Source organism: Delftia sp. K82 (genome assembly GCF_002193035.1).
Taxonomy (GTDB): Bacteria; Pseudomonadota; Gammaproteobacteria; order Burkholderiales; family Burkholderiaceae_C; genus Comamonas; species Comamonas acidovorans.
Genome location: NZ_MYFL01000001.1, coordinates 1,142,073 through 1,193,253, shown reverse-complemented (window position 1 = coordinate 1,193,253; position 51,181 = coordinate 1,142,073). Strand labels below are relative to the sequence as shown.

Annotated in this window: 52 protein-coding genes and 1 tRNA gene; 25 read left to right on the top strand and 28 right to left on the bottom strand. The window is 61.7% G+C overall.

The features are described 5' to 3' along the window. Nucleotides 1-21: 21 nt before the first annotated feature. From KDK82_RS05185 to folC, 7 genes are all read right to left on the bottom strand, one after another. Nucleotides 22-97 (bottom strand) — tRNA-Ala (locus tag KDK82_RS05185). Nucleotides 98-167: 70 nt separating this feature from the next. Then, the gene (gene gltX / locus KDK82_RS05180; RefSeq protein WP_088164186.1) at nt 168-1,574 is read right to left on the bottom strand and encodes a glutamate--tRNA ligase; all 1,407 of its coding nucleotides are present in this window, start codon (nt 1,572-1,574) and stop codon (nt 168-170) included. Beyond that, a complete protein-coding gene (locus KDK82_RS05175; protein WP_013801588.1) occupies nt 1,571-2,785 on the bottom strand; it encodes an O-succinylhomoserine sulfhydrylase in 1,215 nt (404 codons plus the stop codon). Before KDK82_RS05175 ends, gltX begins: the two co-directional genes overlap by 4 nt. 213 nt (nt 2,786-2,998) lie before the next feature. Continuing rightward, nucleotides 2,999-4,507, bottom strand: coding sequence for an amidophosphoribosyltransferase (gene purF / locus KDK82_RS05170; protein ID WP_034395856.1), 1,509 nt, complete (start codon nt 4,505-4,507; stop codon nt 2,999-3,001). 133 nt (nt 4,508-4,640) lie between these two features. Continuing rightward, entirely contained in the window at nt 4,641-5,132 is a 492-nt protein-coding gene (locus KDK82_RS05165) for a CvpA family protein (protein ID WP_012206569.1), read from the bottom strand. A gap of 49 nt (nt 5,133-5,181) precedes the next feature. Then, nucleotides 5,182-6,153: an SPOR domain-containing protein gene (locus tag KDK82_RS05160; RefSeq protein ID WP_088164185.1), complete on the bottom strand. Its 972-nt coding sequence runs from the start codon at nt 6,151-6,153 to the stop codon at nt 5,182-5,184. 70 nt (nt 6,154-6,223) lie between these two features. Continuing rightward, nucleotides 6,224-7,546 carry a bifunctional tetrahydrofolate synthase/dihydrofolate synthase gene (folC, locus tag KDK82_RS05155; RefSeq protein WP_088164184.1) on the bottom strand — a complete coding sequence of 441 codons (1,323 nt, stop codon included), beginning with the start codon at nt 7,544-7,546 and terminating at the stop codon, nt 6,224-6,226. Nucleotides 7,547-7,794: 248 nt separating this feature from the next. Here folC and KDK82_RS31750 point away from each other — a divergent pair, with 248 nt between their 5' ends. From KDK82_RS31750 to KDK82_RS31725, 9 genes are all read left to right on the top strand, one after another. Next, nucleotides 7,795-9,147: a hypothetical protein gene (locus tag KDK82_RS31750; protein ID WP_143343392.1), complete on the top strand. Its 1,353-nt coding sequence runs from the start codon at nt 7,795-7,797 to the stop codon at nt 9,145-9,147. A 1,462-nt stretch (nt 9,148-10,609) separates the two neighbouring features. After that, nucleotides 10,610-10,792, top strand: coding sequence for a hypothetical protein (locus tag KDK82_RS31745; RefSeq protein ID WP_143343391.1), 183 nt, complete (start codon nt 10,610-10,612; stop codon nt 10,790-10,792). 1 nt (nt 10,793) lies between these two features. Continuing rightward, nucleotides 10,794-10,949 carry a hypothetical protein gene (locus tag KDK82_RS32615; protein WP_179217850.1) on the top strand — a complete coding sequence of 52 codons (156 nt, stop codon included), beginning with the start codon at nt 10,794-10,796 and terminating at the stop codon, nt 10,947-10,949. Continuing rightward, nucleotides 10,939-11,253, top strand: coding sequence for a hypothetical protein (locus tag KDK82_RS31740; protein ID WP_143343390.1), 315 nt, complete (start codon nt 10,939-10,941; stop codon nt 11,251-11,253). Before KDK82_RS32615 ends, KDK82_RS31740 begins: the two co-directional genes overlap by 11 nt. A 48-nt stretch (nt 11,254-11,301) precedes the next feature. After that, nucleotides 11,302-11,670, top strand: a complete 369-nt coding sequence (locus KDK82_RS31735) for a hypothetical protein (protein ID WP_143343389.1) — start codon at nt 11,302-11,304, stop codon at nt 11,668-11,670. Nucleotides 11,671-11,688: 18 nt separating this feature from the next. Beyond that, nucleotides 11,689-12,765 (top strand): hypothetical protein, encoded by a 1,077-nt coding sequence (locus KDK82_RS31730; RefSeq protein WP_143343388.1) that lies wholly within the window; start codon nt 11,689-11,691, stop codon nt 12,763-12,765. Between the two features lie 243 nt (nt 12,766-13,008). Further along, nucleotides 13,009-13,167, top strand: coding sequence for a hypothetical protein (locus KDK82_RS32610; RefSeq protein WP_179217849.1), 159 nt, complete (start codon nt 13,009-13,011; stop codon nt 13,165-13,167). Beyond that, nucleotides 13,164-13,547: a plasmid mobilization relaxosome protein MobC gene (gene mobC, locus KDK82_RS05150; protein WP_088164183.1), complete on the top strand. Its 384-nt coding sequence runs from the start codon at nt 13,164-13,166 to the stop codon at nt 13,545-13,547. The genes KDK82_RS32610 and mobC overlap by 4 nt, the downstream gene beginning before the upstream one ends. Next, on the top strand, nt 13,528-14,829 hold the full coding sequence (locus tag KDK82_RS31725) for a relaxase/mobilization nuclease domain-containing protein (RefSeq protein WP_143343387.1): 1,302 nt from the start codon (nt 13,528-13,530) through the stop codon (nt 14,827-14,829). The genes mobC and KDK82_RS31725 overlap by 20 nt, the downstream gene beginning before the upstream one ends. Before the next feature lie 26 nt (nt 14,830-14,855). On the opposite strand, the gene KDK82_RS31720 is transcribed toward KDK82_RS31725, so the two are convergent. The 4 genes from KDK82_RS31720 to KDK82_RS05140 form a co-directional block, all read right to left on the bottom strand. Next, nucleotides 14,856-15,146 (bottom strand): hypothetical protein, encoded by a 291-nt coding sequence (locus KDK82_RS31720; RefSeq protein ID WP_143343386.1) that lies wholly within the window; start codon nt 15,144-15,146, stop codon nt 14,856-14,858. Between the two features lie 110 nt (nt 15,147-15,256). Beyond that, nucleotides 15,257-15,622 carry a hypothetical protein gene (locus KDK82_RS31715; RefSeq protein ID WP_143343385.1) on the bottom strand — a complete coding sequence of 122 codons (366 nt, stop codon included), beginning with the start codon at nt 15,620-15,622 and terminating at the stop codon, nt 15,257-15,259. Nucleotides 15,623-15,634: 12 nt separating this feature from the next. Then, nucleotides 15,635-16,021 carry an H-NS family nucleoid-associated regulatory protein gene (locus tag KDK82_RS05145; protein ID WP_088164182.1) on the bottom strand — a complete coding sequence of 129 codons (387 nt, stop codon included), beginning with the start codon at nt 16,019-16,021 and terminating at the stop codon, nt 15,635-15,637. 139 nt (nt 16,022-16,160) lie between these two features. Beyond that, nucleotides 16,161-17,006 (bottom strand): hypothetical protein, encoded by an 846-nt coding sequence (locus KDK82_RS05140; RefSeq protein ID WP_088164181.1) that lies wholly within the window; start codon nt 17,004-17,006, stop codon nt 16,161-16,163. Between the two features lie 172 nt (nt 17,007-17,178). On the opposite strand from KDK82_RS05140, the gene KDK82_RS05135 reads away from it, so the two are divergent. From KDK82_RS05135 to argG, 4 genes are all read left to right on the top strand, one after another. After that, entirely contained in the window at nt 17,179-17,559 is a 381-nt protein-coding gene (locus KDK82_RS05135; protein ID WP_088164180.1) for an ArsC family reductase, read from the top strand. A gap of 127 nt (nt 17,560-17,686) precedes the next feature. Further along, on the top strand, nt 17,687-18,430 hold the full coding sequence (locus tag KDK82_RS05130; protein ID WP_034395864.1) for a glycine zipper 2TM domain-containing protein: 744 nt from the start codon (nt 17,687-17,689) through the stop codon (nt 18,428-18,430). 127 nt (nt 18,431-18,557) lie between these two features. Further along, complete coding sequence (locus KDK82_RS05125; protein ID WP_012206574.1) at nt 18,558-18,875, top strand: pyrimidine/purine nucleoside phosphorylase; 318 nt, start codon at nt 18,558-18,560, stop codon at nt 18,873-18,875. Nucleotides 18,876-18,985: 110 nt separating this feature from the next. Continuing rightward, a complete protein-coding gene (argG, locus tag KDK82_RS05120) occupies nt 18,986-20,320 on the top strand; it encodes an argininosuccinate synthase (RefSeq protein ID WP_013801583.1) in 1,335 nt (444 codons plus the stop codon). 67 nt (nt 20,321-20,387) lie between these two features. Here argG and KDK82_RS05115 read toward each other — a convergent pair whose 3' ends face one another. After that, a complete protein-coding gene (locus KDK82_RS05115; RefSeq protein WP_088164179.1) occupies nt 20,388-21,287 on the bottom strand; it encodes a LysR family transcriptional regulator in 900 nt (299 codons plus the stop codon). Between the two features lie 138 nt (nt 21,288-21,425). Between KDK82_RS05115 and KDK82_RS05110 the strand changes: the two genes are divergently transcribed. Together KDK82_RS05110 and KDK82_RS05105 are read left to right on the top strand one after the other, a co-directional pair. Continuing rightward, nucleotides 21,426-22,295 (top strand): MBL fold metallo-hydrolase, encoded by an 870-nt coding sequence (locus KDK82_RS05110; RefSeq protein WP_088164178.1) that lies wholly within the window; start codon nt 21,426-21,428, stop codon nt 22,293-22,295. Between the two features lie 98 nt (nt 22,296-22,393). Further along, the gene (locus KDK82_RS05105; RefSeq protein WP_088164177.1) at nt 22,394-22,759 is read left to right on the top strand and encodes an SPW repeat protein; all 366 of its coding nucleotides are present in this window, start codon (nt 22,394-22,396) and stop codon (nt 22,757-22,759) included. A 96-nt stretch (nt 22,760-22,855) separates the two neighbouring features. On the opposite strand, the gene murB is transcribed toward KDK82_RS05105, so the two are convergent. Then, nucleotides 22,856-23,956, bottom strand: coding sequence for a UDP-N-acetylmuramate dehydrogenase (gene murB / locus KDK82_RS05100; RefSeq protein WP_088164176.1), 1,101 nt, complete (start codon nt 23,954-23,956; stop codon nt 22,856-22,858). Between the two features lie 104 nt (nt 23,957-24,060). Between murB and KDK82_RS05095 the strand changes: the two genes are divergently transcribed. Genes KDK82_RS05095 through KDK82_RS05085 form a run of 3 tightly spaced genes read left to right on the top strand, consistent with a single transcriptional unit; the run spans nt 24,061 to nt 26,275 of the window. Then, the gene (locus tag KDK82_RS05095) at nt 24,061-24,546 is read left to right on the top strand and encodes a YajQ family cyclic di-GMP-binding protein (RefSeq protein ID WP_012206580.1); all 486 of its coding nucleotides are present in this window, start codon (nt 24,061-24,063) and stop codon (nt 24,544-24,546) included. A 33-nt stretch (nt 24,547-24,579) separates the two neighbouring features. After that, a complete protein-coding gene (locus KDK82_RS05090) occupies nt 24,580-25,245 on the top strand; it encodes a TIGR02281 family clan AA aspartic protease (protein WP_088164175.1) in 666 nt (221 codons plus the stop codon). 40 nt (nt 25,246-25,285) lie between these two features. Further along, the gene (locus tag KDK82_RS05085; protein WP_088164174.1) at nt 25,286-26,275 is read left to right on the top strand and encodes an HD-GYP domain-containing protein; all 990 of its coding nucleotides are present in this window, start codon (nt 25,286-25,288) and stop codon (nt 26,273-26,275) included. 37 nt (nt 26,276-26,312) lie between these two features. Here the strand turns inward: KDK82_RS05085 and KDK82_RS05080 are convergent, their stop codons facing one another. The 7 genes from KDK82_RS05080 to ybaK all read right to left on the bottom strand — a co-directional run bounded on the left by KDK82_RS05080 (nt 26,313) and on the right by ybaK (nt 35,256). Beyond that, a complete protein-coding gene (locus KDK82_RS05080; protein ID WP_088164173.1) occupies nt 26,313-28,079 on the bottom strand; it encodes an NAD(P)-binding protein in 1,767 nt (588 codons plus the stop codon). After that, a complete protein-coding gene (locus KDK82_RS05075; protein ID WP_013801576.1) occupies nt 28,058-29,602 on the bottom strand; it encodes a polyamine aminopropyltransferase in 1,545 nt (514 codons plus the stop codon). Before KDK82_RS05075 ends, KDK82_RS05080 begins: the two co-directional genes overlap by 22 nt. Nucleotides 29,603-29,689: 87 nt before the next feature. Then, on the bottom strand, nt 29,690-31,855 hold the full coding sequence (locus tag KDK82_RS05070; RefSeq protein WP_088164172.1) for a TonB-dependent siderophore receptor: 2,166 nt from the start codon (nt 31,853-31,855) through the stop codon (nt 29,690-29,692). Between the two features lie 189 nt (nt 31,856-32,044). Next, nucleotides 32,045-32,263 carry a DUF350 domain-containing protein gene (locus tag KDK82_RS05065; RefSeq protein WP_013801574.1) on the bottom strand — a complete coding sequence of 73 codons (219 nt, stop codon included), beginning with the start codon at nt 32,261-32,263 and terminating at the stop codon, nt 32,045-32,047. Between the two features lie 18 nt (nt 32,264-32,281). After that, nucleotides 32,282-33,814 carry a DUF4178 domain-containing protein gene (locus KDK82_RS05060; protein ID WP_088164171.1) on the bottom strand — a complete coding sequence of 511 codons (1,533 nt, stop codon included), beginning with the start codon at nt 33,812-33,814 and terminating at the stop codon, nt 32,282-32,284. A gap of 98 nt (nt 33,815-33,912) precedes the next feature. Beyond that, entirely contained in the window at nt 33,913-34,593 is a 681-nt protein-coding gene (gene plsY / locus KDK82_RS05055; RefSeq protein WP_013801572.1) for a glycerol-3-phosphate 1-O-acyltransferase PlsY, read from the bottom strand. A 168-nt stretch (nt 34,594-34,761) separates the two neighbouring features. Beyond that, nucleotides 34,762-35,256 carry a Cys-tRNA(Pro) deacylase gene (gene ybaK, locus KDK82_RS05050; RefSeq protein ID WP_012206589.1) on the bottom strand — a complete coding sequence of 165 codons (495 nt, stop codon included), beginning with the start codon at nt 35,254-35,256 and terminating at the stop codon, nt 34,762-34,764. 57 nt (nt 35,257-35,313) lie between these two features. Here ybaK and KDK82_RS05045 point away from each other — a divergent pair, with 57 nt between their 5' ends. Genes KDK82_RS05045 through KDK82_RS05035 form a run of 4 tightly spaced genes read left to right on the top strand, consistent with a single transcriptional unit; the run spans nt 35,314 to nt 36,856 of the window. After that, on the top strand, nt 35,314-35,862 hold the full coding sequence (locus KDK82_RS05045; protein ID WP_013801571.1) for a DUF2975 domain-containing protein: 549 nt from the start codon (nt 35,314-35,316) through the stop codon (nt 35,860-35,862). Next, the gene (locus KDK82_RS32605; RefSeq protein ID WP_179217848.1) at nt 35,859-36,017 is read left to right on the top strand and encodes a hypothetical protein; all 159 of its coding nucleotides are present in this window, start codon (nt 35,859-35,861) and stop codon (nt 36,015-36,017) included. The genes KDK82_RS05045 and KDK82_RS32605 overlap by 4 nt, the downstream gene beginning before the upstream one ends. Nucleotides 36,018-36,020: 3 nt before the next feature. Beyond that, entirely contained in the window at nt 36,021-36,236 is a 216-nt protein-coding gene (locus KDK82_RS05040; RefSeq protein ID WP_013801570.1) for a helix-turn-helix transcriptional regulator, read from the top strand. Then, entirely contained in the window at nt 36,233-36,856 is a 624-nt protein-coding gene (locus KDK82_RS05035) for a hypothetical protein (protein ID WP_088164170.1), read from the top strand. Before KDK82_RS05040 ends, KDK82_RS05035 begins: the two co-directional genes overlap by 4 nt. Nucleotides 36,857-36,873: 17 nt before the next feature. Here KDK82_RS05035 and KDK82_RS05030 read toward each other — a convergent pair whose 3' ends face one another. The 3 genes from KDK82_RS05030 to KDK82_RS05020 form a co-directional block, all read right to left on the bottom strand. Continuing rightward, on the bottom strand, nt 36,874-37,935 hold the full coding sequence (locus KDK82_RS05030) for an aldo/keto reductase (protein WP_088164169.1): 1,062 nt from the start codon (nt 37,933-37,935) through the stop codon (nt 36,874-36,876). A gap of 104 nt (nt 37,936-38,039) precedes the next feature. After that, complete coding sequence (gene hppD, locus KDK82_RS05025; RefSeq protein WP_063325866.1) at nt 38,040-39,134, bottom strand: 4-hydroxyphenylpyruvate dioxygenase; 1,095 nt, start codon at nt 39,132-39,134, stop codon at nt 38,040-38,042. A gap of 21 nt (nt 39,135-39,155) precedes the next feature. Then, a complete protein-coding gene (locus KDK82_RS05020; RefSeq protein WP_088164168.1) occupies nt 39,156-40,580 on the bottom strand; it encodes an amino acid permease in 1,425 nt (474 codons plus the stop codon). A gap of 320 nt (nt 40,581-40,900) precedes the next feature. Here KDK82_RS05020 and KDK82_RS05015 point away from each other — a divergent pair, with 320 nt between their 5' ends. Next, entirely contained in the window at nt 40,901-41,548 is a 648-nt protein-coding gene (locus tag KDK82_RS05015) for a TetR/AcrR family transcriptional regulator (protein ID WP_047218409.1), read from the top strand. On the opposite strand, the gene KDK82_RS05010 is transcribed toward KDK82_RS05015, so the two are convergent. The 4 genes from KDK82_RS05010 to KDK82_RS04995 form a co-directional block, all read right to left on the bottom strand. Then, a complete protein-coding gene (locus KDK82_RS05010) occupies nt 41,521-42,432 on the bottom strand; it encodes a LysR family transcriptional regulator (protein ID WP_016449232.1) in 912 nt (303 codons plus the stop codon). The two genes, KDK82_RS05015 and KDK82_RS05010, sit on opposite strands and share 28 nt — an antisense overlap. Nucleotides 42,433-42,515: 83 nt before the next feature. Further along, nucleotides 42,516-43,601, bottom strand: a complete 1,086-nt coding sequence (locus KDK82_RS05005) for an ABC transporter ATP-binding protein (protein WP_170962126.1) — start codon at nt 43,599-43,601, stop codon at nt 42,516-42,518. A gap of 12 nt (nt 43,602-43,613) precedes the next feature. Further along, a complete protein-coding gene (locus tag KDK82_RS05000) occupies nt 43,614-45,353 on the bottom strand; it encodes an iron ABC transporter permease (RefSeq protein ID WP_034395921.1) in 1,740 nt (579 codons plus the stop codon). Nucleotides 45,354-45,438: 85 nt separating this feature from the next. Continuing rightward, complete coding sequence (locus KDK82_RS04995; protein ID WP_088164167.1) at nt 45,439-46,767, bottom strand: ABC transporter substrate-binding protein; 1,329 nt, start codon at nt 46,765-46,767, stop codon at nt 45,439-45,441. A gap of 209 nt (nt 46,768-46,976) precedes the next feature. Here KDK82_RS04995 and KDK82_RS04990 point away from each other — a divergent pair, with 209 nt between their 5' ends. Beyond that, a complete protein-coding gene (locus KDK82_RS04990; protein ID WP_088164166.1) occupies nt 46,977-47,954 on the top strand; it encodes an alpha/beta fold hydrolase in 978 nt (325 codons plus the stop codon). A gap of 35 nt (nt 47,955-47,989) precedes the next feature. On the opposite strand, the gene KDK82_RS04985 is transcribed toward KDK82_RS04990, so the two are convergent. After that, nucleotides 47,990-50,524: a penicillin acylase family protein gene (locus KDK82_RS04985; protein WP_013801559.1), complete on the bottom strand. Its 2,535-nt coding sequence runs from the start codon at nt 50,522-50,524 to the stop codon at nt 47,990-47,992. Between the two features lie 185 nt (nt 50,525-50,709). Here KDK82_RS04985 and KDK82_RS04980 point away from each other — a divergent pair, with 185 nt between their 5' ends. Further along, nucleotides 50,710-51,090, top strand: coding sequence for a hypothetical protein (locus tag KDK82_RS04980; protein ID WP_012206605.1), 381 nt, complete (start codon nt 50,710-50,712; stop codon nt 51,088-51,090). The last annotated feature ends 91 nt before the right edge of the window (nt 51,091-51,181 follow it).

Sequence of the window (51,181 nt, the reverse complement as noted above, 5' to 3'; positions counted from 1 at the left end):
TAAATACTCAAGTCTCAATTTTGGTGGAGGTAAACGGGATCGAACCGATGACCTCTTGCATGCCATGCAAGCGCTCTCCCAGCTGAGCTATACCCCCTTCATGCTGCAATCGCTGCTTCTTGTTAGTTGCTGCGTTTGCATCAGAGACTCGAATTATAGACAGGTTTTTAGCGGTTTTTCAAACGGGCCAGAATTTTTTCACGACCCAGCAGCTCCAGCACCGCGTCCACCGAAGGCGTGTGCGCCGTGCCCAGCGTCAGCACGCGCACCGGCATGGCCAGTTGCGGCATCTTCAGGCCCTGGGCCTTGAGCACTTCCTTGATCAGGGCGGCAATGGCTTCCTTGCTCCACTCCACCGAGGCGATGCCTTCGGCGAAGGCGTCCAGGGCGGGCGCCACGGCGTCGGTCACATGCTTGGCCAGGTCTTCGGCGTTGCGGTAGAAGGCGTCCACATAGAACAGGCGCACCCAGCCGGCCAGATCGACCAGGGTTTCGCAGCGGTCCTTGAACAGGGCGCAGATGCGCGGCAGGCGGTCGTCGGCATCGAGCAGCGCCTGGTCCAGGCCGGTCTTGAGCACGAAGGGGCGCACCAGCTCTGCCAGGGCCGCATCGTCCAGCGCCTTCAGGTGCTGGGCATTGACCCAGCGCAGCTTGGCCTCGTCGAACTGGCCTGCGCTGCGGCCCAGGTGGTCGAGGTTGAACCACTCCAGGAACTGGGCGCGGCTGAAGATTTCGTCGTCGCCATGGCTCCAGCCCAGGCGGGCCAGGTAGTTGACCATGGCGTCGGGCAGGTAGCCTTCGTCGCGGTACTGGGTGACGGCCTTGGCGCCGTTGCGCTTGCTCATCTTCTCGCCCTGCTCGTTGAGCACGGTGGGCAGGTGGGCGAACACGGGCACGCTGGCGCCCAGCGCCTCGAAGATGTGGATCTGGCGCGGCGTGTTGTTGACGTGGTCGTCGCCACGGATGACATGGGTGATGGCCATGTCCATATCGTCCACGCAGACGCAGAAGTTGTAGGTCGGCGTGCCATCGGGGCGCGCGATCACCAGGTCGTCCAGCTCGCTGTTCTGGAACTCGATGCGGCCCTTGCACTTGTCTTCCCAGGCCACGACGCCGCCCTGCGGCGTCTTGAAGCGCAGCACGGGGCGCACGCCTTCGGGCACGGGCGGCAGCACCTTGCCTTCTTCAGGGCGCCAAGTGCCGTCGTAGCGCGGCTTTTCCTTGTTGGCCATCTGGCGCTCGCGCAGGGCGTCGAGTTCTTCCACGCTCATGTAGCAGGGGTAGACATGGCCCGAAGCCTGCAGACCGGCCAGCACCTCCTTGTAGCGGTCCATGCGCTGCATTTGATAGAACGGACCTTCGTCATGGTCCAGCTGCAGCCAGGCCATGCCTTCGATGATCACGTCCACCGAGGCCTGGGTGGAACGCTCCACATCGGTGTCCTCGATGCGCAGGATGAAATCACCGCCCGTGGCGCGCGCGAAGGCCCAGGGATACAGGGCCGAGCGGATGTTGCCCAGGTGGATGAAGCCCGTGGGAGACGGGGCAAAACGGGTTCGTACTTTTTGTGTCATTGCAGGGTATCCAGTCCGCGGGACAGATCGTTCTTGATGTCGCCCAGGTATTCCAGTCCGACGGAGATGCGCAGCAGGCCCTGGCCGATGCCGGCGGCACGGCGCTGCTCTTCGCTCAGGCGGCCATGCGAGGTGCTGGCCGGGTGGGTGATGGTGGTCTTGACGTCGCCCAGGTTGGCCGTGATCGAGCACACCAGGGTGCTGTCGGCCACATGGAAGGCATTGGCGCGCAGTTGCTCGGCGCCCTCGCCCACCACGTCGAAGGAAAGCACGCCGCCGCCCATGCCGTTTTGCTGGCGCATGGCCAGCTCGTGCTGCGGGTGGCTGGCCAGGCCCGGGTAGTAGACACGGGCGACCTTGGGATGGGCCTCCAGCCAGGTGGCCAGCTCCAGCGCGGCGGCGCTTTGCGCCTTGACGCGCAGGGACAGCGTCTCCAGGCCCTTGAGCACCACCCAGGCGTTGAACGGCGCCAGGTTCAGGCCGCCGCTGCGCAGGAAGGTGCCCATGACCTTGTCCACCAGCGCCGTCGTGCCACAGACCGCGCCCGACATGACGCGGCCCTGGCCGTCCAGCAGCTTGGTGCCGGAGTGCACGACCAGGTCGGCACCGAACTGCGCGGGCCGCTGCAGCGCGGGCGAGGCAAAGCTGTTGTCCACCGCCAGCAGCGCGCCATGGGCGTGCGCCAGTTCGGCCAGCGCGGCGATGTCGCACAGGTCGGTCAGCGGGTTGGTCGGCGTCTCGGCGAACAGCAATCGCGTGTTGGGACGGATGGCGGCCTTCCAGGCCTGCACATCGGTCTGCGAGACAAAGCTGGTCTCGATGCCGAAGCGCGCCATCTCGCCGCCCAGCAGCTTGATGGTGGAGCCGAACATGGACTGCGAGCAGATCACATGGTCGCCCGCCTTGAGCGTGGTCAGCGCCACCAGCAAGATGGCCGACATGCCGGTGGACGTGGCCACGGCACATTCCGTGCCTTCCATGGCGGCCAGGCGCTGCTCGAAGCTGGTCACCGTGGGGTTGGAGGTGCGGCTGTAGGTGTAGCCGGGCTCTTCGTTGGCGAAGCGGCGCGCTGCCGTTGCGCAGTCGGGCTGCACGAAGCTGCTGGTCATGTACAGGGCTTCGCTGTGCTCGCCCCACTGGCTTCGTTCCACGGCCACGCGCAGGGCCAGCGTATCGGGATGCAGGCCTTCGGGAAGTGTCTTGTTCGTCACGTTGATGGTCCTTGGGGTCGGGCGCGGCCCGCCGATGGCGGCGGTGCCCGGAAAAAAGGAGCTAGAAACACTTGTCACCTGGGGACTTGCTGGGCGTTGCAGCCTGCAGTCCTCCAGCACCAGCGCTTTTAGCTCATTTGTCAAAAAAGGGCGGGCCTCAGGCCCGCCCCCGTATTGTCACTGAAGCCCAATCGCTCTGACTCAGGCTCGGGCTCAGGCTTCCTGGGCGTTGGGCAGGGACAGGCGCGAGGCGTCGCTGGACTCTTCCTCACCGCCGCGGTTGCGGCCTTCATTGAGTGCCGTGACTTCGTCCTCGGAGATGTCGCCCGTGATGTAGACGCCATCGAAGCACGAGGCCTCGAAGCCCTGCACCTGCGGGTTGATCTTGCCCACGGTCTGCTTCATGGCGGCCACGTCCTGGTAGATCAGCGCGTCGGCACCGATGACCTGGCGGATTTCCTCGACCGTGCGGCCATGCGCCACCAGTTCGGCGCGCGTGGGCATGTCGATGCCGTAGACGTTGGGATGGCGCACCGGAGGCGCTGCCGAGGCCAGGTAGACCTTGACGGCACCGGCATCACGCGCCATCTGCACGATTTCCTTGGAGGTGGTGCCGCGCACGATGGAGTCATCCACCAGCAGCACCTTGCGGCCCTTGAACTCGCTGCCGATGGCGTTGAGCTTCTGGCGCACCGATTTCTTGCGCGAGGACTGGCCCGGCATGATGAAGGTCCGGCCCACGTAGCGGTTCTTGACGAAGCCTTCGCGGTACGGAATGCCCAGCAGCTGGGCCAGCTGCATGGCGCTGGGGCGGCTGGATTCGGGAATCGGGATGATGGCGTCGATCTCGTTGGGCGGCACGGTGGAGACCACGCGCTTGGCCAGCGTCTCGCCCATGTTCAGGCGGGCCTGGTAGACGGAGATGCCATCCAGCACGGAGTCCGGGCGGGCCAGGTACACGTACTCGAACACGCAGGGGTGCAGCTCGCTCTTTTCAGCGCACTGGCGGGTTTCGACCTGGCCGTCGCTGTGCACGAACACCGCCTCGCCCGGGGCGACATCGCGCTCGAGCTGGTGCAGCGTGCCTTCCAGGGCCACGGACTCGCTGGCCAGCATCACCGAGCCGTCGGCACCGCGGCCCATGCACAGGGGGCGGATGCCGAACGGGTCGCGGAAGGCCAGCAGGCCGTAGCCGGCGATCAGCGCGATCACGGCATATGAGCCCTTGATGCGCTTGTGAACGGCGCTGACGGCCTGGAACACGTCTTCGCTCTTGAGCGGCGCGCCACTGCTGGCGCGGGCCAGCTCGTGGGCCAGCACGTTGAGCAGGACTTCGGAGTCGCTCTCGGTATTGGTGTGGCGGTGGTCGGTGTCCGACAGCTCCTCGCGCAGCTGCTTGGCATTGGTGAGGTTGCCGTTGTGCACCATGACGATGCCGAAGGGCGCGTTCACGTAGAAGGGCTGGGCCTCTTCCTCGCTGGTCGCGTTGCCGGCCGTCGGGTAGCGCACCTGACCCAGGCCCACCGTGCCCGGCAGGGCACGCATGTTGCGGGTGCGGAACACGTCGCGCACCATGCCCTTGGCCTTGTGCATGAAGAACTTGCGCTCCTGCTGGGTCACGATGCCTGCGGCATCCTGGCCACGGTGCTGCAGCAGCAGCAGGGCGTCATAGATCAGTTGATTCACGGGCGCGGTGCTGACTACACCAACGATTCCACACATAGTTGCGTTCCATCCGTTTGCGAAGGTCGCCCTTCGCTGTCTGGGCCGTAGCAGCCACCCATTGGCCACGCCTGCGCCCGATTTCTCTATCCAAACTGTTTCTGCCAGCCAACTCCTGCGCTGCAGCGCCTTGTCATGCAGCCGGCAGATAGCGTCCCCATTCCTGCGGCAGCTGTGGCAAAACCACAGCCAGCGCCTGCATCAGCCATGGCGCCAGGGCTGAATCCTGCCACCACTGCCCCTGGTGCAGCGGCGTGTAGCTGATCACCATCGTTGCCACCAGGGCCAGCAGCGCCCCGCGCAGCACGCCGAACAGCGCGCCCAGCGTGCGGTCCACGGGCCTCAGGCCCACCGCCTCGATCAGCCGGCGCGACAGCCAGGACACCAGGCCCCAGCCGAACAGCGCCAGCACGAACAAAAGCACAAAGCCTGCGGCGTAGCGCAGCTGCATGTCCCAGTCCTGCATGGGCAGCCACAGCGCCACGTCGGCCGCCCAGATGCGGGCCACGACAAAGGCCACCAGCCAGCCCAGCAGAGACAGTACCTCGTACACCAGCCCGCGCCAGGCGCCAAGCAGCATCGAGGCCAGCACGCAGGCCAGCAAAACCCAGTCCACCGTGGACATACGCTATTTCTGTGCGCCCGTGCTGCTTTGCAAGATGTACGTCACCGCGTCAGAGCTTGATCACCGACGCCGGCAGGCCCTGGCCCTTGACGCGCGCCGCCGCCTTGTCGGCTTCGGCACGGCCGTTGAACGGGCCCACACGCACCCGCGTGCGCTTGCCGTCCTTGGTGTCCACCACTTGCGTGAATGTCTTCAGGCCCGCCAGCTCCAGCTTGGCGCGGATTTCCTGGGCCTTGCCGGCGTCAGAGAAGGCTCCGACCTGCACGATGAAGCGTTCGTCCGTCGCCGCGGCCGCCGTTGAAGCGGCGGGCGCGCTGCGTCCTTCCAGCAGGGCCCGGGCACGCGCGGCATCGTCGCTCCTGGACGGCTCGGGCTTGGGTTCGGGCTTTGGCTTGGGCTCGGGTTTCGGTTCGGGCTTGGGCTCCGGCTTGGGCTCGGGTTTCGGTTCGGGCTTGGGCTCCGGCTTGTGTTCGGGCTTCGGCTGCTCCGGCTTGGGCTTGGGTTCCGGCTTGGGCTCGGGTTTGGTCTCAGGCTTGGCGGCGGGCTTGGGCTCCGGCTTTGCCTCGGGCTTCGCTTCAGGCTTGACCGGAGCCACCTGGGAAACGGGAGGGGCCACAGGCACGGACGGCACGGACGGCGCCGAAGGCCTGCCCATGGGAACCTCTTCCTCATCGGCTCCCAGCGAGGCCTGGGCCGACACGCGGCCCGTCGGCGCAGCCGCGCCATGCGAATGGGCATCCACGGCATTGGCGCCGGGCACGACCAGGGGCGCAACCTTGTCGCGGTCAGGAATCTCGATGGGGATGTCTACGGGAATCGGGCGCGGCTGGGTGTCGAACAGCAGGGGGAAGCCCACCACGCCCGCCAGGACCAGCACGGCAGCGCCGATGAGGCGGTGGCGCGCCCGACGGCGCATGACATCGACGCTTTCCGCCTGTCCCAGCCGTGTGGGCCGCCTCGATGCGGACGACGAATCACCGTCGTCTTTTTTGCCGGGCCAACGAAAATTGAAAAATGCCATGGAGTGCGGACTCGTTCATATCGGCCACCACAGCGGCCACGATGGCCGCCTGCGGTGCGGATCACTGGATTCAGGTGCCCAGATGCTTGGCGTTCAGCCGGGGCGGGCCGTCCTGCAGCACGCCGCCCACCGTGAAGAACGAGCCAAAGACCACGATTCTATCAGTGGGACCTGCGGCCAGAACCGCTGCATCCAGCGCCAGCTGCGGGTTTGCGAAGGTGGCCACCGACAGCTCGCGGGGCACGCCGGGTGCGGGCGGCAGGGCTTCGATCTTCTGGCGCAGCACTTCGGCGCTTTCAGCACGCGGCGTGGGCAGGTCGGTCAGGTACCAGCGGTCGATCAGCGGTGCGATCCTGCCCAGCATGGGCGCCAGGTCCTTGTCGTGCATGGCGCCAAACACCGCATGCGTGCAGGGGAAGTAGCCCATGGCGTCGAGGTTGGCCGTCAGCGCCGCCACCGAATGCGGGTTGTGCGCAACATCCAGCACCAGCGTGGGCTGGCCAGGAATGATCTGGAAACGCCCTGGCAGCTCGACCATGGCCAGCCCCGTGCGCACGGCCTGGGCCGTGACCGGAAGGCGGCTGCGAATGGCTTCGAGCGCGGCCAGCGCACCCGATGCATTGACCAGCTGGTTGGCGCCGCGCAGCGCCGGATAGGCCAGGCCCGCATAGCGCCGCCCGCGTCCTGCCCAGCCCCACTGCTGCTTGTCGCCCGAGAAGTTGAAGTCCTGGCCCAGGCGCCAGAGATCGGCACCAATGGCCTGTGCATGGTCCAGCACGCTTTGCGGCGGCATGGGATCGCTGACCACCACCGGCCGACCGGCGCGCATGATGCCGGCCTTCTCGCGGCCGATGCTCTCGCGGTCCGGGCCCAGGAATTCCACATGGTCGATGTCGATGCTGGTGATGACGGCGCAATCGGCATCGATCACGTTCGTGGCATCCAGCCTCCCGCCCAGGCCCACCTCGAGAATCGCCACATCCAGCCTGGACTGGCTCATCAGCCGCAGGATGGCCAGCGTGGTGAATTCGAAATAGGTGAGCGCCACTTCCGTGCCCTGCACGCGCGCCTGCTCCACGGCCTCGAACTGCGGCAGCAGCTCGGCGGCCTTCACGATCTCGCCGCCCACGCGGCAGCGCTCCTCGAAATGCACCAGATGCGGCGATGTGTAGACGCCGAGACGAAAGCCCGACTGCAGCGCCACGGCCTCCAGCATGGCGCAGGTCGAGCCCTTGCCATTGGTGCCCGCCACCGTGATCACGGGGCAGTCGAAACGCAGATCCAGGCGCTGGGCGACTTCGCGCACGCGATCCAGGCCCAGCGCGATATTCTTGGGGTGCAGGCGCTCGCAATATGCGAGCCATGCATCCAATGTGGGAAATGAGGTGTGCATACTGCGCGCTATTGTTACCCAGGGACAGTGTCCTTATGGGGTCCTCGCCATCCGCGGACTGCGGCAACTGCAACCAATCATGACCACCTCAAACACTGTGACGCTCTACGGCATTCCCAACTGAACCCCCATAATTGAATTTTTCCACAAATCCATTGCAAGTGCTTGATTTGTTTATACTGTGTCGCACTCCCTAGAAATTTTTTCACAAAAATTCAGGGAATTTCACAAAGAAAACAAGGCCAAAAATGCACTTCTACAAGCTACCTAGAGGTATCCAAGAAACAACCCGAAGCAACAAAGATGGCTCTCAGGTGCTGGCTTACAGGGTTCAGATGAACAGGAAGGGGGTCAAGCTAGACAAACTTTTCCCATCAGTTCGGGAAGCTTTGGACTTCTTGAACGATGAACGAAAAAAGTTAAAACTAAAAAAGCTAGTCATTGAACAAGACGAAGAAAAGCTAAAAGCTTTCAAGCTCAAATCTTATGACAATTTGAGCAATACCCCTGAGGGAAAAGAGTTTGTTAACCAATACATTAACCGCCCCACTTTTGACAGATATATACAGAAATACATCAATGAATTTCTAAAAATTAAGTACAGAAATGTACTTAATAGGAAGCTATCGGAGCTAACAGCAGAAGAAAAGCACAAGCTCAAAAACTATACGAACAAGGTTAACAAGCTTGAGCGGATGGCAAAAATCAAAGTTCAAGACTTTGATTTAGGCGTGCTTGAAATTGCCATGAAAGGCTTTAACTCTAGGCAAAAAGAAATCGGAAGTTTCACACTGGAAGAAATTACAGCATCTACAATTAACTCCTATGTGAAAAGCAGAATTCAAGACAACCTAAGAGCCAGTTCAATAAGAACAGAACTTGTTCTTATGAATAGTGTTTTAGAGTATTCAAAGCACTTAAACAGCGATTTAAAAGACTTCAAAAACCCAATTAAAGACTTTGATAAAAAGCTTTACTCTCTTGCTATTCCTGCGAAGTCAAAATTTTTCAGATTTGCAGACAGCGAAGAAGAAAACAAAACAACTAAAAAAGCTTTTCTTGAAGCAGTAGAAAAAAGCAAAAACCCCGAGCTTGTCTTTATTGTCAAGTTGATGATGTTGACAGCCATGAGAAGAGCAGAAGTAGTTCTGCTCAAATGGTCACAAATCTACGACAACTTTCTTCAATTAACAGATACTAAAACAAATCCCCGCCCTGTTTATTTAACAGCAGATGCCAAGGAATTAATTAAATCAATTCCGAGGAAAGAAGGTCAAGACCGATTGTTTTCCTACACTGTTGGTGGTTTTGAAGCTTCGCTTAGGTATCATCTTAATAAATTTGGACTTAAAGACATTACAGCTCATAAGCTCAGAAAAAACAGTATTTCGGAATTTGTGGAAGTTATCGGAGCAGATAACAGCCTTTTGATTTCTGAAATTCTAGGCATTAGGGACATTGCAGGCTTAGAGCGAGAAATTAAGACAATGCCAACCTCTAGCCTCAGTACACAAACGGAAGTCTTAAAATCTGTAGGACATACAACATCAGCAGTCACTAAAAAACATTACTTCTCTTTAAATTTGAAAAAGCCAAAATAATTGATAGCATAGAGATAGAACAAAAAAGGTCTATCTCTATGGCAAAATTATTTATCACTATTTCAGATGTAAAAAGAATAATCTTTCTTATACACAGAAGAACAATTCTAAAGCTTCAATTGAAAGCTTATGACTACAACAAAGAGGAACACAAAAGTAAAATCATCATTCTTGAAGTTCTCTTAACCTTCATTGAAGCAGAGCTAAAAAGGTTCCATGATGACGACATAGAACACATAGATAAAAGTCTCATGGAAGGCTATACAGAGAAGGAAATTTCATCAATGTATAGGTATTACATCAGTAAACAGAAGCGAAAATTAAACAGATGGAACAATTAACCTAAGCAGTCGTTAGACTGCTTTTTTATTGCCATTTGACAACTACCAAAAAATTTACTTAAATAGGTATGAATATCTTGTACGTCCTTAGTTGTCTCGCTGGGATATTCGAATAAAAACACAGCAAGAGGTTAAAAAGGCAAAGACAATAAGACCAGCTTTAAACTCTTATCACGGTAGAAGATACCCCTTGGAAAAGGAAATTGGCTAACGGACTAGCCTAAGCAGTTTAAAACCTGCTTAAAGTGTTTTTAAGTGGTTACAGAGGAACTATACACAGCCACAGGGAGAGACTTAAGAACAGACCCCGTATAGTAGATTTAAAGTATCTAGCACTGTTTAACTTAATGCAACTTTATTAATCATTAAGACCGTATCGACGGCGATATGCCTAAGAATTTTTAGCAAATATTAAGAGTTTTTAGGCATATCACAGAGAGGGTAAAAGTCCAACCTTAGCAGTTTTTTTTAAATTGCTCGGGTTAGGGAAACTTTTACCCTCTCTGGCTCAATCCTAAGCATATCTAAGAGAGGGTAAAAGTTTAATAAAGTGTATTTTTGGTATTAGTTCCATCATAAAACAGATACTAAGAGGTTACGACCTAGGAATAAAAAAATAAGAAGTTAGGACAATCAACGGTATTCGTTGAGTGAAACGAAACACTTATCTAAATAAATATAACTAGACTTGTTCTAGTTTTTTTATTTACCTCTACGGCAGTAGGTATCCCCTCTCCGAGGGGACGGAAGGGGAGGCACTCAACAGATATGAAACAACACTAGGAACACCAAACACACATAGAAGCTAGGAAGGAGCGAAGCGACAAAAAACGGCCGCCAAGCGATTTTTTACCTTCAACCATACCAACACCCTACCCCACTACAAAAAACGGCTCTATGGGGCTATAAATCAGCCCTAGCCCTAGGGCTTGACATTTCAATAGGTTTTAATATATTTATATCAAATAATACTTCTTTGTTATTTAATAGTAAAAAGCCTTCTTTGATAGAAACACCAAAGCCCCAGAAATGGGGCTTTTTTGTTTTCCGCTTTCACACTATTGATTTCTCTTTTAATTCTGCTATATATAGATTATTCATATAGCAAAGGAGTATTAAATATGAAAACAGACGATATGGAATTTAACTATAAACAAAATCAAGAAAATTACAAAAAGAATAAAGAAGATATGCAAAAACTCTCAAGAGCATTAGAAGATAAATTTAAAGAAGATAAATTTATAAGACATATTGTACTTGTGGTAATTTTTATCTGCTTTGCTTTTATTGCTTGGAGTTTTTAATATGAACTTCATGCAAAAGATGAAATTTAAAAAAGAGGAAAAGGAAAGGTTAGAGCTAGAGCAGAAGCAGTTGCTTTTAGCTCTTAACATCAAGGTTTTCAATCTTGAATGGAGACTAGACGAGCTAGAAAAGAAAGGTAAGAAAAATGATAATTGAATTCTTAACAGGATTAGTTAAAGCAGTGAAGGCAGTTTTAGGAATTAAAGCCACAGTAGCAACAACTTCAGTAGTTACAACAGGAGGGGTCTTTGTTGTCTATGGAGGTTTGTTGATGTGGATATTCATCATATCAATTTTAATAAAAGCAGGTCTAACAGCATTTAAAGGTTCATCAGTTGAACAGATGGACCCTGTAGAAGATGCTAAAAGACTCATAAAACAACAGCAGAAGAAACAGCCACAACAACAACAGGCAGAGCAAAAAAGAACGGTGGTAATTGATAGAGTGATAAATAAATAAATCACCTAAAAACTTACAGTTAACAAAAATAAAAAGGAGGTTTTAGAAATGACATTAAAAGAGCAGTTTATTAAGTACTTTGGAGAATTTAAAAGGGTTAAAAACAAAGAGTATTTTAAAACAAAAGAAAAACATGGTTTATCTTTATATTACAACTACAGCAAAGAAGAAGAACACTTACCCAATGAAGAAAAAATATCATCAACCTTGCTAATTGTAGAGAACAAAAAACTTTCTTTTCTTTTAAATTCTTTTAATGAACAAATGATTAAAAAATATGATTATTATATAAACAAAGAAGTTCTTCAAAAAATACAAATCATTTGTAGAGAAATAGAAATAAAAAATCTTGAAAAACAAATACTAGAAGAAACAAAACATCTAACAACAGCCAAGGCAAAATTACAAAAATTCTAAAAATGAAAGGTTAACTATATGAATACAAAGAAAGGTTTTACAACGATTGAACTATTATTGATAACAGGCTTCATCTCTATAAGCTCTCTTGGAGCTTATGCAGTGGCAAACATTGCCAGTGATTGGAGAAAGTCAACAACAGAGGTTAAAAGCTTAAATGCTTTGATTTCATCAATTGAAAACAGCACATCAACACAAGATAGCTTTAAAGATGTTTCTTATAGCTCTTTAGCTTTCAACAGCTCTTTAAATCTTGCAAAGATTGAACCTATAGACAAAAAGCTAAATTTTGTTTATCAAGACATTGGGTCAAGGGTTTGTAATGATTTTGTCGGGAAAATGCTTACAAGCTCTAAAAATATTGGTTCTATTGTCAATGGTTCAGAGTTCAGCAAAGACAACATAAAAGACATTGCTTTAGCTTGTCATCAGGATAAAAACGATATAACTATCGTTTTAAACAAGCAGTTAAACGATTATTCAATAAATACAGTCGTTGCAAGTGTGAACCCAGCACCTGCCCAGCCCCCAGAGATGGAATTGCCCACGGTTCCAGTTCCTGCCAGTTGGACACCACCGGAGGCATTTACAGCCTCTACAGCAGTTCCTAGTACCTACCCCATCACCACAGGCAATCCACCAGCTCTAGGCCCTGTAATCGGTGGTGGTGGCCCTATTTCCGTAGTGTCTCCACCTGGCACAGTTCCACAGGGTCCCAAGGTTCCAACATGGACACCCCCAGCAGTATCAATACCACCGGCAACGAGACCCCCAGCCGATGGAATAGACCAAGACCCAAACCCACCAGCACCGCCACCACCTGCACAAGCTCCAGATAATTCCCAAGGTGGTACTTTGTATAAGTGTCGTGGTGATTCTGCTAGTAGCTTTGAAATCTTCAAATTTGCAGGAAGAAGCTACACAGGCAACGAGTTCTCAATCAAGAATTATTTTGACACTTATGGAGGTTTAGGGGCTTATCAAGCTGGGTTAAAAAACTACTATGACACGATACTAAGCAGACTAAAAAACAATCAAGACTTAGCAGAATACAAAAACACATACTGCACACAGAACATCAATCAGTGGACATAAAAAACAAAAGCCAGCTTTCAACAGTTGGCTTTTTTAATTGGCTATTCATCATTCAAAAAATTGACTTAGCAATTCTTTTTAATAAGATAGGTAATACATAAGCAAGGTTACCGGTCTAGCGACCTGAATAAAGCTTTTAGCTTTTCTTTCTGGGAGACCCAGACCCCTAGGTTTTCAACCTTTGCTATGAACAGCCAGCCCCGACACGGGGCACCATAACAACAAAAAAAAGGAGTGCAAAAGATGAGTGTTCAAGAAATAAAAGAGGTTGTTGATTTAGCTAATAATATTCTGATTTTTATAGCTATCACAATGGCAATTGCGGTATTTTATTTATTAATTGTCCAAATACGAAAGGATATAAAAACAGACACTAGCGATATAGAGGACTCAGAACAATGACACAGAAAAAAAGAACAGGACAAAGTAAAGAACTTGGAAAAATAAGAGATAGGCAACTACATATCCGAGTTGATGAAGATGAATTCAACAAGCTAGAAGAGCAAGCAAAATTAAAGAGAACATCAACAGCTAAGTATTGTCGTGATAGCTTGCTATATGGAAATAGTCAAATAGCAAAGACAAACAATATTGAACACGTAAAGCTATTAAACGAGCTTCACAAAATTGGGGTTAATTTAAATCAGCTTGCACACAGAGCAAACAAAGGCGAAGCCTTAGCAAATTTGGTTGATGATTTTCTTGATAACTTCAAAGCATTTAAATCCCTAAAAAAAGGACAGTACACAAGGGAGGCAAACAATGCTAATCAAGATATTTAAAAATGTAGGAAAAGGGTCAAGCCGTGGTCCTATTTCATACCTGCTAGGGAAAGACAAGGACGGAAAACCCCGAGAGCCTGCCCCTGTTGAACTTAACCAGTTGTTGACTTCTGAAGGGTCTAAGGATGCAGTAGCTTTTTTAATTGACTCAAACCACAGAGCCAACAAATATACATCCGGTGTAATTGCTTTCCGTGATAACGAAAAATTAAAACCCAAGCAAATACAAGAAGTCATTCAAGATTTTAGGAAAACTTTTCTACCTGGCTTAGATGAAAACAATGTCCCTGTCTTGTGGGTTATGCACAGAAACGAGGGAAACATTGAACTCCATTTCTTAGCACCCAAACAAGAAGCAACAACAGGCAAAGCTTTTAACATCGCTCCACCTGGTAGGCAATCACAGAAGCTTTTTGAAGATTTTCAAAAACTTCAGAATGATAAACTAGGGTTTAAACAAGTAGTCCCTAGCTTGCTTAAAGCTCAGTTTGATACTTTTGAAAAGGGAACAAGAAAAGAAAAAATCTCATCTTATCTTGTGGAAAAAGTCAAAGCTAATGAGATACACAACAGAGCCGACCTTTTAAGACATTTACAGCACAATTTAAAGTGGAAAGTGTCAAGGATTGGCGAGGACTTTATTTCTGTTATTCCAACAGGAAAAACCAAGCCCATAAGACTAAAAGGCCCAGCATTTACAGCAAAGGCAGACTATAGAGACATGTTAAAACAGGCAAGCAATCAGCCTACAAAACTTAATCCTGATGAAATCTTGAAGATAAGCACTAGCTTAAACAATGGGGTAAAAGCTAGAACTAATTACAATCTTAAGAACTACATCAATCCACCAAGCTATAAGAGTAGAGCCTTAAATTTCAAAGGTAAAACACAAAGAAACGATATAAAAAACCTCATGCCCAAGGTGCCTATGGCACAGCATAAAGTCCCCTTTGGGGAACAGGTTTCCGACCCTCAACCCTCTAAAACGAGTTCAGTTGAGTTTTCTAGCTCTACCCATGGCAACCCATCAACCAAGCAAGAAAAAACGAACCTAGGCCGTTCTGGTGGCTCTCCCTCTGGTTCTGGTGGTGGTTCTTCTGGTGGTACAAGTTCAATAGATAGTCAGATAGCTTCGGTAAAGGCACAAATGAACAACGAGAAGAACCCAGCAAGACGAGCACAGCTACACACCCAATTGCTTGCTTTACAAGTCAAAAAAGAACAAATGTTATTGCAACAACATAACGACAGACTAAAGCAGTTGAACAAGATAAAGCCATAAAAGAAAAAAGCCCCTAGGGGCTTTATTTATTGGAGCTTTAAATTATTCATATTCAACAATTTATCAAACTCTTCATCTGTTAGCATTGATATTTTTTTGCTATCTTCAAATACTCTAGAAAATCTTAAAGCTTTTATATTGTAATTTTTAGTCAATCTAAATATAGAAACTTCACACATACCAACTTCTTTAGCTATATCAGAAACAGTTAAAAAAGGCTTTGTTATATATAGCTCTTGAGCTTTTCTCTTCTTTTCTTTGTATCCTTTGCTTCTTGCCAACCCACCCAGTCTTCCCGCTTTTTCTTTTTCATTCATAAATTCCCTCCTTTTGCTATAGTTACTATTTATATATAGCAAATATAATAAAGGAGTCAATTTGAAAATAAAAAAAGCCCCATCACTGGGGCTTTCATATTCAAGAACAATTATTCTCGTTCTATCTGCTCTCTTCTGTTGGCCATGTAATCTGCTTCGGACTGGCAACTTTCGCAATATGTTTCATCATGCCCATAATAAGCAATCAAATTTTCATCCGGCAAAACTGCAGAGCAGTCTACTCTGTCACCAGAATAAGGATTATAAAACCCAGAGCACTGGACATTCTCAATCAAAGGTCTTATTGTCTCATCAAAGTGATATTTTTGATTCTGAGACAATTTATCATATCCATTGGCGACAGCAAACAAAGCAACACCTTTAATCATTGCTTCATTAACACCGCTATCTTTTGAGGCTTGCTCCAACACCTCTACACAATTCTTATTTATGTAATCCAATGCATGCAAATTCATAACGACCTCCGTTTAAATTTTATAACCGTTTTCATCAAGCCATTGCTTCAACTCTGGGTTTCCAGCTTCTGGATTAGTCTTTTGCAATTCTTTCAAGATAGCTTGAAGCCAGAGAGGTAAACGACCTTTGCTACCATGCCAAGTTTCTTTTTGATTTTCTTTATTGCGATAAACAGGAACAAGAGTAGTATTTGATTTGCCTTTGTTGCTTGACTTTTCAGGCATTGCAACGACTGGAGCCTTGAACCCAAGTTCTTCAAAGGTAAGTTTGTACTGTGCAATCTTTGCCTTAATTTCTTCAACAACAGTAGCTTTTTCAGCTTGAATGATTTCTTGTTCTTTAGCTTGCAGTTCTGCAATCTGCTTCTGAAGTTCTGCGAGTGTCAGTTCTTTAGCCATCTTTTATACATCCGTAAAAATTTAGAACACACACATTTTGCCGCATTTTTCTAAATTTTAAAAGTTTTTTCTCCAACCTATCCAGGGGCCCCCAGGGCTGGGGGTCATGGACTTGTTTCTCAAATCCATGACCTTTTCATCATTTAAAAATTCCAAGCCAATTCTTTCTCCTCTTAATTGCATCTTTGTTTGCGAGAAAGAAATAGAAAAAATCTTCATAATGAGGAACAACCATCGTTTTATAGTTCTTTGAGGTCTCGTACTCACTTGCTTTTTCAGACATCCCCATCAATATGTAATGAACTGGCCTAAACAATTCAATTAATCTCCACACAACCAAAGGAGCACTCTTTTCTATTACATATTGACGATGGAGAATGTCATAAACCATCATCGGATGCCCACCTTCATCCAATTGACGGGTAAATCCATTCTGATAGCCCATAGAGTCCATCTTATACATCAAATCCATGGCGGTTTTTTGCCTGATATAGGGCTTTGTATTTTCCTCATATATAGCCCTTGCTATGTCCAGCCACTTATACAACGGGCTCCTATCGAATTTCTCCTCACATACTTCATTAAGATTGAAGTACCTTGTATCCTTGGCATATTCTGACAAAAATTTCAACAAAGCATCATCACTTCCCAATAAAGTCTTTTGATGTGATTTAGAATATTTTCCTTTTATATTTAAAACCGATAGATATAATTCATTTACATCATGCCCAAAGCATTTTTTTAAATGTTTTATGGTTGGTGTCTTGTACTCGTTGCTCAACATGTAATCCGTTACAACAGCGAGCTTAAGCAGTCTTTCAAATCCAATTGACAAATTAAAAAAGGCTGAATAAAAATATCCATCTTTTTCTTGGTAAAAATTTGCCTTTAGTAAAAAATCAAAGCCAGAAAGTATCGTGTTCTTTGTGAGATATGCCTCTTGGCATAAAAGAACAAATTTGTTATCAAAACCTATTTGCTTCATTTATAAATTCTCTATAAAAATACTTCCTGATACATCTCACAATAGCCGCAATTGACAACCTCTACGCAAAAATACCAGAGCGATTTAGTAAACTTTACTCCTTCTGTTATTGGTATTTTTTGTGAAAAAACCACATATTTCACAAATTTTCAGTACAAAGCAATTTCACAAAATGAGCAAAATCAATAACTTAGTGACAGTTTACGGAATATCCAACTGCGACACCGTCAAGAAGGCCCGCGCCTGGCTTGCCGACCAGGGCATCGCCTACGAATTCCACGACTTCAAGAAACAGGGCGTCCCTTCCGCACAACTGCCCGCCTGGATGCAGGCCGTGGGCTGGGAAAAGCTGCTCAACCGCCAGGGCACGACCTGGCGCAAGCTCGACGCCGACACCCAGGCCGGCGCCCAGGATGCGGCCGGTGCCGCAGCCCTCATGCAGCAGCAGCCCAGCGTCATCAAGCGCCCGGTCGTCCAATGGCCGCAGGGACGCATCACCGTGGGTTTTGCGCCCGATACCTGGGCAGAGCTGGCCCACGAGGGCAAGCGCTAACACTGCCGTCAAGCCTGGAACAGCTTATTACGTGGATTTACGCGGCCGCAAACTGCTTTTCGGGCCCGAGGAATACACTTGCATGGAGCCTGGCAGGAAGTACCGCCAGCGCAACAGGAGTGCAATCATGAAATCCCTGGTTCTTTTGACGCTGGCGGCCACGACCGCCACCGTAGCCCTGGCCCAGGAGCAAGGCCGGGTGCTTTCCGTGACCCCGGTGACGCAACAGGTGGCCGTGCCCCAGCAGGTCTGCCGCGATGAGAACGTCTACTCGGGCCAGCGCAGCACTTCGGGCGCGGGCGCCGTGCTGGGTGCGCTGGCGGGCGGCGTGGTGGGCAACGCCATTGGCCACGGCGGCGGACGCGCTGCGGCCACGGCAGCCGGCGTGATTGGCGGCGCCATGCTGGGCAACCAGGCGGAAGCCTCGGGACAGCAGCCCCAATACCAGACGGTGCGCAACTGCACCACCCAGACCTACTACCAGAACCGCGCCGTGGCCTACGACGTGGTCTATGAGTACGCGGGCCGCAACTACACGACGCGGACCGCCACGCCGCCTGGCGACTGGATTGCACTGAGCGTGCAGCCCGCAGCCAACAGCGGCGCCTACGGCAGCAATGGTTACTACAGCACCAACCAGCCGCCCCAGGCCGCGTACTCCACCACGCCCGTGCCGCCGCCCGTGGTCTATGAAAACAATTACTACGGCGGTGGTTACTACCCGGCCCAGCCGGTGCAACCGGTGTATTCGGCCGGTGACTATGTGGCGCCCGTGGTGATTGGTGCAGCCCTTGCTGCCGGCGTGTACTACGCCTCGCGCCCCAGCTATCACGGCTGGCGCGGCGGCTACCGCCATGGCTGGCGCCGCTGAGGCCGCCATGCGCTCGCCCCGCAAGCCCCGACAAGGGGCTTTTTGCATGGCGGCGGCCAGCACGTACGGGCAGCGGCCGGGTGCTGGCCTAAAATGGGCGATTTAGTCCACCCTCTGCCCAGCTTCCATGACCACCGAAACCATCTCTGGCATCACCCTGACCACCAAGGCCAATGTCTATTTCGACGGCAAATGCATCAGCCACGGCTTCACGCTGGCCGATGGCACGAAGAAGTCTGCCGGCGTGGTGCTGCCCAGCCAGCTGACCTTCGGTACGGCCGCTGCCGAGATCATGGAATGCGTGGCCGGCTCCTGCGAGTACAAGCTCGACGGTTCGGACCAGTGGCTCACCTCCAAGGCCGGCGAGTCCTTCCAGGTGCCTGCGAACTCCAAGTTCGACATCCGCGTGACCGAGGCCTACCACTACATCTGCCACTACGCCTAAGCGCCTGAGCAGACCGACGCATTCGACCTGACGGCGCCCAGGCGCCTTCCGTGTTTTCCGGCAGCCGCGTCCCGCACGCCAGCCGCCATCGTTATTGAGAGAAGCATCGTATGGAAACCATCCTGCAAAACGTTCCCGTCGGCCAGAAGGTCGGCATCGCCTTCTCGGGCGGCCTGGACACCAGCGCTGCCCTGCGCTGGATGAAGAACAAGGGCGCCCTGCCCTACGCCTACACGGCCAACCTGGGCCAGCCCGACGAGGCCGACTACGACGAAATCCCCCGCAAGGCCATGGAGTACGGCGCCGAGCAGGCCCGCCTGATCGACTGCCGCTCGCAGCTGGCCGGCGAAGGCATTGCCGCCATCCAGGCCGGCGCCTTCCACATCTCCACGGGCGGCATCACCTACTTCAACACCACGCCCCTGGGCCGTGCCGTGACCGGCACCATGCTGGTGGCCGCCATGAAGGAAGACGACGTCAACATCTGGGGTGACGGCTCGACCTTCAAGGGCAACGACATCGAGCGCTTCTACCGCTACGGCCTGCTGACCAACCCCGCGCTGAAGATCTACAAGCCCTGGCTGGACCAGACCTTCATCGACGAGCTGGGCGGTCGCGCCGAGATGTCGGCCTTCATGACCAAGGAAGGCTTCGGCTACAAGATGAGCGCCGAGAAGGCCTACTCGACCGACAGCAACATGCTGGGCGCCACGCACGAGGCCAAGGACCTGGAGTTCCTGAACAGCGGCATCCGCATCGTCAACCCCATCATGGGCGTGGCGTTCTGGAAGCCCGAGGTCGAGGTCAAGGCCGAGGAAGTGTCGGTGACCTTTGACGAAGGCCGCCCCGTGGCCATCAACGGCAAGGAAATCGCCGACCCCGTGGAGCTGTTCCTGGAAGCCAACCGCATCGGCGGCCGCCACGGCCTGGGCATGAGCGACCAGATCGAGAACCGCATCATCGAAGCCAAGAGCCGCGGCATCTACGAAGCCCCCGGCATGGCCCTGCTGCACATCGCCTACGAGCGCCTGGTGACCGGCATCCACAACGAGGACACCATCGAGCAGTACCGCATCAACGGCCTGCGCCTGGGCCGCCTGCTGTACCAGGGCCGCTGGTTCGACCCGCAGGCCATCATGCTGCGCGAAACCGCCCAGCGCTGGGTGGCCCGCGCCGTGACCGGCACCGTGACGCTGGAACTGCGCCGCGGCAACGACTACTCCATCCTGAACACCGAATCGCCCAACCTGACCTACGCTCCCGAGCGCCTGTCGATGGAAAAGGTCGAGGACGCGCCCTTCAGCCCCGCCGACCGCATTGGCCAGCTGACCATGCGCAACCTGGACCTGATGGACACGCGCGACAAGCTGGCCATCTACTCCAAGGCCGGCCTGCTGTCGCTGGGCACCAGCACCGCCCTGCCCCAATTGGGCGGCAAGGAATAAGCCACTCTGCGGCGCCCTGCCGCAGATTGCCAAGAGCCGCCGCAAGGCGGCTTTTTTTACGCCCTCGCTACCAGCGCGCGCCCTCGAAGCGCTGCACGAGAAAATCCAGCAGCGCGCGCACGGCCACCGGCAGGTGGCGGCGCGAGCTGTACAGCGCATGCACGGTCAGCGGCTGCGGGCGCCAGTCCGGCAGCACCAGCTCCAACTGGCCGGCCTGCAGCATGGGCTGGACCAGGTAGGTGGGCTGGAAGGCGATGCCCGCACCCTCGACGGCAGCGGCGGCCAGCACGGTGGCTTCGTTGGCGTTGAACCAGGTGGTGACGGCGATCTGCTGCTCATCGCTTTCGTCGTCGCGCCGCGCCAATTGCCAGACATTGCGGCCCACGCGCATATGGCCCAGGCAGCGGTGGGCCTGCAACTGGGCCGGTGTCTGCGGCCGCCCTGCCGCGTCCAGGTAGGCAGGCGAGGCCACCAACACCGATTCGCACACGGCCAGCGGCCGGCCGATGAGTGCGGCGCCCGGGTCGGCGCTGATGCGTATGGCCAGGTCGATGCGCTGCTGCACCAGGTCCAGCGCGCCGTCGTCCACCAGCAGGTCGATCTTGAGGTGCGGGTGCTGCCGCATGAACTGCGCAATGGCCGGCGCCATCTGCGCATGGCCGAAGGACATGCTGCAGGTCACGCGCAGCAGGCCGCGCAGCTGGCTGTCGCCCGTGCGCATTTCGCTTTGCACCTCATCGGCCAGGGCCAGCATCTGCTGGCTGTAGCGCAGGCACTGCGCACCGGCATCGGTGAGCGAGACGCGGCGCGTGGTGCGGTGCAGCAGGCGCGCGCCCAGCCACTGCTCCAGCGACTCCACATGCCGCGTGGCCATGGCACGCGACAGGTCCAGCCGCTCGGCCGCCGCCGTGAAGCTGCCGCATTCGGCCACCGTGGCAAACACCTGCATCGCCAGCAATCGGTCCATGGATCTGCTCTATTTCTGCAACAAACAAGCGCATATTCTGCGGTTTATCTGCTCGATTTCAAAAACTAAAGTACCACCCATGGCAGCACGGCGCTGCCACCCGTTTTCTGTCTTGTGCTTTTTTCAAAGGAAATCGACATGCTTCGCACCACCGTGCTTTCGCTCACCCTGGCCCTGTCGGCCGGCCTGTCCCATGCCCAGGCGCCCGCCCCGCTGCAGATGAAGGTCTACCAGGCCGACGAACACAGCTTTGCCGTGACCTCCACCCTGATCACCGGCGCCAAGGAGGCCGTGGTCGTGGACAGCGGCTTCACCCGCGCCGACGGCCTGCGCATTGCCGCCAATGTGCTGGACAGCGGCAAGCAGCTGACCACCATCCTCATCAGCAATGCCGACCCCGACTACTACTTCGGCGCCGAGGTGCTCAAGAACCTGTTCCCGCAGGCCAAGGTCGTGGCCACGCCCGCCGTGCGCGAGAAGATCGAGTCCAAGCTGCAGGGCAAGCTGGCCTTCTGGGGCCCCAAGATGGGCGCCAACGCCCCCAGCCATCCCGTGCTGCCCGAGGCCCTGCAGGGCAATACGGTGACCGTGGACGGCCAGACGCTGGAGCTGCGCGGCACCACCGGCCCGCTGGCCCACCGCCCCTATGTCTGGGTGCCTGCGCTGCAGGCCATCGTCGGCAACGTGGGCGTGTTCGGCAACCTGCATGTCTGGACGGCGGACACGCAAAAGAGCGCCGAGCGCAAGGCCTGGCTGGCGCAGCTGGACGAGATGCAGGCCCTCAAGCCCGCCGTCGTCGTGCCCGGCCACATGCAGGCCGGCACCGCCATGGACGCCAGCGCCATCGCCTATACACGCGACTATCTCCAGCGTTTCGAGGCCACCGCCGCCAAGGCCGCAAACAGTGCCGAGCTGATCGGCGCCATGAAGCAGGCCTACCCGCAGGCCGGCATGGCGCTGTCGCTGGACATTGGCGCCAAGGTGAACAAGGGCGAGATGCCCTGGTAAGCAGGCACTTTCACAAAAATCCTCATGGAACCTGCATGCCGCGGCCTTGATCCAACGAGTTGCCGCCCTCATTCTTCGTGGCGGCAGGAGGTGCAGCCATGAAATACATGAAGCATTGGCAGGACCCGATCAATGTCCTGCTGGGAGCCTGGTTGGCGGTCTCGCCCTGGGTGCTCGGGTTCCAGGACCAGATGGCGCCCACGGCCAATGGCGTGGTCATCGGCCTGGCGCTGATTGCCGCTGCGCTGGGGGCCATCTTCATGCCCCGCGCGTGCGAGGAATGGACCGAAGGCCTGCTGGGACTGTGGATGGTGATCTCGCCCTGGGTGCTGGGCTATGCGGGCCAGATGGATGCCATGCGCAATGCCGTGGTGTCCGGCGTGGTGGTCATGGTGCTGGCGCTATGGGTGCTGATGACCGACAAGGACTACATGAGCTGGCGCAGCAGCCACTCCGCCCACTGATGCGCTGAAGCACTGAAGCGCTGATACAAAGCAAGCAAAGCGGCCCGCAGGCCTCCATGGTCTGCGGGCCGCTGTTTTCTTGAGGCCGTCGATCGATCAGACCACGACGGGCTCGGGCTCCAGGCGGATGCCGAATCGCTCGTAGACGCTGGTCTGTATCGCGCCGGCCAGCGTCATGACCTCGCCGCCGGTGACGCTGCGGTCCACGCTGTGCCGGTCGCCCCGGTTGACCAGCACCAGGGCCTGCTTGTCATACACCCCGGCGCGGCCCATGGATTTGCCCTTCCAGCCGCAGGCATCGATCAGCCAGCCGGCGGCCAGCTTGATGGAGCCGTCGTCCATGGGGTAGTGCACGATCTTGGGCTCGCGCGCAATGATGTCGGCGCACTGCTCGGGCGTCACCGTCGGGTTCTTGAAGAAGCTGCCGGCGTTGCCGATCTGATCCGGGTCGGGCAGCTTGGCGCGGCGGATCTCGCAGACCCAGTCGAAGATCTGGCGGGCCGTGGGCTCGGCCACGCCGGCCTCGGCCTGGCGGCGCTGCAGGTCCAGGTAGCCCAGGCCGGGCTTCCAGTCCTTGGGCAGGGCCAGGCGCACGCGCGTGATCACGGCGCGACCCTTGAGGCCCATGCCGCGCGGCGGCACGCCGCTCATGCGCGCCCGCGCCACGGGCGTGGGTTCGGCCGGGGCGTGCTTGAACACCGAGTCGCGGTAGCCGAAGGCGCATTGCGCGGCATCCAGCGTGAAGGACTCGCCCGTGGCCAGGTCGATGGCATCCAGCGACTCGAACCGGTCCTGCAGCTCCAGCCCGTAGGCGCCGATGTTCTGCACCGGCGATGCGCCCACGGTGCCGGGAATCAGCGCCATGTTCTCCAGGCCGCCATAGCCCTGCGACAGGGTCCAGGCCACCAGGTCGTGCCAGCGCTCGCCGGCACCGGCCTCGACGATCCAGTGGCGCTCGGTCTCGCGCAGCAGGCGCATGCCCGCTATCTCCATCTTGAGGACCACGGGATCGACATCGCCCGTGATCACCACGTTGCTGCCGCCGCCCAGCACGAACACGGGCTGGCGGCCCCACAGAGGATCGGCCAGGAAATGGCGAATATCCTGATCGCTGCGCACACGCACCAGGGTGTGGGCACGGGCGGCGATGCCGAAGCTGTTGCAATGCTGCAGCGGAACATTTTTCTCGACTAACATCAGCCGGATTGTCGCACCGCGTCCCCACGCCTCCGGCACCGTGCCCGCATCGCCCGGTCCCGCGCTGCGATACTTTTTCAGAACATTCACAGGAAATATTTGCCATGCCTTCTTTTGACACCGTGTGCGAAGCCGACTTCGTCGAAGTGAAGAACGCCGTGGAGAACACCGCCAAGGAAATCGGCACGCGCTTCGACTTCAAGGGCACCTCGGCCGCCATCGAACTCAAGGACAAGGAAATCACGCTGTTCGGCGATGCCGACTTCCAGCTGCAGCAGGTCGAGGACATCCTGCGCAACAAGCTGACCAAGCGCAGCGTGGACGTGCGCTTCCTGGACATCCAGAAGGCCCAGAAGATCGGCGGCGACAAGCTCAAGCAGACCATCAAGGTCAAGAACGGCATCGAGGCCGAGCTGGGCAAGAAGCTGCAAAAGCTGATCAAGGACAGCAAGCTCAAGGTGCAGGCCGCCATCCAGGGCGACGCCGTGCGCGTCACCGGCGCCAAGCGCGACGACCTGCAGGCGGCCATGGCCCTGATCCGCAAGGACCTGGCCGACCATCCCCTGTCCTTCAACAACTTCCGCGACTGATCGCCCGGCATCCGCCCCTGCACCACAAGCCCCATGCGCCACCTGCGTGCCGTACTTCTGAGCCTGGCCGGCGTGGCCGCCCTGCTTCCGCCGCTGGCGAATGCGCAGTCCGTGGCACTCCGCGGCGTGCTGGGCAGCAAGGCCCTGCTGGTCATCGACGGCGGCACGCCACGCGCTTTGGCGGCCGGCGACAGCCTGCAGGACGTGCGCGTGCTGCAGGTATCGGGCGACACGGCCGAGGTGGAAATCAAGGGCCGCCGCCAGACATTGCGCCTGGGCGAAGCGCCCATCAGCCTGGGCGGCCGGGGCGCGGCAGCGGGCGATCCCGCGCTTGGCCGGCGCGTGGTGCTCAAGGCCGACAACCGGGGCCATTTCATCGAACGCGGCCAGATCAATGGCAAGACCATGGTCTACATGGTGGACACGGGCGCCAGCTCGGTCGCCATAGGCCGGTCCGACGCCGAACGCATGGGCCTGCCCTTTCTCAAGGGCCAGCCCGTGATGATGCGCACCGCCAACGGCGACGCCCAGGGCTGGAGCCTGCGGCTGGACTCGGTGCGCGTGGGCGATGTCGAGGTCTTTGGCGTGGACGCCGTGGTCGCCCCTCTTGCCATGCCCTATGTGCTGCTGGGAAACAGCTTTCTGGCCCACGTCCAGATGACCCGCCAGGGCAGCGAGATGGTGCTGGAGCGGCGCTGATGCGGCCTGCACGCGCCCCGCTTTCCGCACCCCGCCACCGATGAGCCGACGCCCCGACGATTCCTACGAAGACCTGCTGGGCCTGTGGTCCGACCTGGAGGCCGCGCTGTCCGTGCTGCTGTCCGCGCCGCTGCAGGTGCAGGGCTTCCTGGTCAAGCTGCAGCAGATCGACCTGTGGCTGCAGGAGTTGATCGCCCACGACAGCGATGCCGCGCTGTACCTGATGTTCCAGCGCGCCTGCTCCTCCACCGTGGGCTACAGCGCCTCCCATGCCCTGGTCTGCGCCTGCCTGTGCCATGTGCTGGCGCGCGAGCTGCGCCTGAACGAGACCGAGCACCGCACCCTGGTACGCGGCGCGCTTACCATGAACATCGGCATGAACGCGCTGCAGGACGAACTGGCGCTGCAGCGCGAGCCGCTGACCCCCGCCCAGCAGCAGGCCGTGCAGCGCCATCCGCTGCAAAGCCAGGCCCTGCTGGCGCGTCTGTTCGTCAACGACGCGCTGTGGCTGGAACTGGTGGCCCGCCACCATGAAGCCGTGCCCCAGCAGCCCTTGGCCACACTGCCCCCGGTGCAGCGCCTGGTGCGCATCCTGGGCACGGTGGACCGCTACGCGGCCCTGATCAGCCCGCGCAAGTCACGCGAAGGCCGCAGCGCCGCCGAGTCGCTGCGCGCGCTCACCCAGCAGCAGCGCTACTCCGACGAGGTGGGCTTCGCGCTGGTGCGCGCCGTGGGCCTGTGCCCGCCGGGCACCTATGTGCGGCTGGACAACGGCGACATCGCCGTGGTGCTGCGCCGTGGCGAGCCGCCGCAGCCGCCGCTGGTGGCCAGCGTGATCGGCGCCGATGGCGCCAGCCTCTACCCGCCCGTCATCCATGAAGGCGAGGACGGCCCCCGCATCCGCTCGGCACTGGCGCGCGCCGCCATCACGCTGGAGCTGGACCCGCGCACGCTGGCGCAGCTGGGCGTGCTGGCCGCACGCGGCAGCCAGTCGCTGTACCGCATGGTGCAGGTGCCGGGCAACATCTGAAGCGCCTGCCACGCGCATGTGGCCACCGCGAGCAGCCTCAGGTCCGCGCTCCGGCCCACAGGCCCGCATGGTGGCCGCGCGTGAAGGCCTCTTCCAGCACCGAGTAGCCGGCCCAGTCGGAATGCGCGAACCACAGGCGGCGTGTGCCCGGCGTGGGCAGCAGGGCCACGCGCTCGCCGGCGCACTGCGCGCTGCGGCCCCGGTGGTGCGACTGCAGCGCCACCTGGCTGAGCAGTTGCTGGTCGCCAGGCCGGGGAATGGCCATGGCGTGGCCGTAGCGCGTGATTTCCATGCGCGTGGCCTTGTGCAGCAGGTCGGGATGGGGGACGAGCAGGCTGCCGACGATGCGGTCCCGCCAGAAGCCGAAGGGCTGGCCCAGCAGTTGCGCGCGCCCGTCAGGCCAGTCGCCCAGCGCCTGGTAGTAACTGAGCACCGTGGGCCGGGGCGTGAGCCGGTCCAGGCCCTGGTGGCCCGCGTCCACGTAGCCCAGACCGCCCGCATTCGGATCGGCAAACAGCACGTTGTCCCAGGCAGGATCGGCGCCGGGCCGGTCGGCCAGCGGCCGCTGCAGATGGATGTTGGCCACCAGCCAGGGCGCCCAGTCCAGCCGGACCGCCACCGCGCGCAGGAAATCCGGCGCATCGCGCACCACGCGTGCCGCGATGAAGCTGGGCAGGGCCACGACGCAGCGCGCGGCCAGCCAGCGCTCGTGCTGCTGGCGGCCATGGTGGTAGACGTCGATCTCCACGCCGTCGGCACCTTCGGCAATGGATAGCACGCTGCAATCCGTCTGCAGGTCGGTGGCAGCCAACCCCGCCACCAGCTGCTGCGACAGCCAGCCATTGCCCTGGGGCCAGGTCAGCACGGCGTCGCCGGCCTCTTCGTCCGTGCGCTCGTCCTGGCGGCGCGGGGCCGAGAAGCCATGGCGGCTGGCGAAATAGTGAATGCCTGCCCAGGCCGATACGCGCGCCAGGCCCGCGCCAAAGTCGTCGCGGCAGCAGTACTCCAGATACCAGATCAGTTGCGCATCATCGATGCCCTGCTGGACCAGCCAGGCCTGCATGGTCTGGCCATCCAGCGCGGCATGGGCGGCGGGCAGACGGCCCTCGCGCTGCCAGACACGGATGGACGGCATGGCAAAGGCCGCCCTCTCCATCTCCTGGGCCACGCTGCGCGCAAAGAGTTCGTACTGCTCCAGCGTGCGCGATGCCACGCCATCGACGGGCAGCAGGCCCTCATGCCAGGCGCCCTGCCAGAACAGGCGCTCCTGCGGGCTGTGGCACAGATGGCGCTCGTCGTACTGCCAGCGGCCTGCGCGGCGCTGGCGCAGGCCCAGGGCCTCCAGCCAGTCCTGCACCTCGGCCGCATCGTCGCCGGGCAGGGGCAGATAGTGGGCACCCAGCGGACAGGGCAGGCCTGCAATGCTGCCGCCCTGGCTGTTGCCGCCCATGGCCTGCTGCGTGTCCAGCAGGGCCACGCCCTGCACTCCCGCCAGCTCCAGTGCGCGCGCGGCGGCCAGTCCTGCCATGCCGCCGCCGGCAATCACCACCTTGGCACGGTGCACCACGGCCGGCGGCGGCAGCGCCAGGCCCTGGGCCAAGCGCTGCCAGAACGCGCGCAAGGCATGGCCGCGCTCCAGCGCCACGCCGCTGAATCCGCCGGGCAGGTCTTCAAGTTGCGGTGGCGTTGGCGTGCAGCCGGACAGGCCCAGGCCCAGGGCTGCACCGCCGGTCAGGCCCTGCAGCCATTGGCGCCGGCTCCACAGGGGCGAGAGGCCGGTGCTCAACGCTCCACCCTGCCCCATTCGCGCTCGTAGGTGTTGACCAGCACCTGGTTGGACAGGCGATTGACCTCGGCCGGAACGCGCGCCATGTCCAACGGGAAGTCGAACATCAGCGCCATGGTCTGCGCGCTCAGAAAGCGCAGGCCCGCAGGCAGGGCATCGGGCTCGCGCCAAGGCCGGTGGCTGGCGATGACGAAGCCCCATTCGCCAAAACTGGGCACATGCGCGTGGTAGGGCGTGGCCTGCAGGCCGATGGATTCGATGGTCTGCACCACGGTCCAGTAGCTCTTGCGTGCGATCAGGGGCGAGGTGGTCTGCACCACGGCGTAGCCGCTGGCCGCCAGGCGCTTGTCCAGCAAGGCATAGAAGCTGTTGGTGAACAGCTTGCCGATGGCGAAATTGGTCGGGTCAGGGAAATCGACGATGACCACGTCGAAGGTCTCCCCGCCCTGCTGCAGCCAGTGGAAGGCATCGGTATTGAGGATGTGCACGCGCGCATCGCTGAGCGCTTCGCCGTTGAGCCGGCGCAGCATGGCGTTGTCCTTGAACAGGTCCGTCATGGCCGGGTCCAGCTCCACCAGGGTGACCGACTCCACCGAGGGGTACTTGAGCACCTCGCGCACGGCCATGCCGTCGCCGCCGCCCAGCACGGCCACGCGCTTGGGCGCGCCATGCGCGGCCATCACGGGGTGGACCAGGGCCTCGTGGTAGCGGTACTCGTCGCTTTGGGCGAACTGCAGGTTGCCGTTGAGGTACAGCCGCGCGCCCTGGCGCCCCTGCGTCACCACGATGCGCTGGTAGGGCGAGCTGCTGGAGAGCACGATGCGGTCCTGGTAGAAATGGTCGTCGGCCAGGCGCGTCAGATGGTCGGCGCCCCAGATGCCCGTGCCCAGCAGGGCCAGCACGGCCGCGCAGGCCAGGGCATGGGCACGCGGGCGCCGCAGCTCATGCCGAAACAGCAGCAGTGCCCAGACCGCCACCGCCGCATTCATGAAGCCGAACAGCAGCCCTGTGCGCACCAGGCCCAGCTTGGGCACCAGCAGCAGCGGAAATGCCAGCGACACGGCCAGCGCGCCCAGGTAGTCGAAGGTCAGCACCTGGGACACCAGGTCCTTGAGCGTCACATTGCGCTTGAGGATGCGCATCACCAGCGGAATCTCCAGCCCCACCAGGGTGCCCACCACCAGCACCATGCCGTACAGCAGAAAGCGGAACGCGCCGGGCGCGTAGGCATTGGCAATGAACAGCGTGGCCGGCAGCGCGCCGCCGACCAGGGCCACCATCAGCTCGATGCGCAGAAAGTGCGCGGGCAGATGGTCCTCGAAATAGCGCGAAAGCCATGAGCCGATGCCCATGGCGAACAGGTAGCTGCCGATGATGGTGGAGAACTGCAGGACCGAATCGCCCAGCAGATAGGAAGCCAGCGCACCCGCAGCCAGTTCGTAAAGCAGGCCGCAGGCCGCGATCACGAAGACGCTGACCAGCAGGGCGATGTCGATGGGACGCGCCGGCTGCGCGCCGGCAAGAGGGGCTGAGGTTTGCACGGCCGGTATTGTGCGCGATGCGCCCCTTCCCGCGTGCAACGGACACCGTGCAAAGCGGGAAGGAGCGCAGCGCCTCGGGCGCCGCCGTCAGAACTGGTAGTTGGCGCTGACCAGAACGCTGCGCGGTGCGCCTGGCATGGAGCTGGAGCGCCAGTACTGCTTGTCGAACAGGTTGGACAGCGCCACGGTCACGGTCCAGGCGTCCTGGCGCCAGCCCACCAGCGCATCCCAGCGCGTGTAGCCGGGCAGGAGAGCCGTGTTGGCGGCGTTGGTGAAGCGGCTGCCCGTGTAGGTCACGCCGACTTCGCCATACCAGGGGCCCTTGGGCGCATAGCGCAGGAACAGGTTGCCGTTGCGCTTGGCCGTGTCACGCAGGTACAGGCCCACGTTGGCAGGGTTTTGCGCGTCTTCAGCCACCTTGGCCTCCATGAAGGCCACGCCACCGCGCACATACCAGGAACTGGCCACGCGGCCAGCCGCGCTGAACTCGATGCCGCGCGAACGGTCCTTGCCCCGGATGGCCCAGGTGTAGGGATCATTCTCGGGATCGGGGCGGTAGCGGATGTTGTACTTCTCCAGCTGGTAGACGGAGACCTGGGTGGACAGCGCGCCGCCCAGCCAGTCGCTCTTGACGCCGACCTCGGACTGGCGCGAGTACTGGGGCTCGTCGTCCGGCACCGCGCCCACGGCGGTTTCCACGGTCAGGATGCCGCGACCGCCATAGGGCGAGTAGCTCTTGTTCCAGGACGCATAGAAGCTGTGCTCACGCACCGGCTGCCACACCACGCCCACGCGCGGGCTGAAGCCGTTGCCGTCGGTCTTGCGCGTGAGGTTGGCGATCTTGTTGGTGCTCTGGAAGTCGTAGCTGTCGTAGCGCAGGCCCAGCAGCAGCTTCCACTGCTCGGTCAGGCTGACCAGGTCCTGCATGTACAGCGCCTGGCCCTTGCCCTTGTGATAGTTGTCCTGGGTCGGATTGCCCTGCACCGGACGGCTGGGCCAGACGATGGGCTGCAACGGATCGTAGGAGAAGGTGCTGCCGGGCTGGCCGACGCGCGGCGCGCGCTCTTCCTCGCTGGCCTCCAGGCCCACCAGCAGATCGTGCTTGATGCTGCCCGTGCTGAACTTGCCCGTCAGGTCCAGCGTATTGGACAGCGTGGTGTTGCGGGTCTGCTGCCAGGCGTAGTTGGGCGTGATCTTGCCGGTGGCGGCACGGTAGGTGCCGGCGAAATAGTGGTCGAAATCCTGGCTGGCCTCGCGCTTGCTGGCCACCCAGCGCAGGTTCCAGCGGTTGTTGAAGTCATAGGACAGGTCGGAGCGCAGCACGCGCAGGCGATCTTCCACGTAGTCGCCCGGCGCCGCGAAGCCCTTGCGGATGGAAACGCCGGCTGGCAACTGGTCATAGACCGGACCGCGATCGGGCACGCGCCAGACGTTGTCATAGGTGTACTGGCCGGTCCAGCGCCACCCGGTGCGGGTGTCCACCAGGATGCTGGGCGAGACCATCTCGTTGCGGTTGCGTATGCCTTCGCGGAAGCTGTGCGCCTGCTCGCGGTCGGCCGTCAGGCGCACGGCCACGTTCTCGTTGAGCACGCGGTTGATGTCGATGGTGCCGCCCACGTTGTCCCAGGAGCCGCCGCGCAGCGTGATGCTGCTCTTGGCGTCGAAGCGCGCCTGCTTGCTCACCATGTTGACCACGCCGCCGCCCGCGCTGCGGCCGTAGAGCACGGAGGCCGGTCCCTTGAGGATCTCGATGCGCTCCACATTGGCCGTGCTGCGGCGCACCTGGCCGCTTTCTCGCACGCCGTCGCGGTAGATGTCGCTCTCGTCGGCCTTGAAGCCGCGGATGTACACGCCCTCGCCACGCATGTCGTAGGTGGTGTTCACGCCCGGCACGCCGTCCAGCATGGTGGCCAGGTCGTTGATGCCGTAGCTCTTGTACTTGTTGACCTCCAGCGTATCGATGGTCTGCGGGATGTCCTTGGGCGCCAGATAGGTCTTGGTCGCCGTGGTCACGCCTTCGGGGCGCACGTCGTCAGGGTCGTACTGGGAGGCGTTGACCTGCAGCGTGGGCAGGGTGTGCGCCTGTTGAGGCTGCGTCTGCGTCTGCGGCTGCGTCTGCGTCTGGGCCGGATCAGCTGGAACGGCTGGAGCGGCCTCCTGGGCATGGACTGCGCCCGCCAGCGCGGTGGTGATGATGCCAGCGGTCACACCCACTGAAAGCCTTGCCCTGCGGGCAGCTTGATGGTCTGTCATGGAAACCCTCTCTTCGAATGAAGGGGGCGATTCTATTTAGAATGCAAACGAATATCATTTGCAAACTCACTATCAACAAGGAATTTGTTGCGACGCAGCAACGCCACCATGCGCAGCGCAGCCGCACCTTTTCAGGCGGGCTGCGTGTCGGCGGGAGATGGGGAGTGCAGGGGGGCCAGGCGGCCCCGTTCAGTGGATGGCGGCAGCGACGATGATGCTGATGCCCAGGCACATGGCGGCCACCACCATGGCCAGCGCCTTGTTGTGCTTCTCGACGATCTCGGCCCACATGTCCACGGGCGTGATCTTGTCGATGATGATGAAGCACAGCCAGAACACCACCACGCCCACCAGCGCATAGAGGATCGAGCCGAAGAAGGCGGCGGGGTTGAACCAGTCGAAGTTCATGATCAGTTTCTCCGTTGTTTACTTGTGGCTGCCGCCCGAGGTGTAGCCACCCCAGGAGCCGCCGCTGCTGCGGGTGTAGCTGTTGCAGTTGGGATCGGTGTTCGGGTTGCAGTTCGGGCGCGACATGCAGCCGCGCAGCATGACGAACACCAGCCACAGGATGACCACGCCGATGACGATGGTCCACAGGCCGAAGCGGCTGCCCGACATCACGCCGACCTGCGAGCGGTCCCGCAGCTGCTTGAGGCCGAAGGCCGTGGCCAGCGTGGTGGCCGAGACGGCGCTGCCATGCGACCAGGTGGTCTCGCCGTTCTCGGTCTCGCTGGCCAGAAAGGCCTTGTTCTGCGCGCCTGCGCTCACATAGTCCACATTGCGCGTGGTCTGGCCGCGCTGCACGGGCCAGTAGAACTCGCCCAGCGCATAGGTGGTCTCGGCCGTGTAGCGCGATTCAAGCTGGTACTGCCGGCCCATGTACTTGGCCGTGCTGCGGTTCTTGGAGAGCTTGGGCACGCCCGTGGTCACGCGGGCCATGCTCCAGCCATCGGAGGAATCGACCAGGAAGGCGAAGCCGGCCTTCTGGCTGAACAGCAGGTATTCCTCCCAGCCAAAGCTCTCGTCGTCGCCAGGCTCCTGGCCCATGCGGTGCTGAAAGCCCACCACCTGCCATTGCAGGCCTTCCAATGCACCCTTGCTGCCCAGGGGGATGGCGGGGCGCACGGGCTCGTTCTGTTCGGCATAGGACAGTTCCTTGCCAATGCCCTGGCTCAGGTCCACCAGCGATCCGCAACTGGGGCAGCTCAGGCTCTTGGTGGTGGTGAAGCGCACGGGCACCACGGCGCCGCACTTGGGGCAGTTGAAGTGCCTGCCCTGCTCGCCCTTGAGCGAGGCGCCGTCGCGCAGGCCCTGCAGCCTGAGGTCGTCCAGCACCACGCGTTCGCCCAGGCTCAGCGCAGGCGGCTGGGCCGAGAAGTCCACGGACAGGACCTGGCCCTGCTCGCTGCGCAGCTCCACCAGCCAGTACGGCGTGCCGGGCTCGGGAAGCTGCGCCAGCTCGCCCTGGGCCGATACCAGCCGCGCGTTCTGCACGCTGCTGACGGTGAAGCTCTTGCCGCCCAGCACGCGCTGCGAGCCCAGCAGCCAGTCGGAGGCCTTGAACGGCCCATTGCGCAGGGCCTCGGCCTCCCAGGGCCAGGACCAGACGAACTGGCCGTTGTCCTCGCTCAGAAAGCCCAGCGCACCATCGCTGAACGCGGCCACCCATTCGCTCCAGGCGCCCGCCTCGCTCTTGAGCTGCAGCCGCCCGACCAGGGTGAAGTGCTCGGGCTTGCCGTTGCGCAGCATCTGGCCCGTGGCGCCGATGCGCAGGGGGCTGTAGTCCTCGAAGACCTCGGCCATGGAGCCGCGGCGCTGCAGCACATCGCCCTGGCGCACCACGGTGCTGCGGCAGAACTCGCAGACGGCGTAGCTGGCCTGGGCGCTGGAAAATTCCACGGGCGCGCCGCAGCCGGGGCAAGGTGCGCGGTAGACGCGCTGCGATGGACTCGATGCCATGTGGGAAGGTCGTCAGTGGTGAGAGGGCCTGGAGCGCGGCTGGCGGGCCACGCCATTCACGCAAGCTGCGCCCGTGGAGCGCAGCGCGGTGGCGGCGGTCAATGCGGCTTGCCTTTGGCCGTGCCGGGCTTGGCCGCGGCGGCTGCCGGGTCGGCCTTCTTGCTGCCCAGCCTGGATTCCTTGCCGGCCATCAGGCGCTGGATGTTCTCGCGGTGGCGCCAGATCAGCAGGGCCGCCATGGCGACGATGGCGGCGGCAATCGGCGTCTCGGCATACCAGACCACGCCACTGCACAGGAGGTAGTAGACGGGGGCGAACACGGAGGCCACCAGGGCCGCCAGCGAGGAATAGCGGAAGAACACGGCAATGATCAGCCAGGTCAGCGCCACCGCCAGGCCCAGCCAGACGCTGATGCCCAGCAGCACGCCCAGGGCCGTGGCCACGCCCTTGCCGCCCTTGAAGCGGAAGAACACCGGGTACAGGTGGCCCAGGAAGGCGGCCAGCGCCACCATGGCCACCGTGCCGTCGCCCAGGCCGAAGCGGCTGCCGAACCATTGCACCAGGGCCACGGGCAGCCAGCCCTTGGCCGCATCCAGCAACAGGGTCACGGCTGCGGCCGCCTTGCTGCCGGAGCGCAGCACATTGGTGGCGCCGGGGTTGCCGCTGCCATAGGTGCGCGGATCGTTCAGGCCCATGGCCCGGCTGACGATGACGGCGAACGACAGCGAGCCGATCAGGTAGGCCGCCACGGTGGCGAGAAGGGGGTAGAGCGCGTTCAATTGAAGTCCTTGGCCGGTCTGTGGAGCGCCGGCGCGCGATCCGGCCGGCCATGATGGCCCGCCCTCCCTGATCGCCGACACATGTTTTTCATCAGGACCTGCGCGAACCCGGTGGAGGCGGTGGCCGCCTTCCCGTGTGCGCAAGTCGTGTTCATTTCTTCAGGGCATCTATTCTGCCAGCGCGCAGTGCACGGGCCGTGCATCCAGCAGTTGCACGCAGACCTGCGGGTCCAGCTGCACCAGAAAGCCCCGGCGCCCGCCGTTGATGGCGATGCGCGGCAGCGCCAGGATGCTCTCTTCGATATAGACCGGCATGTCGCGGCGCGTGCCGAAGGGCGAGGTGCCGCCGACCAGGTAGCCGCTGTGGCGGTTGGCGACTTCGGGCTTGCAGGGCTCCACGCTCTTGGCGCCGATCTGCCGTGCCAGGTTCTTGGTGGAGACCTTGCAGTCGCCGTGCATGAGCACGATCAGCGGCCTGGCATCCTGGTCCTGCATCACCAGGGTCTTGACCACCATGTGCTCGTCAAGGCCCAGGCTGGCCGCGCTGTGCTCGGTGCCGCCGTGTTCCAGGTACTCATAGGGGTGCTCGGTGAACTCCACCTTGTGGGCGCGCAGCAGCTGCGTGGCCGGTGTCTCGCTGACATGAGAGTTTTTCTTGGACATGAATTTTTTATCGTTTTACAATAATTTTTTATCGATTCATCAATACAAGGCTGTGCCATGAACTATACGCCCCACGCCGCGGGCAACGCCCTGAGGCGCCACTCCCAGGCGGCGCGCATCCTGATTGCGCTCGGTGCCGTCGCGCTGCTGGCCCTGCCGGCAGCCGCCCTGCTGTCGCCGCAAGATCTTTCGGGCCAGGCGGAAGGCCTGCTGGGCATGCCGCCCGGCCAGCCGCTGGACATGGCTGCGCGCTGGCGCACCGCACTGGTCAGCCTGCTGCCCGTGGGCTGCGGCCTGTATGCGCTGCGCCAGTTGTGGACACTGTTCGGCGAGTACCTGCAGGGCCGGGTCTTCGGCCAGCAGGCGCAGCACGCCCTGATGCGCTTTGCCTGGACGGTGCTGGCGGGCGCGCTGGCCCTGCCCTTCACGCGCGCGCTGATGTCGGTGGCGGCCAGCATGGGCAATCCGCCAGGGCAGCGCTTCGTCACGCTGGGCCTGTACTGGCACGATGGCCTGCTGGTCCTGCTCGGGGTGGTGCTGGTCTCCATCGCCCATGTGATGCTGCAGGCGCGGCGCATCGCCGACGAGAACGCGGGATTCGTATGAGCGGCGTTCCCATCACGATCCACCTCATGGTGCTCCCCGGCCAGCGCCCGCTCTCGCTGCACCTGTACGAGGCCGCATTGGTGCTGCTGGGCCTGATCCTGCTGGCCCTGGTGATCTTCCTTCGCGACGCCAACCGATTCCGGGATGGCGACTGAACCATGCCCATCATCGTCCACCTCGATGTGATGCTGGCGCGCCGCAAGATGCGTTCGCGCGAACTGGCCGAGATGGTCGGCATCACCGAACAGAATATTTCCCTGCTCAAGAGCGGCAAGGTGCGCGGCGTGCGCTTCGACACACTGGAGCGCATCTGCGAGGCACTGCAGTGCCAGCCCGGCGACCTGCTGGAATGGGTGGCAGGGCCCGAGGCTTGAGCAGCGGACGGCTGCGGCTGATCGCGGGCCTGCTGCTGTCGCTGCTGCTGCATGGGGTGCTGCTGTGGCAGGGTCTGGCCCCGGACATTGCGCGGCCCGGCACCGGGCAGGCCGAGGCGCACCGCCTTCAGGTGGTCTGGGTCGAGACGCCGACTTCGACGCCGACGCCGGCCCCCTCTCCTGCTCCAGCGGCTGCCAGGCCCGGACCGGCGCCCGCGCCCGCGCCCGCGCCTACGCGACGGCCGGACACCGCCGCCGTCGCACCGCCATCAAGGCAGAGCGCAGGGGCTGCAAAGGCCACGGAGCAGGCCGCAACAACCGCCGCGCGGCAAGCGCCTGTGCCCGCCGACACCGAGGCCGTCCCGGACACGGCGCGCAGCGCCAGGGCCATGGGCCGCCTGCTGGACTCGGCCGCAGGCCGCGAGGCCGTGCAGTCGGCGGCCCGGCAAGGCCTGGTCAGGCCCCAGATCCATGCGCAGCGCGAGGACCCGCTGGCCAGCGGCATGCGCGAGGCCGCCCAGGGCGACTGCATGAGAGGCGAGTTCAAGGGCGGCGGCATGGGCCTGCTGAGCCTGCCCATGCTGGCGGCCGCCGCGCTCAAGGGCGAGTGCAGCCGCTGAAGGCACAGGGCCTAGGCCTATTGCGCAGGGTCGCGCACTTCCCAGCGGATGGCGTCGATGGCCAACAGCAGTTCGGGCGACAGTTGCGTGCCCCAGGCGTTCAAGTCCTCATCGAGCTGGGCCACCGAGGTCACGCCGATGATGGTGCTGGCCACCTGCCACTTGGTGTAGCAAAACGCCAGCGCCAGCTGCGTGGGCGTCATGCCATGCTCGCGCGCCAGCGCGTTGTAGCGGCGCGCGGCGGCCAGGGCTTCGGGCCGGCCCCAGCGCTGCTTGCGCACGGACTCGTAGCGCGCAATGCGTGCGGCCTGCGGCGCAGCGGGATCGGTGGGCGCATGCACGTCGAACTTGCCCGTGAGCAGGCCGAAGGCCAGCGGCGAATAGGCCAGCAGCGAGACACCCAGGCGGTGGCAGCTTTCGTCCATGCCGTTTTCCCAGCTGCGGTTGAGCAGGCAGTAGGCGTTCTGCACCGAGGCCACGCGCGGCAGGCCGTGCTGCTCGGCCAGGCGCACGAATTCGTGCACGCCCCAGGGCGTTTCATTGGACAGGCCGATGTGGCGCACCTTGCCTTCCCGGACCAGGCGGCCCAGCGCCTCAAGCTGCTCGTGGATGCCGGTCTGCGAGCTTTCCTTGGACGGGTCGTAGTACAGCTGGCCGAAGGCCGGCACATTGCGCTCGGGCCAGTGGATCTGGTAGAGGTCGATCACGTCCGTGCCCAGGCGGCGCAGGCTGCCTTCGCAGGAGGCGGCGATGTCGGCCGCCGTCATGCCCTTGCCCTCGCGCACCCAGGGCATGCCCCGCGAAGGACCGGCCACCTTGGTGGCCAGCACGACCTTGGCGCGCGCGCCGGGGCGCTGGGCGAACCAGCGGCCGATGATGGTCTCGGTGGCGCCGCAGGTTTCGGCGCGTGCGGGCACGGCATACATCTCGGCCGTGTCGAAGAAGTCCACGCCGCGTTCCAGCGCGCGGTCCATGATGGCAAAGGCCTCGGCCTCGCCGACCTGCTCGCCGAACGTCATGGTGCCCAGGCAGATGGGGCTGACTTGCAATGCGCTTTGACCGAGCGCCACCGGTTGCATCGAGGGGGAATTCATGGGCACCGAGTGTAGGGCCGCCCGTGTTTACCCTGACGACAGCGCGCCCACCCGGCCAGGGCCGGGCGGGCGCGCTGCGTCCGTCGGGATCAGGCGCCCTGCGGTGCCTCGGCCTGCAGCACGCCGCGGTTGATCTGGTCGCGCTCCATGGACTCGAACAGGGCCTTGAAATTGCCTTCGCCGAAGCCCTCGCGGTAGTTGCCCTTGCGCTCGATGAACTCGAAGAACACGGGGCCCAGCATGGGCTGGGAGAAGATCTGCAGCAGCAGGCGCGGCTGGCCGCCCTCGGTCGTGCCGTCCAGCAGGATGCCGCGTGCCTGCAGCTCGCCCACGGGCTGGCCGTGGCCGGGCAGGCGGCCTTCCAGGTTCTGGTAGTAGATGTCGTTGGGCGCGGTCAGCAGCGGAATGCCGGCCATCTGCAGCTGGTCGATGGAGTCCAGCAGGTTGTCCGTCAGCAGCGCGATGTGCTGGATTCCCTCGCCGTTGAACTGCATGAGGAATTCCTCGATCTGGCCGCCGCCCTGGCGCGATTCCTCGTTCAGCGGAATGCGGATCAGGCCGTCGGGCGCCGTCATGGCCTTGGAGGCCAGGCCGGTGTACTCGCCCGAGATGTCGAAGTAGCGGATCTCGCGGAAATTGAACAGCTTGCTGTAGAAGTCCGCCCAGTAGGTCATGCGGCCACGGTAGACGTTGTGCGTCAGGTGGTCCACCACATGGAAGCCGTGGCCCTTGGGGTTGCGGTCCACGCCGGGCAGGAACTCGAAGTCGATGTCGTAGATGGACTTGCCTTCGTCGAAGCGGTCGATCAGGTACAGCGGCGCGCCGCCGATGCCCTTGATGGCAGGCAGGCGCAGCTCCATGGGACCCGTGGGGATTTCCACCGGCTGGGCGCCCAGTTCCAGCGCGCGCTTGTAGGCCTGGTGCGCGTCCTTGACGCGGAAGGCCAGGCCGCAGGCCGAGGCGCCGTGCTCGGCCGCAAAATAGGCGGCCTGCCCCGGCTCATTGTTGATGATGAAGTTGATGCCTCCCTGGCGGTACAGCAGCACGTTCTTGGAACGGTGCTTGGCCACCAGGGTGAAGCCCAGCTTCTCGAACAGCGGCTCCAGCACGCCGGGCGCGGGCGACGCGAATTCCACGAATTCGAAGCCCATCAGGCCCATCGGGTTGTCGAACAGGTCTGCCATGGTTGGTTCTCCTTGAAGGTTTCAACGGGGGATGTGCGCGGGTTCCAGTACGGATTCCAGCACAGGCGTGGGACGTTGGCGGAACACGAGGCGATAGGCCCCGTAGACCACCAGGACCCAGATCGGAATGGCCAGCGCGGAGGACCGCACCGACGGTGTCAGCAGCATCACGCCCACCACCAGGGCCATGGCGGCCAGGCAGATGGCGTTGGTCAGCGGCGCGGCCGGTGCGGGAAAGCCCAGCACGGTCTTGCGCGCCACATGCGCCCGGCGAAAGCGCCAGTGCGCCACGATGATGATGGTCCAGGTGATCACCAGGGCCGCCACGATCAGCGACATCAGCAACTCGAGCACGCCGGCCGGCGCCACATAGTTCAGCACGATGGCCAGCGCCGTGAAGATGGCCGGATAGACGATGGCCCGCACCGGCACGCCGCGGCGGTTGACCTGCATCAGCGAGCGCGGCGCATTGCCTTCGCTGGCCATGCCGTACAGCAGGCGGCTGTTGCTGTAGACCATGCTGTTGTAGACCGACAGCGTGGCCGTGAGGATCACGAAGTTCAGCAGGTGGGCGGCCGTGTTCTCGCCCAGGCCCGAGAACACCAGCACGAAGGGGCTGCTGCTGTAGGTGTCGCCGCCTGCCTTGAGCTGGCCCAGCAGGTCGGTCCAGGGCATCAGCGACATCAGCACGGCCATGGAGCCGATGTAGAACACCAGCACGCGATAGATCAGCTGGTTCACGGCCTTGGGGATGACGGTGCGCGGCTGGTCAGTCTCGGCCGCCGCGAAGCCCAGCATCTCCACGCCGCCGAAGGCGAACATGATGAAGGCGAAGGCCATCACCAGGCCTGAGAAGCCGTTGGGAAAGAAGCCGCCGTGCGTCCACAGGTTGCGCACGGTCTGCTCGGACCGGTCGGCGTTGGCCAGCAGATACACGCCCGCAGCGATCATGGCCAGCACGGCCGCGATCTTGATCAGCGCGAACCAGAACTCGAACTCGCCATAGGCCTTGACGTTGATGAAGTTCACGCCGTTGATCAGCACGAAGAACACCGCCGCCGTCACCCAGGTGGGTATGCCGGGCCACCAGAACTGTATGAACTTGCCTGCGGCCGTCAGCTCCAGCATGCCCACGAGCACATACAGCGCCACACAGTTCCAGCCCGCCAGAAAGCCCGCGAAGCGGCCCAGGTAGCGGTTGGCGAAATAGCTGAACGAGCCCGCGTTGGGCTCCTCGACCAGCATCTCGCCCAGGAAACGCATGATGAAAAAGATGATCAGCCCGCCAATGGCGTAGCCGAGCAGCACGGACGGGCCGGCCAGCTCGATGATGCCGGCCGAGCCCAGGAACAGGCCCGTGCCGATGGTGCCGCCCAGCGCGATGAGCTGGATATGGCGGTTCTTGAGCCTGCGCTCCAGATGGCCCTGCGAAGAAGAACTGTGCATCAAGGGGGTGCTCCGGCTCTCAGCAAGGCGCGCGGCGGCGCAGGGGTTGGAACACTTCGGTGGTCTTCACGGCAATGTCTCCTCGTGGGGTGCCTGTTGGAATGCGGGGCGTTGTGCGCCCCTTGTTGATGGGTATCAACTATAAAAAACAATAAATTATTATTTCTTGTAATTTATCCCTATGGACAAGCCCAAGAAGAAGGAGTAGCGAAGGCGATCGACGCATTGCCACCCGCCATGCCGCACTGCGGCAACGGTTGAACGCCCGCAACAAACAAAAACAATCTACTATTATTTTTTTGCCCTCTGGAGCCCAGAACATGACGACGTCCGCCACGCAGCGGCGCGCACGCACGCCGCAGACCGAGCGTGTGGAGACAACGCAACGCAAGATCATCGACTCCGCCCTGGCGCTGCTGCGCGAGGGCGGCTTCAAGAGCGCCACACTGCAGGCCATCGCGCGCGGCGCCGATGTGTCGCTGGGCGCGCTGCAGCACCACTTCGAGAGCCGCGACGCGCTGATGGAGCGGCTGGTCATCGAGGTCATGGAGCCGCTGAGCGACCAGGGCACGGTCTGGCCCGACAAGGCCCTGCCCCTGCGCGAGCGTGCACAGACCTTCGTCACCCTGGCCTGGGACAACATCTTCGGCGCGGCCAACTACCAGGCGGCCTGGAGCATGTTCTTCGGCTGCAAGGCCTCCCCCTCGCTGTTCGACCGCGTGGACGCGCGCCGCGTACATGTGGACAGCGTGTTCTACACGCGCTTCCTGGACGTCTTCCCCGAGATCGCGGCCCACCATCCCCGCCCCCAGGGCTTTGCGGCCATGGCCTTCGCCATCCTGCGCGGCACCGGCGTGCTGGAGCTGTTCGAGGTGGGCGAGCAGGAACGCCAGGGCAGCCTCGATGCGCTGGTCGAGGCCATCGTCCAGGCAGGCACCCCTCAGGCCGGCGGCGGCGCCGCCGCCTGAACCTCGGTCAGCCCCCAGACCCTGCGCAGTTGCGACAGCGTGGCCACCAGGGCCGGGTCGTGCTCGGCCTCGCGCGGGTGGATGAAGCCCAGCTGCGCCGACACGCGCGCATGCGGCCAGATAGCCACGCAGCCATGCTCGGCCGCAGCCAGGGCGCGGTCCTCGCGCAGCAGCGCCAGGCCCAGGCCGGCGCGCACCAGGCTCTCGGGCGCGGCGGCGGCATCGCTTTCCACGATCTGATTGGGGCTCAGCCCCTGGCGGGCGAACAGCGCCAGCAGCAGGGCCTGCTCATGGTGCTGCGCGGGCGCGCCGATCCAGGGCAGTTGCGCCAGGTCCTTCCAGCCCGATTGCAGGACGCGCTCGCGCAGCGCGGGCGGCGCCGCCACGCGGTAGTGCAGTGTCTGCAGCACCAGGGCGCCCAGGTCGCGCGGCATGTGGGCGCCGATGTAGAACGCGCCCTGCAGGCCGCCGGCCGCGACCTGCGCGCGCAACTCCTCGGCCCAGCCCTGGCGTGTCTTGATGTCCAGCAGCGGCAGCGCCTCCACCAGGCCGTGCAGCAGCGAGCCCAGGCGCAGCGCCTCGGGGTCGGCCACCGTGCCCAGCAGCAGCTGGCCGGTGATCTCGCCCTGCAGCTCGCGGGCCTGGCCCTGCAGGCGTCCTGCCGCATCCAGCACCTGCCGGGCGGGCTCCATCAGGGCCTCGCCGGCCCGCGTGAGGCTGATGCGGCCCGGGCGCCGGTCGAACAGCGCCACGCCCAGTTCTTCCTCCAGCGCCTTGATCTGGGCCGTGATGGCGGGCTGCGTCAGGTGCAGGGCCTCGGCCGTGCGCGTGACGCTGCCCAGCGTGGCCGCCGTGACGTAGGCGCGCAGCTGATACATCTCCATGGGCGGCCAGCCTAGCGCAGGCGCCAGGGCCTGCGGCCCGGGCAGGCCCGGGTTTCAGGGAACATCCCTAGCCGTCTCATCGTTCACTCATCGAGGTAGCGCAGCTGCGTGGGCTCGATGCCCAGGCGCACCGGCATGCCCATGGGGAACATGGCAATGCCCGCGTAGTGCGCCTGGTCGGCAACCACGGCCACCTCGCCCACGCGCACGCGGTAGCGCGAGAACTCGCCCAGGAACTCGGCGCTTTCGATCTGCCCTTCCACCCAGACGCGCGAGGCATCGCCCGCATCGTCGCGCACCGCAATCTGCACCTGGTGCGGCCGGAAGGCCAGCGCCGCGCGCCCTGGCACGGGCGGCTGGGCCGGGCGCGGCAGGGTCAGCGTGCCCAGGCCCGGCACCTTGAAGACCAGCGACTCGCCTATCGTTGGCAGCACCTCGCCCTCCAGCACATTGGCCGTGCCGACAAAGCCCGCCACGAAGCGGTTGGCCGGATAGTCGTACAGCCCCGCCGCCGAGCCCACCTGCTGCAGCACGCCCTTGTCCAGCACGGCCATGCGGTCGGCCGTGGTCATGGCCTCTTCCTGGTCGTGGGTGACGAAGATGGTGGTCAGGCCCAGCTTGCGCTGCAGGCTGCGCAGTTCCTCGCGCATCTGCACGCGCAGCTGCTTGTCGAGGTTGGACAGCGGCTCGTCCAGCAGCAGCAGCTTGGGCGCGATCACCACGGTGCGCGCCAGCGCCACGCGCTGCTGCTGCCCGCCCGACAGCTGGCCCGGGCGGCGCTGCGCGTACTGCGACAGGCCCACCAGCTCCAGCACTTCGCCCACCTTGCGGCGGATGGTGTCGCGGCTTTCGCGGCGCTCGACCAGGCCGAAGGCCACGTTGTCGTACACCGTCATGTGAGGCCACAGCGCATAGTTCTGGAACACCATGCCGATGTTGCGCGCATGCGGCGGCACGCCCGTGATGTCCTGCCCGCCCACCAGCAGCTCGCCGCGCTGGTGCCGGTTGAAACCGGCAATCAGCCGCAGCAGCGTGGACTTGCCCGAGCCCGAAGGCCCCAGCAGCGCGAAGAACTCGCCGGGCTCGATCTTGAGGTTGACGTCGCGCAGCACTTCGTTGCTGCCGTAGCTCAGGCTGATGTGCCTGCATTCGAGGGAGACAGGGTCCAGGTGCATGGCGTTTCACTCCGAAGTCGATTGCACGGTGGCGCGCGAGCGCTCCACGAAGCGGTGCGAGAAATACGTGCCCAGGCCGACCACGACCACGGCCAGCACGCCCAATGCCGCACCGGGTCCGCGCCCCGAGATGCTTTGCATGTACAGGTAGATGCCGTAGCTCATGGGCGCCTGGCTCTGGGCCGAGGCCAGCATGATGGTGGCCGACAGCTCCACCGCCGCCGTGATGAAGCTGGTGACGAAACCGGCCAGGATGCCGCCGGCCATCAGCGGCACCATCACGCGCCGTATCACGCTGGTGCGGCCCGCGCCCAGGCTTTGCGCGGCCTCCTCCAGCGAGATGTGCACCTGCTGCAGCGCCGCCATGCACGAGCGCAGCGCATACGGCAGCCGCCGTACCGCATAGGCCAGCATGATCAGCACCCAGGTGGTGACGATGGGTGTGTCGGTGAAGGGCAGGTTCACGCCCTTGAACAGCCGCAGGTAGCCGATGGCCAGCACCAGCCCCGGAATCGCCAGCGCCACCGATGCCAGGTAGTCCAGCCACTGCCGGGCAGGCAGCCGCGTGCGCAGGATCAGGTAGGCGATGGCGGTGCCGATCACCACGTCGATGCCCGCCGCCATCAGGCAGTACAGCAGCGTGTTGCCGATCATGTAGCCCGAGTCGGTGAACACCGTGGCGTAGTGCTCCAGCGTGTAGCTGTCGGGCAGCACCGAGAAGCTCCAGACCTTGGAGAACGACATCAGCAAGATGCCGATGTGCGGCGCCAGCACCACCAGCAGCACCAGGGCGATCCAGCCATAGGCCAGCAGCGCCTCCCAGGCCGACAGCCGGCGCTTTTGCAGCGCGCTGCCGCCCTTTTGCAGCGTGGCGTAGTCCTTGCCCTTCATCACCCGCGCGGCCAGCCACAGGGCGACGATGGAGAACGCGATCATGATCACGCTGATCACATAGCCCAGCGGATCATCGAGCCCCACCGAGGTGATGCGCAGATAGGCCTGGGGCGCCAGCATATTGGTCACGCCCATCACCAGCGGCGTGCCCAGGTCGTCGAACACTTTCACGAACACCAGGGCCGCGCCCGCCAGGTAGCCGGGCATGGCCAGCGGAAAGATCACGCGCCGAAACAGCCGGAAACCACGCGAGCCCAGGTTCAGCGCCGACTCCTCCATGGCCCCGTCGATATTGCGCATGGCCGCCACGAGGTTGAGCAAGATGAACGGGAAGTAGTGGATGCTCTCCACGAAGATCACGCCCGTCAGCCCCTCCATGATGGGCACGGTGAAGCCGAACCAGTCGTCCAGCAGCAGGTTGACCGAGCCGCTGCGCCCGAAGATCAGCTGCAGCGCCACCGCCCCCACGAAGGGCGGCATGATCAGCGGCAGCACGCCCAGCGTCTGTATCAGCAGCGCGCCCCGGAACTCGAAGCGCACCGTCAGGTAGGCCAGCGGCACGGCGATCAGGCTGGCGAAGAACACGCTGGCCAGGGACACGCCCAGGCTGTTGAAGAACGACTCGCGGAAGACGGTCTGGCCGAAGAAATTGCCGAAATGCCCCAGCGTGAGCCCGCCGCCTTCATTGACGAAGGCGGTGTAGACCACCATGCCCACGGGCACGATGAGAAAGGCCAGCAAAAAGGCCAGGATCAGCGCGAAGGCCAGCCACGGCCCCCAGCCCGACGGAATGCGCCGTGCGCGCGCAGCAAGGGGGGCGGCGGCGGGCGCCGCCATGGAATCGATGCTCATGCGAATGCTCCGCAGCGAAAGAGACTGTCAAGGGGAGTGCATGCAGGCGCCCGGTGCCGGGCCCCTGCGCCACCTACCACGCCACCTACCGGGCCAGGCCGCGCGCCTCGGCGGCCAGCTTGGCCGCGCGCTCGTAGTTGGCACGCGCCTTGTCGGCCCACATCTGCTCCAGGCCCGTCAGCTCCTTGGACACGGCCACATCGCGCCGGCTCTTGCGGAACAGCTCCAGGAACTGCTCGTCCTTCACATTGGCTTCGCCCACCAGCGGCGAGTAGGCGATGTCGCGCGCCTGCGCCAGCAGCTCCTGCCCCTTGGCATTGGGCTTGGCCTGCAGGGCCTTGTGCGCCTCCTGGATGGCGCGCGTGGCGGCCTGCAGTTCCTTGAGGCGGAAGGTCACCATCTGGTCGAACAGGCTGATCACCACGGCATAGCGCGACTCGGACAGGTTGGCGTCGAACTGCACCTTGGCGCGCTGCGCCACCTCCTGCGGCACGGGGTAGCCGGCCGGCGCCTTGAGCTGGCTGTAGGGCAGGATGGGCAGACGGCTGATCTTGGGGTCGAACAGCAGCTGCTGGCCCGGCACCGACATGGTGAAGGCCATGAACTTGCGCGCCTCGTCGGCATTCTTGGCGCCCGCGATCAGCGCGATGTTGGCCGGCACCACGGCCGTCATCGCCGGGTAGGCGAAGTCCACCGGAAAGCCCGAATACTTGCCCGCCAGCCCGAAGAAATCGATCACGATGCCTATGCCGTACTGGCCGTTGTTCACGCCATCGGGCACGGCAAAGCTGCGGTCGGTCACGGCGGCGGCATTGCCCATCATGGACAGCAGCTGGCGCCAGCCCTTGTCCCAGCCCTCGCCCTGCAGGATGGTCTCCACCGTCAGCTGCGTGGTGCCCGAGCGCGAGGGCGAGGAGATGGCGATGTGGCCGAAGTACTCGGGCCGCGTCAGATCGCTCCACTCCTTGGGCGCCGCCAGCTTGTGCGCCTTCAGGTAGCGCGTGTTCCACATGATTCCGTAGCCGGCCAGCGCCTGGCCGTAGTACAGGCCCTGCGGGTCGTTGAGCGGGTAGTTGCCGATCTTGGCGGGCGCGTCCGGATTGCGCGTCTCGGGCGCAGCGGTCAGCAGCTTGTTGCGCGCCAGCACCTCGAAGGCATCAGGGGCGCTGGCCCACATGATGTCGGGCCGCTGGCCCTCGGGCAGCTCGCGCACATAGGCCACGGCGGCCGTGGTGTTCTTGTTCAGGATCTCTATCTTGATCCCCGGATTGGCCGCCTCGAAGGCCTTCTGGTAGGCCGTCGTCAGCTCCTTGGGAAACGAGGTCAGCACCGTCACCGTGCCGGCCTGGGCCGCCATGGCGGCGCCCCACAATCCTGCGGCCATGGCGGCCGTCAGCCATCTGCGTTGCTGCATTGCTGTCTCCTTCGGGTTGTTGTGCGGTCGATCTGCAACCCACTGTAGGCAGCGCCGGCCCTGCCGGCCAATCATTGTTTCTGATGCCGTGCATCAGCGGCGGCGGCGCTCGGGTTACTACCTGCGGGTCTGCCGCCACAGGGAAATCCCGCGCAACCGCTGTCCCGCCCCTGACTGCTGCACAGCAGCAAACCGGAATAATCGGCGGGATGCTGCAAGCCCCCTCTTCCCTCCCCGCCACGGCCGCTGAAGAAGCGCCCATCTACGCTCCCACACGCCCCTGGCGCTCGCGCATGGTGCCGGTGCGCACCATGGAGTACCACGTGCGCGAGTGGGGGCCCGTGGATGGAGATCCCGCGCTGGCGCCGCTGGTGCTGGTGCACGGCTGGATGGATGTGGCGGCCTCCTACCAGTTCGTGGTCGATGCCTTTGGCGATGCCTTCATGGCGGGGCGCCGCATCATTGCGCCGGACTGGCGCGGCTTCGGCCTGAGCCGGCCGGCCTGGCCTGCCGACCGGCATGACTTTGCCGACTACCTGGGCGACCTGGACCACCTGCTGGACACCCTGGTGGGCGATGCGCCCGTGGACCTGGTGGGCCACAGCATGGGCGGCAACGTGTCCATGATGTATGCGGGCGCGCGGCCTGCGCGCATACGCCGGCTGGTCAATCTGGAGGGTTTCGGCATGCCGGCCACCCGACCAGACCAGGCGCCCGCACGCTACGCGCAGTGGATGGACGAGCTGCGCCAGCTGCGCAGCGGGGGCATGGAGCTCAAGAGCTATGACAGCGTGCAGGACGTGGCGCGCAGGCTGATGAAGACCAACCGCCGCCTGCCCGGGGACAAGGCGCTGTGGCTGGCCCACCACTGGGCGGCGCCCGATGCGCAGGGCCGCTGGGAAATCCTGGGCGACACGGCGCACAAGCTCATCAGCGCCCAGCTGTTCCGCGTGGAAGAAATCCTGGCCCTGTACCGTGCCATCACGGCGCCGGTACTGGCCGTCGAGGCCAGCGACGACAGCCTGGGCATGTGGTGGAAGGACCGCTACACGCTGGCCGAGTACCACGAGCGCATCGGGCAGATTGCCGACTGCCGCACGGCCGTGGTCCAGGACGCCGGCCATATGCTGCACCACGACCAGCCGGCGGCCGTGGCCGGGCTGATCGAGCAATTCCTCAGCACCTGAGGCCTGCGCGCGCCGCTGCTGCAGCCTAATGCAACCTACTGCGGCCGCAGCATCATGGAATGGCGCCAGCGCGCGGGCGCCATCTGCAGCGGCCGGTAGCGGCCGTCGGCCCATTCGGCAGACATGTCCGCATAGCGGCTGGACAGGGCCACGCCGCTTTGGCCGGTCTGGTAGATGAACAGCGAGCGCTCGGGCTCGGCCAGGTCGTAGATGGCGCGCAGCGATGCCGCATGGCGGTTGGCGAACGGCGCCCTGGCATCACCGGGCAGGTACTGTCCCACGTTGACGGTGTAGCTGTCACCGCCCGAAGGCACGCTGACATTGAAGATGCCCGCCAGCAGCCCCACGCTGCCCAGCGGCCGGTGGCTGCTCAGGGCCGCATGCGCCGTGCCCCAGCGCCAGCGGCCCAGATCGCTGCCCTGCATGGACTGCAGGCGCACCAGCGCCCGGTCCAGCGCCTGGCTGACCTGGGCACTGCAGCCTGCAGCCGCGCACCACCAGCCGTCGCGGCGTTCCAGCATGCCCTCGATGCCTGCGCGGTAGTCGCGCTTGCCATAGGTGGCCGCAAAGGTCTGCGCACCAATGCGCGGGATCACCAGGCCGCGCGTGAGTTCGTCCACCCAGGCGGCAAAGATCAGGGGCGCGGCCTGCGCAGCGTCCATGCGGCCGTCGAACTGCGCCATCACCCGGCGCGCCTGCGGGGCCAGCGGATGTGTGGCCGGCGCTTCGTCCAGGGCCTTGAGCATTTGCGGCAGCAGGGCGCGGGCGGCCAGCGAGGTCTGGTCGTTCTGGATGGAGGCCATGCTGACCACGTCGTGCCTGTCCTTCGCCTCGATGAGCTCGGAGATGCGGCGGTGGCGGTACGGCAGGCTCCAGTCCTGGGTGAGGAAGTGGGCATAGCCCTCGCGCGTGATGCGCTGGTTGGCGGTGGCCAGATAGCCCAGCGCCGTTCCATCGTCCTGTGGAGCCTGGTCGTAGGGCAGCCAGCCCTGCCAGTCGTAGCGTGCCTCCCAGCCCGGCGCGGGCGCCACGCCGCGCAGGTCGTTGTCGGCCGCACGCAGCGGCACCCGGCCTGCGGCCTTGAAGCCGATGGCGCCATGCACATCGGCCGCGACGATGCTCTGCATGGGCGAGTGGTAGTCGGCAAAGGCCTCGAACAGCTGGGCCACGCTGCGCGCCTCGTTGGCCCGCAGGCCCGCCTGCACGGTGAGGTTGTCGGTGTCCAGCGCCGCCCAGCGCAGGGCCACGGCGTAGCGGCGCTTGTCGAGCACGGCCTCGTACTGGGGCTGCACGTCGCTGATCACGGGACCGTGGCGCGTGCTGCGCAGCGTGAGCTGCACATCGGCCCGGCCCTTGACCCTGATGCGCTCGCTGCGCTCGGTGAAAGGCGCCCAGCCGTCCGGCGTGCGGTAGCGGCCCGGGTTGCCTGGATCGATCTGCTCCAGGTACAGATCCTGCACATCGGGATTGGTGTTGGTGAAGCCCCAGGCCACCTCGCGCGTGCGCCCCAGCACCACGAAGGGCAGGCCCGGCAGGGTGGCCCCCACCACGTCGATGGGCGACAGCGGCGTGCCGTCCTGCGCCTGGCCGGCAGGCGACTGCAGGCGTGCGTAGTACCAGATGGCGGGCGCGCTCAGGCCCAGATGGGGATCGTTGGCCAGCAGCGGTTTGCCGCTGGCCGTGCGGCTGCCCGACAGCACCCAGTTGTTGCTGCCCTTGCCGTCGTTGGTGCCCGCATCGCGCACCATGTCGCGGGACCAGCGGGCCCAGGCATCGCTCGCCTCGCTGGCGGCAGCCACCTTGGACGCAGACGCAGCCTGTGCCTCCTGGCGGTACACGCCCAGCCCCCGGTAAAGCGCGGCCAGATCGGTGGAGGTGGCCGGCGCCTCGCCGGGATAAGGCGGCATCAGCTGCCACAGCTGCTGTGTGTCCAGTTGCGAGAGCGCGGCCAGCCGCGCGAATTCATTGCCCCAGTTGCCGCCCAGGTCCAGCGCCATCATCAGCGCCCAGCCCACGCTGTCCTCGGGCGCCCAGGCCGAGTTGTCGCCGCCGCCCGGCGACGTGTCCAGCAGCATGAACTCGGGCACCTGCGGGTGCTGGCGCATGGGCAGCGCCGCATAGAAGGCCGCGATGCCTTCGCTGTAGGCCTGCAGCGCCTCGCGCGCGTTGGCGGGCAGGGATGCGTACTGGCGCCGCGCCGCGCCGCGTATGTCCAGCGCGCGCATGAGCTTGTCGGTATCCAGCGTGGCCGGGCCGAGGATCTCGGACAGCGTGCCATGCATCAGGCGGCGGTTGAACTCCAGCTGCCAGCCACGCTCCTGCGCATGCACATGGCCCAGGGCACGCCACAGGTCCTGCGGCGAGAAGGCGCTGATGTGGGTGACGTCGGCATCATCGCGCCGCACGCGCACGGGCTGCTCCAGCCCGGCCAGCGTGAGCTGTCCGTCAAGCACCGGCTGCACGCGCACGGCATAGATGGCCAGCGCGCTGCCGGCCAGCAGGGCCGAGCCGACCACCGCCACGGCGCCCACACCCCACCACCGCGAGTTCAGGATTCGCATGATTCCCATTCTTTTCCCCACCCTCTGCTTTTTTCGTATCGTAGTGTTGCAGTTTGTAGCATATGCGCGCGCGACATGCTCACATTGCTCACGACAGAAAGCCGCGCCTGCAGGGCACAGGCTTCAGGCGACAATCACTGCCGGCCCTGCGCGCATGGATGCAGGGCAACCGACAGAAACAGGAAGTACGTGGAATGTGGCCTTTCAGCCTCTTGAAGAAGCTCACCCAGGACCCGCCCGTGGGCCAGCCCCGTGGTGACTACATCGGCTGCTACCTGCTGGGCACCGAGGCGCCGGGCCAGGCCGGCGTCAGCTATGTCTCGCTGGCCACCACGCGCGAGCAGCTGGAGGCCGACGCCCGCGCCTACCTTGAAGGCTTCGTGCGCGACCACCCCGAGGCGGCCGACACCGACCTGTCCGCCATCCGCTCCCTGCTGGAGAACCTGCCCCAGCGCCTGGACGCCCACCTGTCCGGCGACACGCGCGTGCCGCTGGCCGAGCAAGGCGGCACCGTGCTCTTCCTGCGCACCGGCATGCGCGCCCGCCGCAAGGAAAACGGCCGGTATCTCGAATAGCAGTCAGCCCCCACCGCCACCGTACCGAGCCTCAAAAACTGGCGCGGCCAAGAACAAGGGACAGCGAGCAAGGGCCTACGCCGGCCGCGCC

Bases quoted from the DNA above. Each gene is read 5' to 3' on its own strand.
- gltX (WP_088164186.1), bottom strand. From the start codon at position 1,574: ATGACACAAAAAGTACGAACCCGTTTTGCCCCGTCTCCCACGGGCTTC.
- purF (WP_034395856.1), bottom strand. From the start codon at position 4,507: ATGTGTGGAATCGTTGGTGTAGTCAGCACCGCGCCCGTGAATCAACTG.
- KDK82_RS05165 (WP_012206569.1), bottom strand. From the start codon at position 5,132: ATGTCCACGGTGGACTGGGTTTTGCTGGCCTGCGTGCTGGCCTCGATG.
- KDK82_RS05160 (WP_088164185.1), bottom strand. From the start codon at position 6,153: ATGGCATTTTTCAATTTTCGTTGGCCCGGCAAAAAAGACGACGGTGAT.
- folC (WP_088164184.1), bottom strand. From the start codon at position 7,546: ATGCACACCTCATTTCCCACATTGGATGCATGGCTCGCATATTGCGAG.
- KDK82_RS31750 (WP_143343392.1), top strand. From the start codon at position 7,795: ATGCACTTCTACAAGCTACCTAGAGGTATCCAAGAAACAACCCGAAGC.
- KDK82_RS31745 (WP_143343391.1), top strand. From the start codon at position 10,610: ATGAAAACAGACGATATGGAATTTAACTATAAACAAAATCAAGAAAAT.
- KDK82_RS32615 (WP_179217850.1), top strand. From the start codon at position 10,794: ATGAACTTCATGCAAAAGATGAAATTTAAAAAAGAGGAAAAGGAAAGG.
- KDK82_RS31740 (WP_143343390.1), top strand. From the start codon at position 10,939: ATGATAATTGAATTCTTAACAGGATTAGTTAAAGCAGTGAAGGCAGTT.
- KDK82_RS31735 (WP_143343389.1), top strand. From the start codon at position 11,302: ATGACATTAAAAGAGCAGTTTATTAAGTACTTTGGAGAATTTAAAAGG.
- KDK82_RS31730 (WP_143343388.1), top strand. From the start codon at position 11,689: ATGAATACAAAGAAAGGTTTTACAACGATTGAACTATTATTGATAACA.
- KDK82_RS32610 (WP_179217849.1), top strand. From the start codon at position 13,009: ATGAGTGTTCAAGAAATAAAAGAGGTTGTTGATTTAGCTAATAATATT.
- mobC (WP_088164183.1), top strand. From the start codon at position 13,164: ATGACACAGAAAAAAAGAACAGGACAAAGTAAAGAACTTGGAAAAATA.
- KDK82_RS31725 (WP_143343387.1), top strand. From the start codon at position 13,528: ATGCTAATCAAGATATTTAAAAATGTAGGAAAAGGGTCAAGCCGTGGT.
- KDK82_RS31720 (WP_143343386.1), bottom strand. From the start codon at position 15,146: ATGAATGAAAAAGAAAAAGCGGGAAGACTGGGTGGGTTGGCAAGAAGC.
- KDK82_RS31715 (WP_143343385.1), bottom strand. From the start codon at position 15,622: ATGAATTTGCATGCATTGGATTACATAAATAAGAATTGTGTAGAGGTG.
- KDK82_RS05145 (WP_088164182.1), bottom strand. From the start codon at position 16,021: ATGGCTAAAGAACTGACACTCGCAGAACTTCAGAAGCAGATTGCAGAA.
- KDK82_RS05140 (WP_088164181.1), bottom strand. From the start codon at position 17,006: ATGAAGCAAATAGGTTTTGATAACAAATTTGTTCTTTTATGCCAAGAG.
- KDK82_RS05135 (WP_088164180.1), top strand. From the start codon at position 17,179: ATGAGCAAAATCAATAACTTAGTGACAGTTTACGGAATATCCAACTGC.
- KDK82_RS05130 (WP_034395864.1), top strand. From the start codon at position 17,687: ATGAAATCCCTGGTTCTTTTGACGCTGGCGGCCACGACCGCCACCGTA.
- KDK82_RS05125 (WP_012206574.1), top strand. From the start codon at position 18,558: ATGACCACCGAAACCATCTCTGGCATCACCCTGACCACCAAGGCCAAT.
- argG (WP_013801583.1), top strand. From the start codon at position 18,986: ATGGAAACCATCCTGCAAAACGTTCCCGTCGGCCAGAAGGTCGGCATC.
- KDK82_RS05115 (WP_088164179.1), bottom strand. From the start codon at position 21,287: ATGGACCGATTGCTGGCGATGCAGGTGTTTGCCACGGTGGCCGAATGC.
- KDK82_RS05110 (WP_088164178.1), top strand. From the start codon at position 21,426: ATGCTTCGCACCACCGTGCTTTCGCTCACCCTGGCCCTGTCGGCCGGC.
- KDK82_RS05105 (WP_088164177.1), top strand. From the start codon at position 22,394: ATGAAATACATGAAGCATTGGCAGGACCCGATCAATGTCCTGCTGGGA.
- murB (WP_088164176.1), bottom strand. From the start codon at position 23,956: ATGTTAGTCGAGAAAAATGTTCCGCTGCAGCATTGCAACAGCTTCGGC.
- KDK82_RS05095 (WP_012206580.1), top strand. From the start codon at position 24,061: ATGCCTTCTTTTGACACCGTGTGCGAAGCCGACTTCGTCGAAGTGAAG.
- KDK82_RS05090 (WP_088164175.1), top strand. From the start codon at position 24,580: ATGCGCCACCTGCGTGCCGTACTTCTGAGCCTGGCCGGCGTGGCCGCC.
- KDK82_RS05085 (WP_088164174.1), top strand. From the start codon at position 25,286: ATGAGCCGACGCCCCGACGATTCCTACGAAGACCTGCTGGGCCTGTGG.
- KDK82_RS05080 (WP_088164173.1), bottom strand. From the start codon at position 28,079: ATGGGGCAGGGTGGAGCGTTGAGCACCGGCCTCTCGCCCCTGTGGAGC.
- KDK82_RS05070 (WP_088164172.1), bottom strand. From the start codon at position 31,855: ATGACAGACCATCAAGCTGCCCGCAGGGCAAGGCTTTCAGTGGGTGTG.
- KDK82_RS05065 (WP_013801574.1), bottom strand. From the start codon at position 32,263: ATGAACTTCGACTGGTTCAACCCCGCCGCCTTCTTCGGCTCGATCCTC.
- KDK82_RS05060 (WP_088164171.1), bottom strand. From the start codon at position 33,814: ATGGCATCGAGTCCATCGCAGCGCGTCTACCGCGCACCTTGCCCCGGC.
- ybaK (WP_012206589.1), bottom strand. From the start codon at position 35,256: ATGTCCAAGAAAAACTCTCATGTCAGCGAGACACCGGCCACGCAGCTG.
- KDK82_RS05045 (WP_013801571.1), top strand. From the start codon at position 35,314: ATGAACTATACGCCCCACGCCGCGGGCAACGCCCTGAGGCGCCACTCC.
- KDK82_RS32605 (WP_179217848.1), top strand. From the start codon at position 35,859: ATGAGCGGCGTTCCCATCACGATCCACCTCATGGTGCTCCCCGGCCAG.
- KDK82_RS05040 (WP_013801570.1), top strand. From the start codon at position 36,021: ATGCCCATCATCGTCCACCTCGATGTGATGCTGGCGCGCCGCAAGATG.
- KDK82_RS05030 (WP_088164169.1), bottom strand. From the start codon at position 37,935: ATGCAACCGGTGGCGCTCGGTCAAAGCGCATTGCAAGTCAGCCCCATC.
- hppD (WP_063325866.1), bottom strand. From the start codon at position 39,134: ATGGCAGACCTGTTCGACAACCCGATGGGCCTGATGGGCTTCGAATTC.
- KDK82_RS05020 (WP_088164168.1), bottom strand. From the start codon at position 40,580: ATGCACAGTTCTTCTTCGCAGGGCCATCTGGAGCGCAGGCTCAAGAAC.
- KDK82_RS05015 (WP_047218409.1), top strand. From the start codon at position 40,901: ATGACGACGTCCGCCACGCAGCGGCGCGCACGCACGCCGCAGACCGAG.
- KDK82_RS05010 (WP_016449232.1), bottom strand. From the start codon at position 42,432: ATGGAGATGTATCAGCTGCGCGCCTACGTCACGGCGGCCACGCTGGGC.
- KDK82_RS05000 (WP_034395921.1), bottom strand. From the start codon at position 45,353: ATGAGCATCGATTCCATGGCGGCGCCCGCCGCCGCCCCCCTTGCTGCG.
- KDK82_RS04995 (WP_088164167.1), bottom strand. From the start codon at position 46,767: ATGCAGCAACGCAGATGGCTGACGGCCGCCATGGCCGCAGGATTGTGG.
- KDK82_RS04990 (WP_088164166.1), top strand. From the start codon at position 46,977: ATGCTGCAAGCCCCCTCTTCCCTCCCCGCCACGGCCGCTGAAGAAGCG.
- KDK82_RS04985 (WP_013801559.1), bottom strand. From the start codon at position 50,524: ATGGGAATCATGCGAATCCTGAACTCGCGGTGGTGGGGTGTGGGCGCC.
- KDK82_RS04980 (WP_012206605.1), top strand. From the start codon at position 50,710: ATGTGGCCTTTCAGCCTCTTGAAGAAGCTCACCCAGGACCCGCCCGTG.